The organism is Proteiniclasticum aestuarii (genome assembly GCF_017368455.1).
In the GTDB taxonomy this organism is placed as follows: domain Bacteria; phylum Bacillota; class Clostridia; order Clostridiales; family Clostridiaceae; genus Proteiniclasticum; species Proteiniclasticum aestuarii.
This window is the reverse complement of the sequence record NZ_JAFNJU010000001.1, coordinates 519,042-576,712: the sequence shown is the minus strand read 5'-3', so window position 1 is coordinate 576,712 and position 57,671 is coordinate 519,042. Positions and strand designations below refer to the sequence as shown.

The 57,671-nt window shown below is 45.8% G+C and carries 52 protein-coding genes and 1 riboswitch (2 of these 53 cut by a window edge); of the genes, 36 read left to right on the top strand and 16 right to left on the bottom strand.

What is annotated here, in order from left to right:
• Positions 1-159: the 3' portion of a GNAT family N-acetyltransferase gene (locus tag J3A84_RS02810; RefSeq protein WP_207598466.1), read on the top strand. 696 nt of this gene lie to the left of the window's left edge; only the last 159 of its 855 coding nucleotides appear in the window; its start codon lies off the left edge, out of view; it ends in the stop codon at positions 157-159.
• A 66-nt stretch (positions 160-225) separates the two neighbouring features.
• Here the strand turns inward: J3A84_RS02810 and J3A84_RS02805 are convergent, their stop codons facing one another.
• Positions 226-1,104, bottom strand: coding sequence for a DegV family protein (locus J3A84_RS02805; protein WP_207598465.1), 879 nt, complete (start codon positions 1,102-1,104; stop codon positions 226-228).
• 234 nt (positions 1,105-1,338) lie between these two features.
• Here J3A84_RS02805 and smpB point away from each other — a divergent pair, with 234 nt between their 5' ends.
• Both smpB and proC read left to right on the top strand, forming a co-directional pair.
• Entirely contained in the window at positions 1,339-1,815 is a 477-nt protein-coding gene (gene smpB, locus J3A84_RS02800) for an SsrA-binding protein SmpB (RefSeq protein WP_207598464.1), read from the top strand.
• Positions 1,816-1,827: 12 nt separating this feature from the next.
• A complete protein-coding gene (proC, locus tag J3A84_RS02795; RefSeq protein WP_207598463.1) occupies positions 1,828-2,634 on the top strand; it encodes a pyrroline-5-carboxylate reductase in 807 nt (268 codons plus the stop codon).
• 93 nt (positions 2,635-2,727) lie between these two features.
• Here proC and J3A84_RS02790 read toward each other — a convergent pair whose 3' ends face one another.
• On the bottom strand, positions 2,728-4,545 hold the full coding sequence (locus tag J3A84_RS02790) for a flavocytochrome c (protein WP_242693929.1): 1,818 nt from the start codon (positions 4,543-4,545) through the stop codon (positions 2,728-2,730).
• A 180-nt stretch (positions 4,546-4,725) separates the two neighbouring features.
• Here J3A84_RS02790 and J3A84_RS02785 point away from each other — a divergent pair, with 180 nt between their 5' ends.
• The gene (locus tag J3A84_RS02785; RefSeq protein WP_207598462.1) at positions 4,726-5,316 is read left to right on the top strand and encodes a TetR/AcrR family transcriptional regulator; all 591 of its coding nucleotides are present in this window, start codon (positions 4,726-4,728) and stop codon (positions 5,314-5,316) included.
• Between the two features lie 128 nt (positions 5,317-5,444).
• On the opposite strand, the gene J3A84_RS02780 is transcribed toward J3A84_RS02785, so the two are convergent.
• Both J3A84_RS02780 and nfsA read right to left on the bottom strand, forming a co-directional pair.
• Complete coding sequence (locus J3A84_RS02780) at positions 5,445-6,422, bottom strand: hypothetical protein (protein WP_207598461.1); 978 nt, start codon at positions 6,420-6,422, stop codon at positions 5,445-5,447.
• A 101-nt stretch (positions 6,423-6,523) separates the two neighbouring features.
• Positions 6,524-7,261: an oxygen-insensitive NADPH nitroreductase gene (gene nfsA / locus J3A84_RS02775; protein WP_207598460.1), complete on the bottom strand. Its 738-nt coding sequence runs from the start codon at positions 7,259-7,261 to the stop codon at positions 6,524-6,526.
• Positions 7,262-7,392: 131 nt separating this feature from the next.
• Here nfsA and J3A84_RS02770 point away from each other — a divergent pair, with 131 nt between their 5' ends.
• The 19 genes from J3A84_RS02770 (at position 7,393) to J3A84_RS02680 (ending at position 27,478) form a co-directional block, all read left to right on the top strand.
• A complete protein-coding gene (locus tag J3A84_RS02770; protein ID WP_207598459.1) occupies positions 7,393-8,352 on the top strand; it encodes a Gfo/Idh/MocA family protein in 960 nt (319 codons plus the stop codon).
• A gap of 181 nt (positions 8,353-8,533) precedes the next feature.
• Positions 8,534-8,905: a cytochrome b5 domain-containing protein gene (locus tag J3A84_RS02765; RefSeq protein WP_207598458.1), complete on the top strand. Its 372-nt coding sequence runs from the start codon at positions 8,534-8,536 to the stop codon at positions 8,903-8,905.
• 185 nt (positions 8,906-9,090) lie between these two features.
• Positions 9,091-10,212 carry a hypothetical protein gene (locus J3A84_RS02760; protein ID WP_207598457.1) on the top strand — a complete coding sequence of 374 codons (1,122 nt, stop codon included), beginning with the start codon at positions 9,091-9,093 and terminating at the stop codon, positions 10,210-10,212.
• 172 nt (positions 10,213-10,384) lie between these two features.
• Entirely contained in the window at positions 10,385-12,199 is a 1,815-nt protein-coding gene (pepF, locus tag J3A84_RS02755; RefSeq protein WP_207598456.1) for an oligoendopeptidase F, read from the top strand.
• A 178-nt stretch (positions 12,200-12,377) separates the two neighbouring features.
• The gene (locus J3A84_RS02750) at positions 12,378-13,370 is read left to right on the top strand and encodes a dihydroxyacetone kinase subunit DhaK (protein WP_207598455.1); all 993 of its coding nucleotides are present in this window, start codon (positions 12,378-12,380) and stop codon (positions 13,368-13,370) included.
• 139 nt (positions 13,371-13,509) lie between these two features.
• The gene (gene dhaL, locus J3A84_RS02745; protein ID WP_207598454.1) at positions 13,510-14,160 is read left to right on the top strand and encodes a dihydroxyacetone kinase subunit DhaL; all 651 of its coding nucleotides are present in this window, start codon (positions 13,510-13,512) and stop codon (positions 14,158-14,160) included.
• Positions 14,161-14,165: 5 nt separating this feature from the next.
• Positions 14,166-14,939, top strand: coding sequence for a triose-phosphate isomerase family protein (locus J3A84_RS02740; protein WP_207598453.1), 774 nt, complete (start codon positions 14,166-14,168; stop codon positions 14,937-14,939).
• The gene (locus J3A84_RS02735) at positions 14,936-15,388 is read left to right on the top strand and encodes an RpiB/LacA/LacB family sugar-phosphate isomerase (RefSeq protein ID WP_207598452.1); all 453 of its coding nucleotides are present in this window, start codon (positions 14,936-14,938) and stop codon (positions 15,386-15,388) included. Before J3A84_RS02740 ends, J3A84_RS02735 begins: the two co-directional genes overlap by 4 nt.
• A gap of 71 nt (positions 15,389-15,459) precedes the next feature.
• Entirely contained in the window at positions 15,460-16,302 is an 843-nt protein-coding gene (locus J3A84_RS02730) for a mechanosensitive ion channel family protein (protein ID WP_207598451.1), read from the top strand.
• Positions 16,303-16,561: 259 nt separating this feature from the next.
• Complete coding sequence (locus J3A84_RS02725) at positions 16,562-16,867, top strand: (2Fe-2S) ferredoxin domain-containing protein (RefSeq protein ID WP_425350712.1); 306 nt, start codon at positions 16,562-16,564, stop codon at positions 16,865-16,867.
• Positions 16,848-18,551: a [Fe-Fe] hydrogenase large subunit C-terminal domain-containing protein gene (locus J3A84_RS02720; protein ID WP_207598449.1), complete on the top strand. Its 1,704-nt coding sequence runs from the start codon at positions 16,848-16,850 to the stop codon at positions 18,549-18,551. The genes J3A84_RS02725 and J3A84_RS02720 overlap by 20 nt, the downstream gene beginning before the upstream one ends.
• A complete protein-coding gene (locus J3A84_RS02715) occupies positions 18,551-19,723 on the top strand; it encodes a SpoIIE family protein phosphatase (RefSeq protein WP_207598448.1) in 1,173 nt (390 codons plus the stop codon). Before J3A84_RS02720 ends, J3A84_RS02715 begins: the two co-directional genes overlap by 1 nt.
• A gap of 186 nt (positions 19,724-19,909) precedes the next feature.
• Positions 19,910-20,476: a glycerol-3-phosphate responsive antiterminator gene (locus tag J3A84_RS02710; protein ID WP_207598447.1), complete on the top strand. Its 567-nt coding sequence runs from the start codon at positions 19,910-19,912 to the stop codon at positions 20,474-20,476.
• Between the two features lie 145 nt (positions 20,477-20,621).
• Complete coding sequence (locus tag J3A84_RS02705) at positions 20,622-22,073, top strand: NAD(P)/FAD-dependent oxidoreductase (RefSeq protein ID WP_207598446.1); 1,452 nt, start codon at positions 20,622-20,624, stop codon at positions 22,071-22,073.
• Between the two features lies 1 nt (position 22,074).
• Positions 22,075-23,343, top strand: coding sequence for an NAD(P)/FAD-dependent oxidoreductase (locus tag J3A84_RS02700; RefSeq protein WP_207598445.1), 1,269 nt, complete (start codon positions 22,075-22,077; stop codon positions 23,341-23,343).
• 1 nt (position 23,344) lies between these two features.
• Entirely contained in the window at positions 23,345-23,695 is a 351-nt protein-coding gene (locus J3A84_RS02695; protein ID WP_207598444.1) for a DUF1667 domain-containing protein, read from the top strand.
• A gap of 135 nt (positions 23,696-23,830) precedes the next feature.
• Positions 23,831-25,294 carry an NAD(P)/FAD-dependent oxidoreductase gene (locus J3A84_RS02690; RefSeq protein WP_207598443.1) on the top strand — a complete coding sequence of 488 codons (1,464 nt, stop codon included), beginning with the start codon at positions 23,831-23,833 and terminating at the stop codon, positions 25,292-25,294.
• Between the two features lie 3 nt (positions 25,295-25,297).
• Positions 25,298-25,834, top strand: coding sequence for a DUF3867 family protein (locus J3A84_RS02685; RefSeq protein WP_207598442.1), 537 nt, complete (start codon positions 25,298-25,300; stop codon positions 25,832-25,834).
• 219 nt (positions 25,835-26,053) lie between these two features.
• Positions 26,054-27,478 (top strand): MATE family efflux transporter, encoded by a 1,425-nt coding sequence (locus J3A84_RS02680; RefSeq protein ID WP_242693928.1) that lies wholly within the window; start codon positions 26,054-26,056, stop codon positions 27,476-27,478.
• A gap of 102 nt (positions 27,479-27,580) precedes the next feature.
• Here the strand turns inward: J3A84_RS02680 and glmS are convergent, their stop codons facing one another.
• The 6 genes from glmS to J3A84_RS02650 form a co-directional block, all read right to left on the bottom strand.
• Positions 27,581-29,407, bottom strand: a complete 1,827-nt coding sequence (gene glmS / locus J3A84_RS02675; RefSeq protein WP_207598441.1) for a glutamine--fructose-6-phosphate transaminase (isomerizing) — start codon at positions 29,405-29,407, stop codon at positions 27,581-27,583.
• Between the two features lie 370 nt (positions 29,408-29,777).
• A complete protein-coding gene (locus J3A84_RS02670) occupies positions 29,778-30,020 on the bottom strand; it encodes a CDGSH iron-sulfur domain-containing protein (protein ID WP_207598440.1) in 243 nt (80 codons plus the stop codon).
• Positions 30,021-30,143: 123 nt separating this feature from the next.
• The gene (locus J3A84_RS02665) at positions 30,144-30,416 is read right to left on the bottom strand and encodes an acylphosphatase (protein ID WP_207598439.1); all 273 of its coding nucleotides are present in this window, start codon (positions 30,414-30,416) and stop codon (positions 30,144-30,146) included.
• A gap of 16 nt (positions 30,417-30,432) precedes the next feature.
• Positions 30,433-31,344: a hypothetical protein gene (locus J3A84_RS02660; protein WP_207598438.1), complete on the bottom strand. Its 912-nt coding sequence runs from the start codon at positions 31,342-31,344 to the stop codon at positions 30,433-30,435.
• Between the two features lie 341 nt (positions 31,345-31,685).
• Positions 31,686-33,308, bottom strand: a complete 1,623-nt coding sequence (locus J3A84_RS02655; protein WP_207598437.1) for a sensor histidine kinase — start codon at positions 33,306-33,308, stop codon at positions 31,686-31,688.
• Positions 33,298-33,993, bottom strand: a complete 696-nt coding sequence (locus tag J3A84_RS02650; RefSeq protein ID WP_207598436.1) for a response regulator transcription factor — start codon at positions 33,991-33,993, stop codon at positions 33,298-33,300. The genes J3A84_RS02655 and J3A84_RS02650 overlap by 11 nt, the downstream gene beginning before the upstream one ends.
• Before the next feature lie 353 nt (positions 33,994-34,346).
• Between J3A84_RS02650 and J3A84_RS02645 the strand changes: the two genes are divergently transcribed.
• Positions 34,347-37,277, top strand: coding sequence for a penicillin-binding transpeptidase domain-containing protein (locus J3A84_RS02645; RefSeq protein ID WP_207598435.1), 2,931 nt, complete (start codon positions 34,347-34,349; stop codon positions 37,275-37,277).
• 41 nt (positions 37,278-37,318) lie between these two features.
• Here J3A84_RS02645 and J3A84_RS02640 read toward each other — a convergent pair whose 3' ends face one another.
• Complete coding sequence (locus J3A84_RS02640; RefSeq protein ID WP_207598434.1) at positions 37,319-37,780, bottom strand: FMN-binding protein; 462 nt, start codon at positions 37,778-37,780, stop codon at positions 37,319-37,321.
• 196 nt (positions 37,781-37,976) lie between these two features.
• Between J3A84_RS02640 and J3A84_RS02635 the strand changes: the two genes are divergently transcribed.
• The 5 genes from J3A84_RS02635 (at position 37,977) to ltrA (ending at position 42,184) form a co-directional block, all read left to right on the top strand.
• On the top strand, positions 37,977-38,390 hold the full coding sequence (locus J3A84_RS02635) for a NusG domain II-containing protein (RefSeq protein ID WP_207598433.1): 414 nt from the start codon (positions 37,977-37,979) through the stop codon (positions 38,388-38,390).
• Positions 38,338-38,937 (top strand): Gx transporter family protein, encoded by a 600-nt coding sequence (locus J3A84_RS02630; RefSeq protein WP_425350711.1) that lies wholly within the window; start codon positions 38,338-38,340, stop codon positions 38,935-38,937. The genes J3A84_RS02635 and J3A84_RS02630 overlap by 53 nt, the downstream gene beginning before the upstream one ends.
• 196 nt (positions 38,938-39,133) lie before the next feature.
• Positions 39,134-39,370 carry a Veg family protein gene (locus tag J3A84_RS02625; RefSeq protein ID WP_207598432.1) on the top strand — a complete coding sequence of 79 codons (237 nt, stop codon included), beginning with the start codon at positions 39,134-39,136 and terminating at the stop codon, positions 39,368-39,370.
• 101 nt (positions 39,371-39,471) lie between these two features.
• Entirely contained in the window at positions 39,472-40,314 is an 843-nt protein-coding gene (gene ispE, locus J3A84_RS02620) for a 4-(cytidine 5'-diphospho)-2-C-methyl-D-erythritol kinase (protein ID WP_207598431.1), read from the top strand.
• 454 nt (positions 40,315-40,768) lie between these two features.
• The gene (gene ltrA, locus J3A84_RS02615) at positions 40,769-42,184 is read left to right on the top strand and encodes a group II intron reverse transcriptase/maturase (protein WP_207598430.1); all 1,416 of its coding nucleotides are present in this window, start codon (positions 40,769-40,771) and stop codon (positions 42,182-42,184) included.
• Positions 42,185-42,293: 109 nt separating this feature from the next.
• Here the strand turns inward: ltrA and J3A84_RS02610 are convergent, their stop codons facing one another.
• Positions 42,294-43,445, bottom strand: a complete 1,152-nt coding sequence (locus J3A84_RS02610) for an MGDG synthase family glycosyltransferase (protein WP_207598429.1) — start codon at positions 43,443-43,445, stop codon at positions 42,294-42,296.
• Between the two features lie 202 nt (positions 43,446-43,647).
• Here J3A84_RS02610 and J3A84_RS02605 point away from each other — a divergent pair, with 202 nt between their 5' ends.
• The 3 genes from J3A84_RS02605 to rho all read left to right on the top strand — a co-directional run bounded on the left by J3A84_RS02605 (position 43,648) and on the right by rho (position 47,648).
• Positions 43,648-44,055, top strand: a complete 408-nt coding sequence (locus J3A84_RS02605; RefSeq protein WP_207598428.1) for a YwiB family protein — start codon at positions 43,648-43,650, stop codon at positions 44,053-44,055.
• A gap of 164 nt (positions 44,056-44,219) precedes the next feature.
• Positions 44,220-45,821, top strand: a complete 1,602-nt coding sequence (locus tag J3A84_RS02600; protein WP_207598427.1) for a CTP synthase — start codon at positions 44,220-44,222, stop codon at positions 45,819-45,821.
• A gap of 312 nt (positions 45,822-46,133) precedes the next feature.
• A complete protein-coding gene (rho, locus tag J3A84_RS02595) occupies positions 46,134-47,648 on the top strand; it encodes a transcription termination factor Rho (protein ID WP_207598426.1) in 1,515 nt (504 codons plus the stop codon).
• Between the two features lie 223 nt (positions 47,649-47,871).
• Here the strand turns inward: rho and nrdG are convergent, their stop codons facing one another.
• The 3 genes from nrdG to J3A84_RS02580 form a co-directional block, all read right to left on the bottom strand.
• Positions 47,872-48,381, bottom strand: coding sequence for an anaerobic ribonucleoside-triphosphate reductase activating protein (gene nrdG, locus J3A84_RS02590; protein ID WP_207598425.1), 510 nt, complete (start codon positions 48,379-48,381; stop codon positions 47,872-47,874).
• Complete coding sequence (locus J3A84_RS02585; RefSeq protein ID WP_207598424.1) at positions 48,374-50,716, bottom strand: anaerobic ribonucleoside triphosphate reductase; 2,343 nt, start codon at positions 50,714-50,716, stop codon at positions 48,374-48,376. Before J3A84_RS02585 ends, nrdG begins: the two co-directional genes overlap by 8 nt.
• A 61-nt stretch (positions 50,717-50,777) precedes the next feature.
• A riboswitch (adenosylcobalamin (AdoCbl) riboswitch) is annotated at positions 50,778-50,920 on the bottom strand.
• A 92-nt stretch (positions 50,921-51,012) separates the two neighbouring features.
• A complete protein-coding gene (locus tag J3A84_RS02580) occupies positions 51,013-51,681 on the bottom strand; it encodes a Crp/Fnr family transcriptional regulator (protein ID WP_207598423.1) in 669 nt (222 codons plus the stop codon).
• A 386-nt stretch (positions 51,682-52,067) separates the two neighbouring features.
• On the opposite strand from J3A84_RS02580, the gene hcp reads away from it, so the two are divergent.
• Positions 52,068-53,702, top strand: coding sequence for a hydroxylamine reductase (hcp, locus tag J3A84_RS02575; RefSeq protein WP_207598422.1), 1,635 nt, complete (start codon positions 52,068-52,070; stop codon positions 53,700-53,702).
• Between the two features lie 154 nt (positions 53,703-53,856).
• Complete coding sequence (locus tag J3A84_RS02570; RefSeq protein ID WP_207598421.1) at positions 53,857-55,749, top strand: ATP-binding cassette domain-containing protein; 1,893 nt, start codon at positions 53,857-53,859, stop codon at positions 55,747-55,749.
• A 101-nt stretch (positions 55,750-55,850) separates the two neighbouring features.
• Here J3A84_RS02570 and rpmE read toward each other — a convergent pair whose 3' ends face one another.
• A complete protein-coding gene (rpmE, locus tag J3A84_RS02565; protein WP_207598420.1) occupies positions 55,851-56,072 on the bottom strand; it encodes a 50S ribosomal protein L31 in 222 nt (73 codons plus the stop codon).
• Positions 56,073-56,209: 137 nt separating this feature from the next.
• Here rpmE and J3A84_RS02560 point away from each other — a divergent pair, with 137 nt between their 5' ends.
• Positions 56,210-56,818, top strand: coding sequence for a thymidine kinase (locus J3A84_RS02560; RefSeq protein WP_207598419.1), 609 nt, complete (start codon positions 56,210-56,212; stop codon positions 56,816-56,818).
• A gap of 15 nt (positions 56,819-56,833) precedes the next feature.
• A protein-coding gene (locus J3A84_RS02555; protein ID WP_207598418.1) for a DUF1385 domain-containing protein crosses the window boundary here: on the top strand, positions 56,834-57,671 show its 5' portion. Its footprint extends 62 nt past the window's final position; the window shows 838 of its 900 coding nt (coding positions 1-838); its start codon is at positions 56,834-56,836; its stop codon lies beyond the right edge, outside the window.

Here is a 57,671-nt window from a genome sequence, read left to right as displayed (position 1 = left end):
GGCATAGGCGCATCCCTTCTTCAGGAGATCGCTCGTAAGACTCTGGGGGAGAAGATTCAGATGAGCTTTTCCAATCATATGGGGCTATGGGGCTTTGTGCACAGATTGGGGTTCAGAGAAGAGAAGCTTTCACAGTATGAGATGGTGAGGCTTCTGTAGAACCGATTCTTATTAAGAAAGTGAAAAAACTGTTCCTCTGACTTCTCAGTCATTGGAACAGTTTTTCTAGTTTTCCTTCTTTTCTCCCATAAATGTGAGACCAACCATACCAGGGCCCGTATGACTTCCGATGATGGGACCGATGTAGGTGAGAATCACATCTTTCACAGGAAGGGTCTGTCTGATTTTCTTCTCAAGAAGCTCAGCATCTTCCCTGGAGTCTCCATGTCCGATGATGATCACCTGGTTCTCGGAATCCACCGATTCCTCCTTCATCCGGTTCAGAAGCTCCACGAGAGATTTTTTTCTCCCCATGACCTTACCGGCATTTAACAGCTTACCTTCAGCATCCACAGTGAGAATGGGCTTGATGCTCAGTGCAGTACCCACATGGGCCTGAATGGCTCCGATTCTTCCGCCCCTTTTGAGATGCTGGAGATCCTCCACGGTGAACCAGTGGCGTATGCTGCCAGTGTTTTTTTCAATCCAGTCCGCAAGCTCTGTCAGATCCATACCCTTTTCCTGCATCTTCACAGCATGATAGACCATTAGCCCCTGTCCGATGGAAGCCGCTCTGGAATCCACGGTAAGTATGATTCTCTCCGGATAGCGCTCTTTCAGCTCCAGTATGGCCAGTCTGCTGGCATTGTGGCTACCGCTGAGTGCTGAGGAGAAGGAGATATGAAGCACATCTCTTTCCTGATCCAGATAGCTTGAAAAGATGTCCATGTAGCGCTCGATGTTGATCATGGAGGTAGTGGGCTTCTTTCCCTCTTTCAGATGACTGTAGAAGGCTCTGGTTTTTTCGCCATGATCATACACATCCTGGAAGTGATTGATGCCATCCAATGTGTATTCCATTGGAATCACATGGATGCCCAGTTCTTTGATGATCTTCGGCGGCAGATCGCAGGTGGAGTCTGTAATAATCTTATAATTGCTCATAAACACTCCTTTGTTTTCCGAGTTGAATAAATGAAATAAGTCCGTTATAAAAATATAAATAGTACCACTTCATCATAGTGCATCAACCAAAAAATTAACTTAAATTTTCATGAAGCTAATCTTATCAAATGCACGGTAGTCTTCCTTGAACAGGCTAAGAGGTGTACCAGAATGAAAGTAAGTGAAAAGGGGGTACGGCTGTGATAGAATAAGTACAGAGAACGAGGTGAAGTTATGGATAATAAGAAAGAAAAGAAAAACAGGACACTGGCCGAAAACCGGAAAGCCCGGCACGATTTCTTCATCGAAGAAGTCTATGAAGCCGGAATAGAACTGATCGGCACAGAAGTGAAGTCCATCAGAATGGGTAAAGTGAATCTGAAGGAAAGCTATGCGGAAATCAGAAACGGGGAAATGTTCATTGTGGGCATGCATATATCCCCCTATGAGATGGGAAACATCTACAACAGGGACCCTTTACGAGCCAGAAAGCTGCTGCTTCATAAGTCGGAAATCGAGAAACTCAGCCAGTTGAGTTCAGCAGAGGGGTTCACTCTGATTCCTTTGTCCCTGTATCTGAAAAACGGAAGAGTGAAGATGGCCATCGCTGTGGCCAAGGGGAAAAAGAATTACGATAAGCGTGATTCTCTTCTTGAAAAAGCGCACAAAAGAGATGTGGCACGAGCTATGAAGGAAAGAAATAAGTATTAAGGAGGAAATGCCATGCACAAAACTGTCGGATTCATCGGCTGTGGAAATATGGGGAAAGCCATCCTTAGAGGCATACTGGATTCCGGGTGGGTTTCCGCCTCTAAGGTCATGGTCTCCACCTCCAGAGAGGAGACGCTTGAAGAAATACGAGTTCTCTACCAGACGGAGGTGACCCGTGACAACAGAAAAGTGGCAGCGCATTCGGATTATCTCTTTCTTGCAGTGAAACCGCATTTATATGAAACGGTGCTGAATCAGGTGAAAGATGAAATCAGAGAAGGGACCATCCTCATCGGCATGGCTGCTGGGGTAACCCTTCAGAAAATGGAAACCTACCTTGGAAAAGAAGCGAAGATGGTGAAAATCATGCCTAACACTCCTGTGGCTGTGAAGGAAGGGCTCATTGCCATGACAGCTTCTGCGCAGCTGGATGAGGTGGAGAAGGAGAACGTCATCGCCATGCTCAGCACCATCGGGAAGGTCAGTCTCATTGAAGAGAAGGATATGGATGTGATTACAGGAATCAGCGGTTCCTCACCAGCCTATGTCTACATGTTCATTGAGGCCATGGCCGATGCTGCCGTGAAAAATGGTCTGCCTAGAAAAGTGGCTTACGAAATCTCTGCCCAGGCGGTTCTTGGCGCGGCGAAGATGGTCCTTGAAACAGGCCTTCATCCAGGGATGCTGAAGGATATGGTCACCTCTCCTGGCGGAACCACCATTGAAGCGGTGAGCGTGCTGGAAGAAAAAGGACTGCGCCACGCGGTTCTTTCAGCAGTGGATGCCTGCATCGATAAATCCCGGGAAATGAGCAAGTAAAAAAAAAGAGAAATCATGAAATGAGAAAGAGGTCCAGATGCCAGTGCGGCATAGGGACCTCTTTCCTGTAGTTAATAATAGGGAAGGGCTTAATCAGTTTTCTTTTGCTGCCTGGGCTCCGGCGATTCGACCGAATGTGTTCACATCGGTCAGCGCATTTCCACCTAGTCTGTTGGCACCGTGGATTCCTCCTGTGACTTCGCCTGCAGCGAAGAGGCCAGGGATCACAACACCATTGACATCAACAACTCTTGTTTCAGGTGTGATCTTGATTCCACCCATGGTGTGATGTACTGTAGGAACACGCTTTCCAGCATAAAATGGAGCAGTGTCGATTTTGTGCATGAAAAGTGTTCTGCCGAATTCGTCAGTTGCACCATCCACAGCTGCATTGAATGCTTCTACGGATTTCACCAGATTTTCAGGTGAAACACCGATCTGCTGCGCCAGTTCTTCCAGTGTATCGGCTTTGAATGCTCTGCCTTGTTCTACCAGAGAGTCTATGCTTTCATTGAAGTTATTGACGGTATCTCCAGTGGGATAGGAATGCTGGTCCACGATGACCCACATCATGGAATCTTCCTGCTCCATCAGGGCATTGGTCATGACGTCTCTTCTTTCTCCTTCGTCAACAAATCTGTTTCCGTCAGAGTTCACGAAGATTCTGTTCTCAACGCCCTGCTCGATGTTACCGGAAAGGCTTCCTGTTTCAGGGTCTCCCATAGGAAGAAGCTGAATGTTCTCCATCTGCACGATGGATGCATTGATTTTTTCCGCCATGACGATTCCGTCTCCGGTGGCACCCTTGTGATTGGTGGTCTTGATGTTTGTGAGGGCAGGCCAGATGGTATTGTACTGGTCTCTCATTTCAACATTGGCTCCGAATCCTCCAGTGGCAACGATGACACCCTTGCTGGCGTTCACGGTCACTTTTCCGTTCTTACTCTCTGCGATGAATCCTGTAACGCGTCCATCTTCTGATACCACGAGCTCCTTGGCTTCGGTTTCAGTAAGAATCTCGATTTCATCGGAATGCTCATTGATGTAGTTCATATAGGTATTGATGTACCCGGTACCCAGTGGTTCCACTGGCTTATGGGATCTTGGCCACAATGCACCAAGGACAGTGAATACGGTATCCTTGAATTCCATACCTAAAGATTCCAGCCATTCGATGGTGGGATAGGCATTCTCTACAAGCACTCGGACCAGTTCAGGGTCTCCCTGCTTGTCTCCGCCTTCGTAAGTCTGGGTATAGAATTTCTCGATGGAGTCTTCAATGCCCTGTGGCGCCTGTCTCTTTTCATCCACAGCGTTATAGGCGGAACCGGATATGATGGTATTTCCACCTACGTTTGGCATCTTCTCGATGACGATGACCTTCGCTCCGTTCTGGTGTGCAGAAACCGCTGCGGAAAGACCTGCACCACCAGCACCGATGATGGCCACTTCCGTATCCTTAGTGATGTCTTCCTTGACCGCTTCTTCACCGGCCTCCTTCACCTTCAGCTTCTCCACATCTGCGCCTGCTTTCACCAGCGCCATTTCCAGAGCTGCCAGAAAAGCTTCTGAGGAATAGGTGGCACCGCTCATCATATCCAGTGCCAGAGAATCCTTTTCCATGGCGGATGCGATCATTTCATCGATGGCATTGTCGCCCAGGCCTTCAGTTTCAGTGTGATCTGCCACAATCTCTGTGATCTCGTTCTCATTGACAGTGACCGTGAGCACCACATCTCCATGGAACCCTTTGGCGCTGCCTTCATAGGTTCCGGGTGTGAAGACGGATTCCTCTACAGGTGTTTCATTTCCTTCGTTGGGCACTGTTGTTTCTGGAGCTGCGCAGGCACCCAGGGATACTGCCATGACCATGATCAGTGCAGCTGCAATTTTCTTACCGATGTTTTTCATTCTTTTCCCCTCTTTCAAAATGATAAATTATAAACGAACATATTCACTGAATAAGTTCATCGAATGTATTCAAGATAACACATTGTTAAGAGGTTATCAATAATTGATAAAAAATACTTATCTGTTTTCCGGAACATATTCTATCATGTATAATGGAATTACAGTAACGGGGGTGGGACTTTGGAAGAAGAAAAGATGACGAACAGACAGAAGAAAGCACTGGAAACAAAAGATAAGATCTATGATGCGGCAATGGCCAAATTCTCGGAAAAAGGCCTGGAGCGGACCTCGATCCAGGAGATCTGCAGGGAAGCGAAAGTATCCATCGGATCCTTCTACAATCATTTTGCCAGCAAGGAAGAGATCATCTATGAGATTTTCAGACGCGCCGATCTGAATTTCGAGCAGTTCAAAGATGTGGACGTGGAAGAGAGGGGGATCAGAAATCTCATACTGGACTACATGGACTACTACGTGAGCTTTGTTCAGACCAATGACATCCGATTCACGAAGTCTTTCTACAGCACGAGTAACCATTACTTTGTCCAGGAAAAAAGACCCATGCAGGAAGTGCTGAAGAGTATCCTGAAAGAACAGAATCTGAAGCTCAATGCATACTATGTGGAAGATGCGGACATGCTTGTGGACAGACTGTTCATGGTCTCCAGAGGAGTCATTTTCCACTGGTGCCTGAAAGATGGAGACTTCGATCTGAATGAAATGAATAGGAAACAGATGGAAATGGTCCTGGAAGTATCCCTGGAGAAATAGCAGCATTCCAGTAGTGGGGTATAACCGGAAACGTTCTGAAACTGAAACCAATAGAAAGAGCGAGAGCAGGAAGCGTAAACTTCCTGCTCTCGCCCTTTTTCAGGGTTTCATGAAATGATTCTCATGCATCAGTCGGCCATGTTGAGGCCTTCAAAGTAATCATAGGCAAAACCCTCTTCCTCCTGACCCACCATTTCCGAGTGATTCCGGATCCTAAACCAGAACACTTCATCCTGATCATTCCTTATGGAGACCCATTCCCGGTTGTCCGTCTCCATAAGCACCGCGGTCTCTCCGATCTGGAAGACATATCCTTCCTCTGAAGATTCCCTGGAGAGAACGGTCCTCAGCTCTTTAAGAAGCGTCACCTCCGTATCCAGAGGATAGAGGTCCTTCACTTCCTGCACCAGCTGATCATCATCCGTCAGAACATAGCTGTCGTCATAAAACCAGGTCTGCATTACAGCACCACGGGTTTTTGTGGTGATTCTGCCGCTGCCATCCAGTGTAACATCCCCGATGGTATCTGTTCCCGGATATTTTCCGAGGAATCCCTGGATCTCGGCGAGCTTTGTAAGCTGTCCATCTCTGTATCGATAGAATACGGTGAGAAAGTCCGAGCTGGGACCTTCTTCACTGACGGCCACTTCCAGATAAGGGTCTTCCGCGCTGATGTTCACCACATGAAAGAGAGGGTCAATCATGGAGCCTTCGTAGGAGATCGCCTCCTCATTTACGGATAGAACATAGGAAGTCACTTCATCATAGTAGGGGTTTGTTCCGGTTTTGAGGACAATGCGGTCCGCATCACCATCTCCATCCAGGTCGGCATCCGCTGCAATCTCCTGATCAAAACCTTCTTCTTCTGAATCCGTCACTGTATGTTTAATGTCAAACAAAGGCCCTTCGACTGCAGAAGTAACAGGTGTCTCATTAACAGTGGCATCCGGTTCTTCAGCAGGCTCTTCCGCCACAGGCTCATCGGATGGCGTTTCCACAGGGCCTGTATTCTCAAGGGTTCCGATGGGCGCACCCAGTCTGGAGCATCCTATGATCAGTGCGATGAGCACTGCAACCAGAAAAAGAGTGGACAGTGATTTTTTCATGGTACTTCACCTCTTGATTTTTCTGATTCCATGATATCTCAGAAAAGGGTGATTAAAATGACAAATTGATGAAACTCCATGAGAATCAGGGAAGATTCCACTTACCTCATGTTCAGTTTTCTGCTTTCCAGAAAGTCCTTCATATGAGGCCTCAGTGGTTTGGAGAACATTCTTGCCATCTGTCTGGTCCAGTTGTCGGTCCGGTTGGCTGTGGTTCTCTTCTCATAATAGGCTTCCATGGTCTCATCATAGTTCCGGAGAAGCTCCACTTCATTGCCGCTCTGATAGCTGTCCGTCTTCAGCACAATCTCCAGGGGCAGACGAGGCTTCACTTCGTTCTTCGAATCAGGATATCCCAGGCACATACCGAAAAGAGGGTAGGTGTGGTCCGGAAGGTCCAGGAGCTCAGAAACCACCTGAGGATTGTTTCTGATGGCACCGATATAGACACCACCAAGATCCATGGATTCGGCTGCAAGCATGACGTTCTGCGCCATGAGGGCGGTATCCACTGTGGAAATGATGAAGGCTTCCGTCTGGCCGTGAACCATCTTTTCCTCATGGAGCGTAGTGGAGAGTCTTGCCCGTTCCAGATCGGCAACAAAAACCAGAAACAGGGGTGCATCCTCCACATGCGACTGATTTCCGGCCAGCTCCGCAATGATTTTCCTCTTTTCAGGATCATTGACGCGAATTACCGTATAAGCCTGGATGAAATTGGATGAGGCAGCGCTCTGCCCGGCCCGGATCAGTTCCTGCAGGGTTTCATCACTGATGGGATAATCTTTGAAGTTTCGTACGCTCGTATGGCTGTTCATGAGTTTCAGTATTTCATTCATGTCTTTTCCTCCATGTTCTTTTAGTTTATAGTATCACACTCAGCCAGAGAATGAATTACGTGTATAATGAAATTAAGCGGATAATGCTATAAAGCTCAAAAATCAGCAAGGCAGAGAAGGAGAGGATCAGGTTGAGAAAAGTAAGATATGGCATCATGGGTACTGCAAGAATCATAGACCGGTTTGTGGGCGCAGTAAGGGCTTCGGAGAAGGGAGAAGTTCATGCCATAGCCTCCAGAAGTCATGAAAAAGCGAGGAAGAGAGCAGATGGGCTTGGCATCGATATAATCTACGGAAGCTATGAGGATCTGGCGAAAGATCCGGACCTTGATGTGATCTATGTGCCAACCATCAATCATGCGCATAAGGAAAATGCTATGCTTGCGCTAGAAAACGGCAAGCATGTACTGGTTGAGAAACCCATGACACTCAGTGAGAAGGACACCCGAGAACTGTTCGATTACGCCAGAAAGAAGAATCTCTTCATCATGGAAGCCCAGAAATCTATTTTTCTTCCTGTGACGAATGAGGTGAAACGTATTCTTCATGAACAGGAGCTGGGCAAGGTTCATTTATTTGACTATAACATTTCCATTCCTGAAGTGGGGTTCAGATGGTTTTATGATAAGAAATCCGGAGGTGGTGCGTTATATGGAAGCGGAAACTACATATTGGCTCATGCCATGAATCTCACAGAGGAGAAGCTCATAGCCCATACAGGTCTCGCCACTCTGTCAGATGAAGGGGTGGACCTGCAGTGCGCTTTTGTCCTGAAGTCCCTGGGTGGAGCCCTTATTCAAGGGAAAATCACCACCATGGTACAGGCGGACAGTGTGCTTCGGATTTTCGGGGAAAAGGGAAAGATCGAGATCCGTGATTTCTGGAAGGCAAGAGAAGCTAAGGTGGAAATCTACGGTGAGCCTGTGCGAAGGATCAGTCACCCTGTGGAGTTTGAGATGGTGTATGAAGTGGACCATGTGAATGCATGTCTGGAAAAAGGACTTTATGAAAGTCCGGTGATGAAGAGTCTCTACTCCATGGAATCAGCAAAAATCACCGATGATCTGTGGGAGGATTTTCTTAACGCGTGATGAAGTATGCATGGATATATTGTTAATTTTTAACAATATATTGAACAAGGTGGTAAAAATCCATTACATTTTATTCATAGTCCTTGTAACTCGAAACAGGTTGGCATAGAATAATGACAATCAGAGTATCCATGGCCTTAAGGTGCTATGGTGAGATTTAAGATGATAAGGAGGATGTGTAATGATTTCAAAGAAAATAATCAGCGGAATTATGGCGTCACTGATGTCTATAGCCCTACTGGCAGGATGTACCACAGACAGCGAGACCCCTGAAACGCCAGGGGAAACACCTATGGAAACACCGGCAGAAGGGGAGGAAGGACTGGAACTCACCCTGGAGGAACTTGCTGAGTATGACGGACAGGACGGAAACAAAGCCTATATTGCCATTGATGGAAACATTTACGACGTGACAGATCTTCCACCATGGTCTGGAGGCGTCCATAATGACTTCCCGGCTGGTCAGGACTATACGGAGGAAATCAGAGAAGTCTCACCACATGGACTTTCTCCGATAGAGGATCTGGAGCCCGTAGGTACCATTGTGGAATAGCAGATTCATATAAACTACTGTTAAGGCGAGCAGGATTTCCTGCTCGCTTTCGACTGCAGTGAAACCTTGCTCAGTAACACCTACTATGCAGCCTGCATCATAAAAATGCATGAATAATTCTATAATGAAATAGAACCCATATAGGTATATAATAAATATAAAGTTACATGTAAGGAGATGATCCGATGCTCATTGTGAAACCTGCTCTAACCAGGAAGGAAATCCGCGATTTTATCATGCTGCCTTTCACACTCTATGAAGGCGATGATGCGTGGGTGCCGCCTCTCATTTCCGACTTCAGAAAATATATCATGGGAAAGAACAATGCACTTCAGCAGGCGGGAGCAAACGAGCGCGTCATTGCCTACCTGGACGGGAAACCCTGCGGCAGGCTTCTGGTGGGCATCAATGAGGAACTCAATGCCTACAAAGGACTTCATGACGGGTACATCGCATTGTATGAGTGTATCGAAGAGGAGGAAGTGTCCGAAAAGCTTCTTTCCTATGCGGAGGATTTTCTCCGGAAACGTGGTGTGAAGAAGATCAAAGGTCCGCTTTCTCTTCCGGGTGGAGATGATTACAGAGGATTCATCATTGATAATTTTGAAGATCCTACCCTGATCATGAACACTTACAACAAGAAGTACTATAATAAGCAGTTTCTTGATTACGGCTTCAGGAAGTACTATGACTGCTACGCTTATAAAGCGTATTTTTCCAGAGAGAATATGGAACGTCTGGACAAGATCATTCCCTATGCGAAGAAAAGGTACCGGTTCACGGTTGAACCGCTGGATCTCAAGAATATGGACAGAGAAATCAGAGATGTGAAGGAAATCATCCTGAAGGCCATGCCCGAGGAATGGGAGGATTTCATGCCGCCCACCGACGAGGAAATAGAGATCATTAAGGATCAGCTGATTCCCTTTGCCGATCCGGATTTTGTCTATATCGCAAGAGACGAGCACAGAAATCCCATCGGCTTCGACATTGCACTGCCAGACTACAATCAGGTGCTCAAAAAACTGGGTGGGAGGCTGTTTCCCTTTGGGCTGCTGAAGTTTCTGTACTATAAGAGAAAGATTGATCGTCTGCGGATCTTCACCCTGTTTGTGGTTCCTGAGTACCGGAAAAAAGGGGTCACAGCGGCAATTTATTATGAAGGACTGAAACGCGGCGTGGAGCGTGGCTATCAGTTTGCGGAAGGCTCTACCATCTGGGAGTACAACAAGGCCATGATGAATGATGCACTGGGATTTTCCGATGAGCCGTACAAGACCTATCGAATCTACTATAAGGATCTCTGATAATAATCCTGGATCATTACCGGAAGCGGTGAGGGTCCAGGATTTATTGATCATGAAGCAGCTGTATGGGGCTGGTATCTTTAGTGCTTTTCTTATTATCTGTATCTTTTGACAATAAGAATAATCATTCTTCTTGTTATAATGGAGTCATTAGTTTCGGGAGGTTACGAAAATGAAAAACAGAATTTTACTGAGAAATGAAGTCGAGGAAAAGAGAACCTGGGATCTTTCCGCAATATACCAAAGTGAGGATGAAGTTCAGGAAGCGATGCAGGAACTGCGTGTGCTGACAGAGAAAATCGTTTCTGAGTATAAAGGGAATCTTATCAATGCGGAAAACATCAACACCTGCCTGGATGAAATGAGAAAGGTGAATGTGCTGAGCGGACTGATTTCCAGTTACCGGTTTCTTGCGGTCAGCGTGGATATGACAAATAGTGAGAATCAGTCAAAGAGCATGGAAGCATCCAATCTGCTGTCCAAAGTGAAGAGCAGACTTTCCTTTGTGGAAGGGGAGATTCTGGAGAATGATGAATCCGTCATTGAAAAGGCCATGGAGGAAAGTGAAGAGAACAGACACTATCTGGAAGATCTTCTGCGAGAGAAGCCTTATGCCTTGACCATAGAAGTGGAAAAAGCTCTGGCGACCCTGGCACCGGTGATGAACGCGCCCATGTCCATCTATAATAAAGCCAAGCTTCAGGATATGGACTTCGGTACCTTCGAAGTGGATGGAAAGGAATATCCGCTGAGCTTTGTGCTGTATGAAAATCATTATGATTACGACAACGACATGAAAGTCAGAAGGGCGGCTTTTGAAGCCTTTTCAAAGAAACTCAAGGATTATGAGCATACAGTGGCAGGGGTCTATCAGACTCAGGTTCAGAAAGAGAAAGCCATGGCGGATCTGAAAGGCTTCGACAGCGTCATCGATTATCTGCTTTTTGATCAGAAGGTGACCCGGGAGATGTATGACCGCCAGATTGATGTGATCTATGAAGAACTGGCACCGCACATGAGAAAATATGCGAAGCTTCTGAAGAAGATCCATGGCATCGAGAAGATGACCTTCAATGATCTGAAGCTTTCCGTGGATCCTTCCTATGAGCCACCCATCACCGTGGAAGAATCCAAAGCCTATGTCAAGGACGGGCTGAAGATTCTGGGGAAAGATTATGCGGAAATGATCGATCGCGCTTTCCAGGAAAGATGGATCGATTTTGTCCAGAACAAAGGGAAATCCACAGGCGCATTCTGTTCGAGCCCTTATGGAAGACATCCCTTCATCCTCATCAGCTGGACGGAAAGGATGAGAGAGGTGTTTGTGCTGGCCCACGAACTTGGCCATGCGGGACATTTCTATCTGTCTCAGCAGAATCAGAATATTTTCGATTCCAGACCTTCTCTGTACTTCATTGAAGCGCCTTCCACCATGAATGAGATGATCATGGCCAATTATCTGCTGAAGCAGAATGAGGAGAAGCGTTTCAGAAGATGGGTGCTGTCCTCTATGATCTCGAGAACCTACTACCACAACTTCGTGACCCATATGCTGGAAGCGCACTATCAGAGAGAAGTCTATAAGATCATTGATGAGGGTGGAAGTGTTCATGCGAAGAAGCTCAACGAGCTGAAGAGGGAAACGCTGGAAAAATTCTGGGGTGAAGAAGTGGAAATCAATCCAGGAGCCGAGAATACCTGGATGAGGCAGCAGCATTACTATAAAGGGCTTTATCCTTATACCTACAGTGCAGGACTCACCATCGCCACTGAAGTATCAAAGAGAATTCTTCGCGAAGGAGAAGCGGCTGTTGAGGACTGGAAGAATGTGCTGAAGACCGGCGGGAAAAAGAATCCGGTGGAACTGGCAGCCATGGCCAAGGTGGATATCACTACAGACCAGCCTCTGAAAAACACCATTGCCTATATCGGAGAAATCATCGACGAAATTGAGAAACTCACAGAGGAACTGGGTGATGACCTGTAATTTTAATAAAAGGTTTACATATTCTTGATGATTATTGATTTGATTTGCTGAATAATAGTAGGTGAGAGAAGTTTTTATGGAAATGATATAGGAGTGATAGAAATTTCAGAACCTCAATGAGGACCTGATCATTACTGTAAGGACGACCCCAGAATAAATGCGAGAAGGAGAATGAACAATGAGAAGACTGATTAATGACCCTTATGAAGTGGTAGAGGAGATGCTGTCCGGGTATGTGAAAGCACATCCAGACTATGCGAAACTTCTGGAGCATGATGGCAGAGTCGTGGTGACCACCAGACCTGCAGAAGGAAAAGTAGGTGTGATCATAGGCGGAGGATCTGGCCATGAACCACTGTTCCTCGGATATGTCGGAGAAAATTTTGCGGATGCGGCAGTCATCGGAAATATCAACACCTCTCCTTCACCTGAACCTTGCTACAATGCTGTAAAAGCAGTGGACCAGGGTAAAGGATGCATCTATCTTTATGGAAACTACGCCGGAGATGTCATGAATTTCGATATGGGTGCAGAAATGGCTGCAGAAGACGGAATCCGCGTGGAGACAGTTCTTGTGACAGATGACGTGGTTTCATCTGAAAACATCGAAGACAGAAGAGGAATCGCCGGAGACCTGTTTGTATTCAAGGCAGCTGGCGCTGCTGCTGCAAAAGGACTGGATCTGGACGCTGTTGTGGCTGCTGCAAAGAAATGCAACGACAATACAAGATCCATGGGTGTGGCGTTATCCTCCTCCACTATCCCTGTTAAGGGTGGAACCATCTTTGATATGGAAGATGGAGACATGGAAATCGGCATGGGTATTCATGGAGAACCTGGTGTAAGAAGAGGCAAGATTGAGCCTGCAGATCAGGTGGTAGATGAAATCATGGAACATATTTTCAAGGACTTTGAGCTGAAGGAAGGCGATGAAGTCTATACACTGGTCAACGGACTTGGCGGACTGCCACTGATGGATCAGTACATCATCAACAACCATCTGGAAGAAGTGCTGACAAATAAGGGAATCAAGGTCTACAAGGCGCTGGTAGGAAACTACGCGACTTCCATGGACATGATCGGAATGGGCATCACCATCGTTAAAGTAGACGATGAGCTGAAAGAGCTTCTGGACTATCCAGTTGATACTCCATATATGAGCATCAGATAACAAAAAGAAACATATAATCACCGGAATATCCGCTGCACGGGATGTGGCGGATATTCTTAGATTACAGATGGGACTTTTTGGAAACGGAAAGATTTGTGTGTATAATAAAGTTATGACTAGAATTTGAGGAGGAGACGAAATGATGTACAATAAAGAGTTTTTCAAGAATTTCATTGTCAGGCTGATCCCTATGTTCGAGGAGCATCGAGATTATCTGTCAAAGCTGGATTCAGATATCGGAGATGGAGACCATGGCATCAATATGTCCATTGGCTTCCGAGAAGTGCAGAAGCAGCTCGATAAGCTATATGAAGAAACGGAAGATATTTCCAGCTTCTACAGAAAAGTCGGCATGATCATACTTGGAAAGGTAGGCGGAGCAGCGGGACCCCTTTATGGAAGTCTGTTCATGAAGGCAGGAGATGATGTGAAAGGCAAGAACGAGCTGACCTTTGAAGAGCTGGTCGGATTCATCGAAAACGGCATCAAGTCCATCGAGATGAGAGGAAAAGCCGTGGTAGGAGATAAGACCATGGTGGATGCCTTAAGGCCTGCCATTGACCAGATGAAGGAAGAACTGGGTTCGGGCAAGGGCGATCTTGAAATCTTTGAAAGCTTCGTTAACGAGCTCAAGGAAGGGTCCGATAAGACCATTCCACTGGTGGCAAAGAAGGGAAGAGCCATGAGGCTTGGAGAAAGAGCCATCGGATTCAGAGATCCGGGATCCTTCTCCTCCTATCTGATCTACAAAGAAATGCTGGATGAAATGAAGAGTCTGGCTGAAGGGTGAACAGAATGAAAAGAAAGCCCATTGTAGGCATGAGCCTGAAAATCTATGTGAATAAGATGGAACAGGCCGTATCCATGGCGAAGGAAGTCATGGAGAGGATGAATACCATAAAGGATGTGGATGTTTTTCTGATCCCTTCCATGGGAACCGTATATCCTGTGGCAAAGGCGCTGGAAGAATCCAATATTCTATATGGGGTCCAGAATATTGCGCCCAGGGAGAATGGCGCCATGACAGGAGAGTTTTCCATAGAAAGCGCAGTGGATCTAGGCTGCCATCTGGTGGAACTGGGTCATGCCGAGCGTAAATCCATATTCAGGGAAGACTATAAGATGATCAATGAGAAGATCGGACTCACCATAGAGAAAGGCCTCATGCCCATCGTCTGTGTGGGAGAAACGGATAAAAGCCCGGAAAGAAAGAAGGAACTCACCGGCCAGATCAGCCAGCTGCTGAAGGGTCTTGAAGGTGAGAGCTTATCGGATCTTGTGTTGGCCTATGAGCCGGAATGGGCCATAGGCCAGGAAAAACCGGCGGAACCGGAGTATGTCCATGGGTCCATGCGCATCATCCGAGAGATTCTCACTGAACTTTATGGAGCAGCGGTCAGCGAAAGAATCAGACTCATTTATGGCGGTTCAGCCAACAAGGAGAATGCAAGGAAGCTGGTTTCCTCAGAAGATATTGATGGCCTGTTCATCGGACGATTCGGACATGACATCGCGAATTTTGAGGAAATCGTGCAGAAGGTAAGAGAAACAAAGGAGGAAAAATCATGAAAATTGCAATAGGATGCGACGAGATGGGATTTGAACTGAAAAATCACATCATCGGCGTACTCAAGGACAACGGATATGAATATGAGGACTTCGGGTCCTTTGAGAATGAGAAAGTGCTCTATCCCAACATAGCGGAAAAAGTGGCGAAAGAGGTGGCGGCAAAGAACTTCGACAGAGGAATCATCATCTGCGGAACGGGCATCGGCGTAGCCATCACGGCCAATAAGGTTCATGGCATCAGAGCAGCCCAGGTGACGGATATCTATCAGGCGGAGAGAGCAGCCAAGAGTAATGATGCCAACATCATCACCATGGGCGGTCTCACAACTGGAAAAGCTGTAGCGGAAATGCTGACGCTGGCTTATCTTGCGAGCGAGTTCCAGGGTGGCAGATCACTGCCGAAGGTAGACAGAATGAATGAAATAGACAACAGTTACAGAGGTAAATAAGTAGATTATCAGGTGCCTATGATTGTTTATCAGGAACACTCATAGGTACTTGCTATGTGTTTGGAGGATTTATGGATTTTTTTGAAAAATTAAATGGTATGATTGGTGCATACGGGTTCAAGATTCTGGGTTTTCTGGTGGTACTGGTCATAGGTTGGCAGCTGGCGAAATATGTGGTGAGACTGCTGGAAAAGTCCCTGATGAAGAGCAAGCTGGATGTTTCCGTTCACGGATTCATTCTGACGCTGTCCGGTTTTTTCCTGAAACTCATCGTGATCATAACAGCAGCCACCATCATCGATGTCCCTATGACGACGTTCATTGCCATGCTCTCAGCAGCGGGTCTGGCAGTAGGGCTTGCACTGAAAGACAGTCTTTCGAATTTTGCGGCGGGTATACTGCTGCTCATATTCAGGCCCTTTGGCGTAGGGGACTATATACAGACGTCGGATGTGTCTGGAACCGTGCTTTCCATAGAAATGCTCTATACGTCTATGAATACCATCGACAATAAAAGAGTGATGGTACCCAATGGACACCTGGCCACATCCCATATCACCAATTACAGTGTGGAACCCTACAGAAGAATCGATAAGGTCTATTCTGTGGCCTACGGCACCGATGTGCTGAAGGTGAAGGAAGTGCTTATGGGCATAGTCCTGAAGAATGAAATGATTCTGGATGAGCGTGGCGTGATTCTTGGTGTGATCAATCATGGTGACAGTTCCGTGGATTTCGACCTGAAGGTGTGGGTGAAGAGAGAAGACTACTTCACCGTGCTTTATGCACTCAATGAGGATGTGATTGTGGAATTCGAGAAGAACGATATTGAGATTCCATATCCTACAAGAGATGTGACAGTGACCATGAACAAGACTGATTCAGAGACCCTGGAGAAACCACTGGAAGGCTGAACAGATGCAATCAAAAATCAGGAAATTATAGGCAGAAAAAAGAGGAGCAGGCGCTCCTCTTTTTTCTGTAATTGTAATTGATAATAATTAATAAGCATGTGCGGTGCTAATTAATAATGATTATAATATAATAATAATTATAACAAGAGAATTTGTCAATAGAATATTTGCAGATTATCGTCTATTCTGAAAGTTTTTTTCTGAAAGGATCAGAGTTGTTAAATTTTTAACCAGATGATATACTGATTATGTTTGAGAAGTGGCCTATAAAGCCCTGCTGAAGCGAAAAAGAGTCGAGGTGAATGCTATGGAAGTGGAGATCTGTGTAGGAAGTTCCTGCCATCTGAAAGGATCCTATGAGGTTGTGAAAGTACTGGAACATTACATAGAAGAAAATGATCTGAAGGAAGACATCAGGCTGAGAGGCAGTTTCTGCCTGGGCCACTGCACGGAAGGGGTCAGTGTGAGAATGGATGGGAAAGTGCTGTCTCTTTCGCCGGAAAATGCCGTGGATGTACTGAGAAGGCGTTGGGAGGCGATGCAAGATGCAGCTGATCAATTTTAAGGAAGCCAACTGCAAGAACTGCTACCGATGTGTGCGGGCATGTCCTGTGAAGGCCATAAGGTTTCAGGACCACCAGGCCATCATCGATGATACCAGATGCATTGCCTGCGGGCAGTGTTTTCTGGCCTGTCCTCAGAACGCAAGAGATATTCAGAGTGACCTGCCGAAGCTCAGGAAGGCCTTTGAAAAAGAAAAAAATGTGGTGGCACTGATTGCGCCTTCCTTTGCGGGATTCTACAGAAATAAGGGAGGATTCATTCATGGGCTGAAGGAGCTGGGATTCTCGAAGGTGGTGGAGGTGTCATCCGGTGCGGACGAAGTGACCAGAGCTTATGAACGCTTCATGGTGGAGGAGAATCCCTTCTATGCCATCTCCAGCTGCTGTCCCACCGTGAATCTCTTCATCAGACGGTATTATGAGGAGCTGTCGGATTATCTCATTCCGGTGGTCTCGCCCATGCTTGCCACAGGAAAGGCGGTGAAAGGAGAAGACAGGGAAAGCTATACGGTCTTCATCAGCCCCTGCCTGAGCAAGAAATGCGAACCGCTGACCTTCGGCAATGAAGGAACCGTGGATGCGGTGATCACCATGGAGGAGATCAGCCAGATGTTTACGGAGAGAAATCTTGATCCGGAAGCTTTGAGTCCCTATAGACCTGAGATTTCCGGGAATGATCTGGGTAAGAAGTATCCCCTGAAGGGCGGTATCGGTGAAGGGTTTGAATCCGTGCTCACGGAGAAGGGCTATGACATTCTTCATGTGGAAGGAATCGATCAGGTGAAAGAGGTGCTGGAAGAGCTTCGGAGCGGTTCTCTGGGCAGAGTCTTTCTGGAGCTCAATGCCTGCCATGAATCCTGCATATCCGGTCCCTGCATACCGAAGAAAACCATCAGCACATTTCTTCGGAAACAGCTGGTGAAGAACCATGTGAAAACAGGATGGCTTGAAAAAGGGAGCACCTTATCCTTCTCCGGCATGGACCTCAAAACCACCTATATGAGAAATCCTGTGAGAAAGAAACAGTTCAGTGAGAAAGAGATTCTCACAACCCTGGGACGCATGGGGAAGAGAAAACCCAAGGATGAACTGGACTGCGGCGCCTGCGGCTATGACAGCTGCAGAGAGAAAGCCAGGGCGGTGCTGGAAGGGATGTCCGATGTGGAGATGTGCATGCCTTTCATGAGAACCCGAGCCGAGCATATGAACGACATCATTTTCTACAATTCACCCAACATGATCTTCATACTGGATGAGGACCTGTGCATCACGCAGATGAATCCTTCCGCTGAAATCACCTTCAAGGTGAAAGCCGATGAGGTGAAAAATCTGCCGATCCAGTTTCTGCTGGAAGATCAGGGATTCAGTCGAGTGAAAACTTCAGGGTATAACGATCTGAACCGGCGGATCATCTATGAGGAGGCGGGTCTCATTGTGATGCAGAGCATTCTGTTCCTGCCCAAAGATAATCAGATTCTGGTGATCATGTCGGACATCACCGAAGAAGAAAACAGAAGGCAGGAGCTTCAGACCATGAAGGAGAATACCATTGCCATCACGAACAAAGTCATCGAAAAGCAGATGAGAGTCGCACATGAAATCGCAAGTCTTCTGGGCGAAACCACTGCGGAGACGAAGATCGCTTTAAACAGACTGAAGGAGATTGTTCAGGAGGAAGGAAGCTGATGCGCTATTATCTGGATGTGAAGCATCTGTCACTGAACAAGTACGGAGAAGAGCTCTGCGGAGACCACATTGAAACTGCTGAAAACGAATCAGGGATGATTCTGGTTCTTTCCGATGGACTGGGCAGCGGAGTCAAGGCCAATATTCTGGCTACTCTGACAGCGAAGATTGCGGTCACCATGCTGAAGGAGAATGCTTCACTGGAAGACACCATAGAAACCATCACGAAAACACTGCCGGTCTGTTCAGTCCGGAAACTGGCCTACTCCACATTCACCATCGTCATGGCTGAAAACACCGGAAAGGTCAGAATCGTGGAGTTTGACAATCCATCCTATTTTCATTTCAGAAACGGAAAACTCAGCATGCCGCAGAAAACCAGGCAGCTCATCCATGGCAAAGAGATCCACTTATCGGAGCTTAGGATGAGACCAGGGGATTACCTTACGGTCATCAGCGATGGTGTGGTCCATGCTGGTGTTGGGAAGCTGCTGAACTTCGGATGGCAGTGGGAGAATATCAGAGACTATATTGAAAATCTCGCCCTAGGGAAGAGCGCTGCGGGGACCCTTGCCCATGAGGTGCTGGGCTACACCGGGGTCCTCTACGATCTGAAACCGGGTGATGATGCCAGCATCCTCTGTCTGGCCGTCAAAGAGAAGAAAGTGCTCAATCTGTTTGCCGGACCACCGAATCATCCGGAAGATGATGCGCTGTTTGTGAAATCCTATATGGAAGCGGAAGGGCTGAAGGTGATTGCTGGAGGGACTACAGCAGGCATTATATCCAGAGAGCTGGGGAAGTCTCTGGACATCGATCTCCAGGAAATGAGAAAGAATCTGCCGCCATCAGCAACAATGGAAGGAGCGGACCTGGTGACAGAAGGGGTCCTGACCCTTGGGGAAGTCATCAGAATTCTTGAAGTCTTTGATGATGAAAAGAAGAGCATGGAGTTTCTGAAAAGGCTCTCTGATTCCGATGGTGCCGCCAGGCTATGCAGGCTCATTCTGGATGAGTCCACTGAAGTAAGGCTGTTCATGGGGACGGCGGTGAATCCTGCACATCAGGAACCGGGATTTTCCTATAATTTCAACTATAAGGTAGAACAGATCAAAAAGCTGAAAGAACTCATGGAGAAATCAGGCAGAAGGGTGGAGCTGTACACCATCTGATGGATGCCCCTAGGACAAGAGAGCAGATTAATGATTGTGAATCTCATAATATTAAAGGGGATAAATTCAGATATTAATTTCATATTTCCGTTTTATTGTGGGGAAAAACATAAAATAACCTTGTATTGGTTTACAACTTATCATCTTTATGTATAATTGAATGTGACAATGATAAGGAGGTAATGAATGAAAGAAGAGTTTTACGATGCTTTGGAAAACTATCCGGTTGTGACTGCTGTGAAAGACTACAATGGACTGGATCTGGCGCTGAATACGGAAAGCAGAGTTGTATTCGTACTTTTTGGAAATATCACAGATATTGCCCAGATTGTGAAAAAGGTGAAAGCCAGAGGCAAGATCGCCATCGTTCATGTGGATCTGATTGAAGGATTGGGCAGCAAGGAAATCGCAGCGAAATTCATCAAGTACAACACTCAGGCAGACGGGATCATCAGCACCAAGGCCAATATCATCAGTGCAGCCAAAGATTTGGGTCTCATCACCGTTCAAAGGTTCTTTCTTATAGATTCGCTTTCTTTGAAGAATGTGATCAAGTATATTGAAGCAGGCCATGCGGATACATACGAGGTTCTTCCTGGGGGAATGTATAAGATCATAACCATGTTATCAAACATCTCCAACGTCCCACTCATCGCAGGAGGGCTAATATCAGACAAGGAGGATGTCATTTCCGCCTTATCTGCCGGAGCCACGGCCATATCTTCCACGGATACGGGGATCTGGAAACTTTGATGGCAAGGTTTACAAGTCTGTCATAAAGTGTTAAAATCAAGGGAGAAAAGTAAATAGTATGCTAAGAGTATGAGAGTAAGCAAAAGTCACCTGCAGTAGGCAGGTTTCGTTGTGTTACTCTTTTTTGTGTTAGGAGGGAAATTAAATGTATGATGTAGCGATCATTGGTGCTGGTATTGTTGGAGCATCAGTGGCAAGAGAACTATCAAGGTATGATCTCAAGGTGTGTTTGATTGAGAAGGAAAATGATGTATCTGAAGGTGCGACCAAAGCAAACAGTGCCATCGTTCATGCGGGTTATGATCCGGAAGAAGGAACAGATATGGCAAGGCTGAATGTCAGAGGATGTCACCTGACTGAAGTCTACACGAAGGAACTCGATGTACCATACAAGAAAATCGGTTCTCTGGTTGTGGCGTTCTCGGAAGAAGAGATGGAACATGTGGAAATGCTCTTTCACAGAGGAAATGCCAATGGTGTACCAGATCAGAAGATTTTAAATAGAGAAGAGCTGCTGAAGATGGAGCCTAATATCGGGGATACAGCAGTAGGTGCTCTCTATTCACCCAGTGCAGGTATCGTCGGACCTTGGGAGTTCACCATTGCACTGACGGAAAATGCGGTGGTCAATGGGGTAGAACTGCTTCTGGATACGGAAGTGGTGGATATCAAGAAAGAGGAAGATGTCTTCACCATCTACACAGCCAATGCTGAACTGGATCCGATCCAGACCAAGTACATCGTCAATGCTGCAGGGATCTACAGCGATGCGATCATGAACATGGTAGGAGAGCAGGAATTCAAGATCAGACCAAGAAGGGGACAGTACTTTGTTCTGGACAAGAGCCAGGGAGAACTTGCTCATCACGTCATTTTCCAGTGTCCTACGGCGCTTGGAAAAGGTATTCTTGTTTCACCAACCGTTCACGGAAATCTTCTGGTTGGACCAGATGCAGAGGATAATGTGGAAAGGGATGAAATTGGAACAACCAAGGAGAGAATGGATTATATCAGAGAAACTGCTGACAAGTCCATCAAGGGAATCAACTACAGAGAAAGCATCCGAAACTTTGCAGGTTTAAGAGCACAGTCAGACCGTTCCGACTTCATCATCGAAGAAGCCAAATCCGTGAAAGGGCTGATCAATCTCGCTGGAATCAAGTCACCAGGACTTACTTCTGCACCAGCCATTGCGGAGGATGCAGCTGAGATTCTGAAAAATATCGGACTGGAAATGAATAAAAAGGAAAACTTCAATCCTACCAGAAGGCAGACCCATTTCATGAGCCTGTCCCCTGAAGAGAAAGCGGCAAAGATCAAGGAAGACCCTAAATTCGGAAGAATCATCTGCAGATGTGAAAACATCACAGAGGGAGAAATTGTGGAAGCCATCCATAGACCGGTAGGCGCGCTGACTGTTGATGGTGTCAAGAGAAGAGTGCGACCTGGAATGGGCAGATGTCAGGGTGGATTCTGCGGACCTAGAGTGCTTGAAATCATTTCAAGAGAACTGGATCTTCCACTGGAAGATATCATGCAGGATAAAAACGGATCCTACATACTGGTCGGGGAAACAAAGAATAGGGGTGAAGAATAAGATGATGTATGATTTGATCGTAATAGGGGGAGGTCCAGCAGGCCTTTCTGCAGCATATGAAGCTTATAACAGAGGAGTAGAGAAGATTCTTATTCTTGAAAGAGATAAGGAGCTCGGCGGAATTCTGAATCAGTGCATCCATAACGGATTCGGCGTGCATTCGTTCAAAGAGGAACTGACAGGTCCTGAATATGCCGTTCGATATATCGATATGCTCAATTCCACCAATGTGGACCACAAACTGGATACCATGGTGCTGTCCATTTCCAACGGCGGTGATGTGAAGCATGTGGAAGCCATCAACACAGAAGAAGGATACCTGAGTCTTGATACAAGGGCAATCATCCTGGCCATGGGCTGCAGAGAAAGAACCAGAGGTGCCATCCAGATTCCTGGAGAAAGGCCATCCGGTGTATTCACGGCAGGTACTGCTCAGAGATATGTCAACATGGAAGGATACATGGTCGGAAAGAAAGTTGTCATCCTGGGTTCAGGAGACATTGGACTGATCATGGCAAGAAGAATGACACTGGAAGGAGCTGAGGTCAAAGCCTGTGTTGAGCTGATGCCTTACTCCAACGGACTGAACAGAAACATCGTTCAGTGTCTGGATGATTATGACATTCCGCTGCTTCTTGCGCATACCATCACGGAAATCAAGGGTAAGCAGAGATTGGAAGCAGTTGTGATCCAGAAAGTGGATGAAAATAAAAACCCGATTCCTGGAACAGAGCAGACACTGGAATGTGATACACTGCTCTTATCCGTAGGTCTGATTCCAGAAAATGAGATCACGAAAAATGCGGGCATCGCACTGGACAGAAGAACCTCAGGGCCCATCGTGAACGAAGCCATGGAAACCAATGTGAAGGGTATTTTCGCCTGTGGTAACGTGGTTCATGTACATGACCTGGTGGACTTTGTAAGTGAAGAAGGACAGAAGGCAGGCAGAAGTGCTGCCAAGTTCATCAAGAATGAGCTGAAGGAAGGACAGGATGTCACGGAAATCAAGAATGGAGATCGTGTGAACTATACCGTTCCACAGCAGATCAGACTGGAAAACATCATGGAGTCTCAGGAAATCATGTTCAGAGTTTCCAATGTATTCAAAGACGTGAACATCACTGTGAGAAACCAGGAGGGAGAGCTGATCAAAAAGCTGAGAAGACCAGTTGTGGCTCCTGGAGAAATGGAGAAAATCAAGCTGAAGAGAGCGGATCTCGAGAAGGCGAATGGACTCCTTACCATTGCACTGGAAGAGGTGATTTAAGATGAGAGAAATGATTTGTATAGTATGTCCTAAGGGATGCAGACTTCAGGTGGATGAGAAGCCGGACGGCGAAATCATCGTCATGGGAAATGGATGCAACAGAGGTATACCCTATGCGAAAAAGGAACTTACAAACCCTACAAGAGTCATCACGTCAACAGTGAAGATCAGGGGAGGCATTCATAAGAGACTGCCGGTGAAGACATCAACAGATATTCCAAAGGGGCTGAACTTCGATGTCATGAGAGAGCTGGAAAAAATCGAAGTGGAAGCGCCAATCAAAGTGGGAACAGTTTTAATAAAGAATGTACTTGGAACAGGTGCAGATATAGTAGCTACAAGAAATATGTAGGCAATGAAATGTGGGTTGATGCCCACATTTTTTGTATATAAAATATCCAGAATACGGGTTATTTGTTATAATAGTATAAAAGTAAATGTTTACATCGCGTGAAAAGCAGACACCAATGATTGAGGAGGTTAAATTATGTATGATGTAATTATCATCGGAGCGGGAATTGTGGGAACGAGCATCGCAAGAGAGCTATCGAAGTCGAAGGCGAAAGTGCTGGTTCTGGAAAAGGGAATCGATGTCTCCATGGGTGCGACAAAAGCCAACAGTGCCATTGTCCATGGAGGCTATGCAGAGAAGCATGAAGCACTGAAAGGCAGATTATGCTATAAAGGCAGAGTTCAGTTCAAGGAGCTGGACCGTCAGCTGAATTTCGGGTTTGAGGAAACCGGGTCCCTTGTCATCACCAAAGAGGACGACAAGGAACCCCTGGAAAAGCTCATGGCCAACGGAATCAAAAACGGGCTGGATGATTTATCCATCATCGGACCCGAGGAAATCAGAAAGATCGAACCGGAACTCACAGATGATGTGAAATGGGCTCTCTACTGTAAAGGAGCCGGAATCTGTTCACCTTATGAAATGGCCATCGCCATGGCGGAGAATGCCATCAAGAATGGAGTGACCCTTGAACTGGAGAATGAAGTCACAGCCATAGAGAAAGCAGGAGATGTCTTCAAAGTGACTACAGATAAAGGTCAGTATGAAGGAAAATACGTGGTCAATGCGGCTGGGGTGTATGCGGACAAGATCTCCCAGATGGTAGGCGTGGACGACTTCAAGATTCTTCCAAGGTCCGGGGAGTATATTCTCTTCACAAGAGGGACAGGAGATCCGATCAACACCGTGATCTTCCAGCTTCCCACCAAACTCGGGAAGGGTGTTCTTGTGGCTTCCACTTACTATGGAAATCTTCTTATCGGGCCAGATGCCAATGATGACGCGGATCGTGACGATACATCCACTCATATAGAGCGTGTGGCGAAGATCCTGGAGCAGACAAAGGAGCTTTATGATAAAATCAATCCGAAGCAGTTCATTCGAAGCTTTACAGGCATCCGTGCCAGAAGCTCAACAGATGATTTCATCATTGAGGAGACGGATGTGAAAGGCTTTATCAATGTTGCTGGAATTCAGTCTCCTGGACTCACATCCTCACCAGCCATTGCAGAAATGGTTATAGGTATTCTTAAGGAATCGGGCTTAGAATGGGAAGAGAACAAGGATTTCGATCCTTACAGAGAACCCATTGTCACAAAGAAACCGCTGAAGCCCCTGAAGGATGTCAAGAAATTCATCGAGCTGCCCTTGGGTAGCGAGGATCGAATCGTCTGCCGATGCGAGCAGGTGAGAGAAGATGAAATCGTGGATGCCCTTCATCGGGGAATCAAAGTGAAGACTGTGGATGGCGTGAAAAGAAGGACACGTGCCGGTATGGGATGGTGTCAGGGAGAATTCTGTAAGCCTAGAGTGATTGAAGTCATGGAAAGAGAATATGGCGAAAAGATCGATCCAGGTTTTGATATCGAGCATAGTGGTGTGAACCGTGTTCAGAAATCCGACCTTCTGGATTATCTGAAGAGCCTCGAGGAGGAATAAACTTTGAGTGATGTCATTGATTTCAATGACCTTAAGAATAAGGTGAGAGATAAGGATATAGATGATTTTGAAGCCTATATCTTCAATCTGTATGGAGAGATGGGAACTGGAAAACAGACCATCGCATCCATCAATAAAGCCATTATGGAGTACATGGAAAAGAACAGCATTTCCTATGAGAAGTTCATGGAAATCCAGACCAGACTTATGGAACGTTATGGCGTATCCATGGAGGATATCCAGTCCCAGTACAATCTGACGAATAACGAAGACTATCAGAAGTATCGCAAGCAGCTTGGTTTCATGGATAAATACAAGGGGAAACTCAAAGAATACTCGGGTTTCCACTATGAAATCAGAAATGAAAGAAATGAGCTGACGGTTTTCCTCAATAAGACCATTGTCGTGATCACCTCCGAAAAGCAGGTGGATCTTGCCGATAATGAACTGAACGAGTTTCTGGTATCCTATAAGAAGCTTCAGGATGATGCGACGCTTCAGATACGAATCAGTGAAAATTACAGAGAATATGATTATTAGATCAGTTGACCGATGAGCAATCATCGGTCATTCATTTTCTGCAGACACCATTCATTGAATGAGATTTATGTAGGTTTCCTCTTTTCCTGAACGCCAAATCTGACGCTTCCTGAAATCATGTGTATTGGGTAATTCAGAAAGCTTTTCTCAATATGCTATAATGTAATTTAGGTTTTATGGAAATCATGAAAAGTAAGAAGGAATAAGGAAGTATAGAAAATGATGGAAGAAAAGGAAAAACTGGAAGAGGAAAGTAGAAAGACGAAGGAAAAGAAGGATTTCTTTTCCTTCGTCAAAAACCCCATAAGATATGATGTGCTGCACCTGGCATGGCCGATTCTGACGGAGCTTCTCATGAGCTCGCTTTTCGGTATGGTGGATATGATGATGCTTGGATGGATTGCGGATAAGGCGCTGGCAGCAGCATCCGTTGCGGCGGTGGGTATCACCAATCAGCCCATGTTCATCGGACTGTCTCTGGCGCAGGCGCTGAATGTGGGAGGCACTGCCATGATCGCCAGGTATGTGGGGGCGAAGCAGCCCCATAGAGTGGATTCGGTTCTGAAGCATGTGATTCTTCTGAATCTGTTTCTCCTCGCTATACCTCTGTCCACATTCGGACTGACCTTTACAGATGAAATCATGAGGTTTATGGGCGCTCAGGCAGACACCATTGACGCGGGAAGAATCTACTTCAAAATCATTATGGTCGGGTATCTTTTCCAGAGCTTTAACATGTCCATTACAGCTGCCTTGCGAGGTATAGGAGAGACCAAAGCGCCCATGAAGATCAACATCAGAGTGAACTCCATGAATGTGGTGGGGAACGCGCTCCTGATCTACGGCCTTCTGTTCTTTCCGGAACTGGGTGTCACAGGTGCGGCTGTTTCCACTGCATTTTCCCACGTGGTGGCCAGTGTGCTCATGCTCCGATACATTGTACGAAAAGATAGTCCACTTAAAGTGGATTTCAGAAAGAAGTTCAAATACAACAAGACGGTGATTCAGAATCTCATAAGGGTCGGGATACCCGCGTCTCTGGAATCTCTAGCCCTTAGAATCGGCGTGCTTCTGTTTGTGAGAATTGTTGCCGGACTGGGTACGGTGGTCTATGCATCGCATCAGATCGCCCTCAGCATCCTGGGGCTGTCTTTTCAGCCGGGACAGGCTTTTGGCATCGCAGCCTCCTCTATGGTAGGGCGTTCCTTGGGGGCGCAGAACCTCAGCGTTGCGGAAAAATATGCCAAGGAAACCAGAAAAATCGGATCCATGATCTCCACATTCATGGCGGTGATCTTCTTCTTTTTCGGCCCTTGGATTGTGGGGCTCTATACCAATGATCCTGTCATCATTGAGAATGCCTCCAGAGCCCTTAAAATCATTGCTCTGGTTCAGCCTTTCCAGTCTTCTCAACTGATTCTTGCCGGTGCTCTTCGTGGAGCAGGCGATACGCTCTGGCCACTTGTAGCTACTTTTATCGGGGTCTTCGGATTCCGAGTCATCCTTGCTCACATCTTTGTGAACATCATGGGATTCGGTCTCGTGGGGGCCTGGATGGCGGTGCTGGCAGACCAGTTCATCCGGTATCTGTTCGTTTACGGCAGGTTCAGAACGAATAAATGGAAATATATCAGAATCCGATAAAGAAATGAATCTTACAGCCAAGGATCATAAACCATTGCGCAGCAAAAAAAAGGATATAAGTAAGGCCCTCACTTGCTGAGGGCCTTTATCGTTGCTTCTTGTTTATTCTACTGTTACGGACTTGGCCAGGTTTCTTGGCTTATCCACATCCAGACCCTTGTAGAGTGAAACGTAGTAGGCCAGAAGCTGGGTAGGCACTACGGCAAGGATCGGTGCGATGATGTCCATGGTATTTGGAATATAGATCACTTCATCAGAGTACTTCTCCACGTCCTTGTTGTCCTCGTACGTGATGGCCATGACTTTGGCACCTCTGGAAACCACTTCCTTGATGTTGCTCTGCATTTTCTCGAAGAGCTCTCTCTGTGTCAGAGAAGTGATGACGGAAATACCTTCCTCGATGAGGGCTATGGATCCATGCTTCAGCTCTCCGCCGGGATAGGCTTCGGAGTGAATGTAGGAGAGCTCTTTCAGCTTCAGAGAAGCTTCCACAGCGATCTGATAATCCAGACCTCTTCCCAGATAGAAGACGTCTTTTTCACCATGGATTTTATCTGCAAAGTGTTCAATTTTAGTTGTATCTTTCAGAATCTTGGCAACCTTCTCTGGAAGGGTAAGCATTTCCTTTTTGATCTCTTCGAGATAGGAAGTCTCTTCTGTACCCAGAAGCTCTGCAAAGTGAAGGGCAATGCTGTATACCGCCACGAGCATCGTCAGGTAGGCTTTGGTTGAAGCTACGCCGATTTCGGGTCCTGCCCAGGTATAGAAGACATCATCCGCTTCACGGGCAATGGAACTTCCCACCACGTTGGTGATGGCGATGACTCTGGCACCCTTGGTCTGAGATTCTCTCAGAACCGCCAGCGTATCTGCGGTTTCACCGGACTGACTGATGGTGATCAGCAGTGTTTTATGATCTATGATCGGATTTCTGTATCGGAACTCTGATGCCACATCCACTTCCACGGGGATTCTGGCCAGATTTTCGATGGCGACTTTACCGATGAGACCTGCATGGTAGGCAGTTCCACAGGCTACGATGTAGATTCTGGAGTAATTTGTGAGCATGTCTTTGCTGATATGGATGTCATCCAGTCTGATTTTCTCTCCTGGAATGATTCTTGAAGTCATGGTGTCTTTCAGCGCCTTAGGCTGCTCGTAGATTTCCTTGATGGTGAAGTGTGCATAGCCGCCTTTTTCAGCAGACTCAGCACTCCATGTGATTTCCGTGCTTTCTCTTTCCACTTTCTCACCTTCATTGGTGTAGAAGGAAAGATCATCCTTTGTCAGCACTGCGAACTCGCCATCATTGAGATAGACGAATTCCTTTGTATAGTTCAGCACAGCTGGTACATCGGATGCGATGAAGTATTCACCCTCGCCTAATCCGACAACCAGGGGGCTGTCTTTTCTTGTTGCTACGATTCTGTCTGGTTCATCAATGGAGAGTACACCCAGAGCATAGCTGCCCTTAAGTTCCTTGGTGGTCTCTCTGACCGCCTCAAGGAGGTCTCCGTTGTAGTGAAAATCAATGAGATTAGGAATTACTTCCGTATCTGTATCGGAAAGGAATTCATATCCGAGTTTCACCAGCTTGTCTTTCAGTTCCATGTAGTTCTCGATGATTCCGTTATGGACAACAGAAATTCTGTTGTTGTTGCTGTTATGGGGATGGGAGTTCTCATCGGAAGGAGCACCATGGGTAGCCCAGCGTGTATGACCGATACCCATCTGACCTTTCAGGCTGCCGCTGCTCAGTTTTTCCTCCAGATTCCTTAGTCTCCCTTGCGCTTTGACAATGGAGACAGTTCCATTTTCCATAACAGAAATTCCTGCAGAGTCATATCCTCTGTACTCCAGCCTTGAAAGACCGCTGATGAGTACCTCCACAACGTCTCTGTTACCAAGATAACCTACAATTCCACACATAAAAAAACACCCTCTCTAAATTATTATTAGGAAGGCTTAATACACCCTGCAGGATTGTCCCAGGAATCACTTCCTGTATTTCTCCTGACATTTATCGGTAGTGTATACCGCGAAGCATCCGCCGAATTTTCGATAACTTCGTCCTCGTCAACCTATGTACCCATAGGTTCTGGCGCTATTTCAATAACTTGAAATTTCAATATTCATTAAGCCTTACCGAATTATTATAACGTGAAATACACAAATTGAATACCCCTAAAATCAATTATTGTTATTTCTGTAACTATATCATAGGGTGTGCATAGCAAAAGATGATGGGATGCAATGAAAAAGAAACATCAAAAGATGTTCCTTATCTTGCCATAGATGATCAGTATTCAAGATGAGAACCGTCGCAGTAGGGAGGGGTTTTTGTCTTCTTGCAGGTGCAGAGATAGACGACTTCATCTTTGTCGGGCGTAAAGAGCAAAGGCATGATGTCCGTTGTGCCTTTGTGACTGCCGTCACAGAAAGGCTGCAGCTCACTTCTGCCGCAGGCGCACCACCATATGCTTTTTCCTGCTTTCAGTTCAACCAGGACAGGCTCACTGCCTCCCTTGATCGGGTTATCCATATAAACACCTCTTCTCATTATTTTGAAAGTCCTGAGTCTATTATATCGCAGCGAATGCAGATCTTCCAGCTGGAGCAGGACAAGAAAAAAGCACTCCGTTACAGAGCGCTTAAAGTTGTCATGCTATCCGGTGATTTTGTAGGATTTCTCTGAAGGGACAACAGGAATTTCTTTCATCGAGTAATCTGCGACCTTGATGAATCCGTTTCCTTTGAGGATTCCTCCAAGGAATTTGTTGAATGCTTCATCCGAGCCCTGAACTTCCACTTCCACATCTCCATTCATGAGATTTCTTACCTTTCCGGTGAGACCCAGTGACTGCGCCAGCTCATAAGTATGGTATCTGAATCCAACTCCTTGCACGCGTCCGGTAAAGATAATCAAGTAACGTTTCATGGTTTCACCACCTTTATCAGTCTCTGGAATTAGGCTTTTTATCCTTATGCGTTTCTTCCTTGCTCTGGAACACTTTTCTGAAGGCTGTGATGCTGTCTGCGACCTTGTGTGATATGCTGCTTGTCATCTGGCTCAGTTTCTCTTTCACATCTTTTTCTTCTGCAGCATCTTTGTGCGGAATGATCCTTTTCTCTTCTTCAGGTACTTTTGTATCAAAGCTGAAGGAGGAATCTTCTCTCACTCTTTTCTCAACGCTCGCAGTTTCAGAAGCTGCATGAGTTCTTACGGGTGCACTGACTTCTGATTCCTTATCAGAGGAAGTCAGGCGGATTTTTTCCGGTGCTCTTTCAGGTAAAGGCTGCGCTGTCATTTTCTGACCTTTTCTGGCCATGATTCTTGCCTGCCTGGTTCTATATTTTGATACAGTGTAGATGTAGTCCAGATATATGGCTCCTATGACTTTTGCCCCTGCCACTGGATCGTTTCCGAGATTATACAATCTCAGATACTTCTGGATGTGCTCTAGGGGTTTGTTTGTGATTCCGTATAGATCCTTGCTCATTTTCATGGCATCGATGAAGGAGATATGCACTTCTTTGTCCAGTTTGATGTTCAGATAGGTATGGGTGAAGGGCTGATTATAAATGATGATGGGCAGATCGCCTGCATATCTCAGGAAACGGCCCACAGCCTGGTTCAGTGTGAGGCTGTATTTCTTGAGAAGCGGATCCTTCGGGTCGATGGGGATGAACAGGGAATCGACCATTTTGTTCTTCATGTATTTCACTGCCTGAATGGAAGTGACGGTATCGCTGTATGGATCTTCCGATGTTCTGTTCAGGTGAAAGGTCACAAATTCACGATAGAGTGGATAAGCTTCAAATTCCTCGATGATTTCCCCTTTATGATTGAAAAGTGCATCTTCCATAATGACCTGCTTATAATTCATTCGATCAGGTGAATAGATGTAGTCTTTCAGAATATAGAAAAGGGATATCATCATTCCGAAAATAATGTAGATAATGGCATATGTGATTTCTGCCTTATCGTACCGGTTGTTAAAGTATAGGAATACAATTAACAGCAACAGGAAGCTGTAGAAAAATATAAACTTCTTGTTGAAAATTCCTTTAACAATATTCATGTAATAATGCCTCCGCTGAGTGTATTTATGCTCACTAGTTCTAGATCAGCTTCTGTGACTAAGTGAATCAATACTTGTATTATATTATGATTTGCGTAAAACATAAAGAAAATGCGCAAATTCTCTTAGGAACTGGTAAGAATAGGCAGTTTCACCGTAATGGAGATTCTGTTTTCGCTGATCTTCTCCGCATAAATCTGACCACCGTGCATATGGACGATGCTTTCCGAAATTGCCAGGCCCAGGCCGCTTCCGCCGGTTTCGCTGGAACGGGACTTCTCGAGACGGTAAAATCGTTCAAACATTCTGGTGATCTCTTCATCACTGATTTCATCGATGGCATTCTCCAGAGTCACCGTCGCAAAGCTGCTTGCATCGAGTCCCTTGACGGAAAGTAGAATCGGTTCATCCGTGTGCGAGTACTTGATGGCGTTGGAAATCAGATTTTCAAAAAGCCTGACAATCTGAGGGACATCAGCATAGAGAACGATATCCTTCGTGGCGATGTTCTTGCTGATGGTCAGTCCCTTCTCTTCCGCCATGGGAATCATTTCTTCAATGAGCTGGTCCAGAAGGTCCACAAGATTCACTGCAGTGAAATTCGGCTTGTTGTCCGGGCTCTGGAGCTTCGTATATTCGAAAAGCTCATTGATCAGCTGCTTCAGTCTTTCTGATTTGGAATAGGCGATTTCGATATAGTCATCCTTCTGCTCGGGTGAAATCCGTTTGGATTTTGCAAGTCCAAGATATCCGATGATGGAGGTCAGCGGAGTTCTCAGGTCATGGGACACGTTTGTGATGAGTTCCTGCTTTGTCTTCTCCAGATTCCTCTCTTCTTCGATTTTCTGATCGATGTCCCTGGCCATGATGTTGATGCTTTTGGCCAGATGGGTGAGTTCATCATTTCCTTTCACAGGAGCGGTGTATTTCAGATTGCCGGTGGAGATGATCCTGACGGTATTGGAGAGTTCCTGTATATAGTCCATCTTGTTTTTGGTCAGAATCAGAAATCCCGAGATGAAAAACAGAAATGCGATGAATAGGGCCAGTGAGCTGTTGTAGCTGTAAGTGGGTGTGGTCTGGATGTCCGCGATGGGGGTGTCTTTGATGATCAGGTAGATATCCCGCTTCAGAAAGTTCATGGGATACACAAAGACGAGCTCTCCGGCAGATTGACTGTCGATGTTGTCCCGGCGATAGAAATCAATGTCGTAAGCGGACTTGATGACATTGAAGATATCCACGGAGTTTTCCATGACGTTCTCAGTCTTGTAGATCATGTTACCGGAGAGATCCGTGACTAGAACCTTCAGTGTACTGGTTCTGGAGAAATCTTCAATGAGATTTTCCATGGCGGTGTGCATATCGAACTGCTTGGAATCAGGATTGTTTTCCGAGGGATACCGCGCATTCTGTCTCATTTCATCCGTGATGTCCTCTTCTTCCTTATACCGCAGATCATTCAGCATCCGTTCGGCAATGTCCTCTGCAGAAGAGGAGATGTCATCGATTCCCTGTTCATAGGAAATGGACTGCTGATAGGTCACTTTTCTGGTCATGTTGAAGGTGATGTTATAGGCGAGAAATGCTAAAACCAGACAAAAAGCAACAGCAAAAATCAGCTCCAGCTGAATGTTGCTGCTGATTTTTGCGCGTATGAAGTTGTCCAGAGAGGTAAAGAACTGGTCTAGTCTGCTGTCTGGCTTCTTCGCAACGGGTTTTCTTGGTTTCTTGAGCCTATTTTTCAACTTTATATCCTACTCCCCAAACAGTTTTGATGTATCTAGGATTTCTCGGATCATCTTCGATTTTCTCTCTGAGTTTTCTGATATGAACCATGACGGTGTTTTCAGACTCCAGGAATTCTTCCTTCCATACATTCTCGTAGATCTTTTCCACGGATAGAACGATTCCTGTATTCCTGGTCATATATTCGAGCATATCGAATTCTGTCTTGGTCAGCTTGATCAGGTCATTGCCTTTCTTCACTTCTCTGGTATTGATGTTGATGGTGATGTCATCCAGCGTCAGGACATTGTCGTTTCGTGGCCGTTCAGAGTTCAGTGTATAATATCTTCTCAGCTGGGATTTCACTCGGGCAATGAGCTCCAGCGGATTGAAAGGCTTTGTGAGGTAATCATCTGCGCCTGAAGTCAATCCCATGATCTTGTCCATGTCCTGACTCTTGGCGGAAAGCATGATGACAGGCATGTTCTTGGTCTTTCTCAGTTCCATGCAAGCTTGAATGCCATCCTTTTTGGGCATCATGATGTCCAGGATGATCAGATCCACATGGTTTTTCTCCACGACCTCCAGTGCCTCCACCCCGTTGGTGGCTTTTATGGTCTCATATCCTTCATTGGACAGATAGATTTCTATCAGATCTCTGATTTCCTTTTCATCGTCTACGATGAGTATCGTCTGTTTATCCATTCTTTTCCTCCAAAATATTAATTGTCCTGGTTCATCTGTATATGATGCTTATCCGTATACTATGTGATCTTCTTCCTATCATAGCGACCACATCTTAAATTCGTAAAGGAAAAACCTTAAAACTTGGTGAAGCTAAGGCATTTCCATCAGTAAACCAGATTATGAAATCATTATACTATATCTTGTGCGTCAATAGGAAAAACTGCACAGGATTTCAAAGAATGTCAGAAGAGATTAAAGTCTTCTTAAGAACTATCCTGTATGGTGAAAAGGTGAAAAATTAGACCATTTTCGTCCTATTCCATCATGGAATATGCTGTATAATAGAAAAGAATAAAATTAAGGGTGATGAAATGAATTTGGGAAATAAGAAGAAGAAGAAATTCAATCGATATACAGGACTACTCCTCATCATGGTTGTGGTATTTTCTCTTCTGATCAATCAGATGTTCAATCTGCAGGTGATCCACGGGGATGAGTACTTCGCACGTGCAAATGTGGAATTCATAAAAAATATAGATAATGCCGCACCGCGAGGGGAAATCATGGATGCCAAGGGAAATATCCTGGCAACTTCGCTCCAGAGCTATAATCTGATTTATGTGGATACAACGGAATCCAGAAAGGAGATCTACACCACCATCGATAAGGTGGAAGCGCTTCTGGAAAAATCCGGCGAGGAGATTAATGATACATTCAGTCTCAAGACGGATCCTTTCCGATTCGAGTTCAATTCCGATGATCCTGATTTCATAAGGAGTGCAGAACTCAGATGGAAGAAGGATAGGGGAATCAATGACTATCTCTTCAACACGATCATGAGAGAGAAAACGGGAAAAAGCAAGATCGCTGATCTCAACGAGAGTGAAACCAATGAACTGGATGAGCTGATCCTGGATTTTACACCGGAAGAGACCTATTACTACCTGATCAGCTTCTACAATCTATATGAACCCCTAGAACCGACACCTGAGGAGAAGAAAGCTTATGCACTCAAAGACGGCAGGGAGATTCATGAGGAGCTTCTGAAAGTCTTTGACTGGGACACCATCAGGTCCTATCTTCTTATCAGAGACAGCATCCGAATGGAGAGCTATTCAGGATCCAAGGCTGTGACGCTGGTCAGCAATATGAGTGAGGCAAGTGCATTCACTTTCATGCAGCAGCTCAGTTTCCTTCCTGGCATTGACGTGGAAACCAATCCCATCCGATTCTATCCCTACGGACCCATGGCCGCCCATGTCCTGGGCTATCTGAATCCGGTCCCTGCGAAAAAAAAAGATTATTATTTGGAAAGAGGATATGATATTTCCAAAGACTATATCGGAATACAAGGAATTGAATCTGCTTATGAGAACAGACTGAAGGGCAGCAAGGGTGTAAGCACCGTAGAAGTCGACAAGAACGGGAGAACCGTGAGCGAACTCTTTGAACTGGAGACCTATCCCGGCAGCACGGTACAGCTGACGCTGGATCTTGATCTGCAGCATACGGCGGAGCAGGCGCTGAAAGACATCATCATCCGATACTCGGAAGAAGATACCAAGCATGCCATCGCCGGATACTTTCAGGATTCCTCCAATGCCACAAGAGGTGCGGTCATAGCAATGGATATCAATACGGGGAATGTTCTGGCCATGGCCAGTTATCCCAGTTATGATCCGAATATCTTCGCTGTGCCTGGAAGGCTTACCACTGAAATCTACAAGGAGATTTTCACGCCGGATTATAAGACCTTTGCGGAAGAACTCATCCAAGAGAAGAATATCAGAGTTCCCGTGGAAGAAGGGTCCAACGTCACAAGACCTGCCACAGTGGATGATCTGTTCAGAACCGGCGATGAGGGAAACCTTGAAGACAACAACGATCTCTATGCAAAGCCACTCTTCAATTACGCTACCCAGGGTCTGGTCCCATCCGGATCTACCTTCAAGATTGTCACAGGTCTTGCAGCCCTCGAGGAAGGGGTCATCACCGCAAATACCATCATCAGAGATACAGGTTCCTTCTCCAATGACAAGACGGGAACACCGATCACCAACGAGGGAGGAGGCTCTTACGGGAATACGGATCTGGCCAAAGCCATAGCCAAATCCTCCAATGTGTATTTCTCTGATGTGGGTTATCGACTCTATCAGGCAAAAGGGCTCAATGCCCTGGCGGAATGGGCATGGAAACTCGGACTGGGACATGATCCGGAGGAGCCGCTACACAGCACCACAGGCATCGAAATCAGAGAAAGTATCTACGGGAATGTATATAATCATTACGGCAAAGTGGAGCTCACCAAGAAGCTCTTCATGTTCGATGTGGTGGAGTTTCTCAGAGCGGGCCGATCTAGAACAAGCGATTACGGTCCGACATTCACGCCGTTGGATATCGGCATTGACAATTCGGAAATAGAAACCATCGAGAAAGCGAAAGAGAACATCAAGGTGAAAATCCGGGAAAGTCTGGACATCAGTCTGGAGGAAGCCAACAATTATATCAGAAAGGATTTCGATGAAGTCATTGAATCCTTGACCACAGTGATTCAGGAATACATCCTGCTGCTGCCCGAAGAAGAGGCGGCTGGACTGGAGACAGCGAAGCGGTATGCAGAAGAACTGGCGAACCTGATTGTCTTTGACAAGTCCACGGAAATCATCAGTCCAAGAAACGTGCTGAACTCCTCTCTGGGTCAGGGGGACAACCAGGTGACCCTGCTGCAGGTGACCAACGCCCTGGCAGCCATCGCCAATGGTGGAACAAGATATAAAACCAATCTTGTGAGCAGAATTCTTGATGCAGAAGGAAACGTCATTCAGGAGAACGAACCCGTGATACTGGAAGAGACCGGAATCACGAAAGCCACGGTTGATGCGCTGCTGGAAGGACTGCATGATTCCACCAAACCTGGTGGAGGTGCTTACAGCGTCTTCAAGGATTTTCCTATTGAAAGCGGAGGAAAGACGGGTACGGCAACCTGGAAGACCAATCAGGAAGAATTCGGTCGTGCTGCCTTCGGTGTCTATACTGCAGTCGCACCTATTGAGAATCCTGAAATTGTTGTTGCGGCCATTGTCTATGACGTGACCAGAGGATCTTTTGTGGCTCCCATTTCTCTTGCGGTTATGGAAGAATATTTTGAAGACCAGCTTGAAGCGGAGTTTCCTGACTATCAGCGGCAGTTTGACTATGATTCACCGGAGCCGACCACGAATTACGTGGAACCGGGTGAAGAGACTCCTTTGAATGAAGAAGAGAGCATGGAGCAGGAATCCGAGGAAGAAAATACGCCATAAAATGAAAAGTATGCACAGGTGCTCATCCTATGCATACTTTTCTATTCAGGCTGAGTTATGATGATGGGCTCTTCATTACCATCTCTTGCGGCTTCAAGCGCTGCAGAGGAAAAGGTTCTGAAATCTCTCGAAGAGGTGGTGGCGCCTGAGACTGTATCCACCTTGTCCGGATCCTGATGGAAAAGCAGTGCTTTTCTAAGCTCCTCCAGATAAATGACAGGGTTGGTGCCTTTTGTGGCAAACATGGCTTCGTTATATGCAACGTCTTCTGACTTCAGTTTCCCCTGGTTTTCACCGGTTCCTTCATAATCATAATGGACGGCTACGATTTTTCCATCAAGGATCTCCAGTGTCATGAACGCTTTCCAGCTGGTGGAATCAGGCTCATCAAATGTGACGGTATAGGTTCCATCCTGCAGGGGTTTTTCTGCAGTATTTCTGCAGCCTGTAACAATGGTGAGCATCATCATGACGGCGATGATCAGTTGAACTGGTTTTCGCAAATCAGATACCTCCTAGTTGAATTCTTTACTGGACTCATCATATCGCATTTTTCGATTTTGTGCAATTTAATATTGGTGCAGTAAATTAGTTATGAATTTATCAAACTTCTGGTGAAAGCATTCAATTCTTAAGGTTAATCTGTTATAATTATTTTTTGGGAACAGTGTTTATTTATCAGAAAAGGGAGTAGGGCAAATGAAAGTGAAAAAATGGGACGTTATCATCATCAGTCTCTTTGTCATCGCTTCTTTTATACCTGCCTTGATCTTCACATTACAGGCTCGAGCGAACTCGGGTGGATATTATGTTGAAATCAAAGTACAGGGAGAGCTGTATGAGACCAGACAGCTGACTGGACATACAGGAAGAGAAGAAATCAGAATTGAAACTGATTTAGGTGTGAATATTGTGGAAATCATAGAGGAGAAGGTGGGCATGTACGAAGCGGACTGCCCGGATAAGGTATGTTACTCACCTGAGTACATCTCAAGAGCCGGTGAAACCATCGTCTGCCTTCCAAACAGGATTGTGATTGAAGTCAAAGGAGAGAAACCGGATGCAGATGATGAAGACATTATCACAGGATGGGCAAGTGACCACCATGAATAAGACAACAAAAATGATCTTCATCTCTCTTATAGTGGCGCAGGCATTGGTTCTTCATGTGATCGAAGGAATGATTCCCGTGCCTATAGGGATTCCGGGTGCTAAGCTTGGACTGGCGAACATCTTCACCATCATTTCACTCTATATACTGGGCTTTCGGTCCACGGTGGTTGTGGTGGTCATGAGAGTGGCGCTTGCCACCATGTTCGGTGGAACCCTGTCGTCTTTTCTCTTCAGTTTAAGTGGAGGGCTTCTGAGTCTTCTGTCCATGGCTATGATCAAGAATCTTCTGAAGGATAAAGTGAGTATCATCGGAGTCAGCGGAGCGGGAGCGGTGAGTCATAACATCGGTCAGCTGCTGGTGGCGTCCTATATCGTAAGAAACTGGACCGTCATGATGTATCTGCCTGTCCTTACCTTTATCGGAATCGGTACAGGAATATTCATCGGCATCACTGCCAATTACATCATTGGACATATGAGCAGGATTAAAGCGGTGAATAAGATCAGTAGATTGAAGGAAGAAGAGATTTTCATCCGAAAACAATGATGAACCCTATTGAGAAAGCATGAAAATTCCACTTTCAGTGAAGAGGAATTTCATGCTTTTTTTCTTTCATCAGAAATATAAAATTAATTTTTTGTTAACTATTGACAACGGCTTGTGCTGGTGATAATATTAAAAGTTAACAATTTGACATCAAGGCCGAAACCCTGTATAATGGTATTTGGAAGAAGGTGTTTTGATGGAATATTACAACAATATTACAGATATTAAGAACGAAATCGAAAGAAACGTAGGCAGAGATGTGAAACTCAAAGCTAATGTGGGTAGAAGGAAAATGTACGAGAGTACAGGAACCATTGAAAATGTATACCCTAGTATTTTCGTAGTAAGACTTGATAACGAAGCGAAAGGGTGCGTCAGTTTCAGCTACTCTGATGTACTGACCAAAACAGTGACACTTTCATACAAGAATTAGTATGTACATGGTACCGGTATTCCGGTACTTTATTTTTTTGTGGAAATATCAGGTGAGATTTGTCATAATGAAGGATGAATAAAGATAAAGCAGGTGGTCGAGTGTTAATTAAGGCTTTTGCCAAAATCAATCTTTCTCTGGATATAGTGGGGAAAAGGGAAGATGGATATCATCTCCTGGAGATGGTCATGCAGAATGTGGATCTTCATGATGATATCGTCATGGAGGAAATGGAAGAAGGGATCATGCTCACATGCAACAAGGCGTATGTACCTGTTGATGAGCGGAATATCGCCTATAAGGCCGCGAAGCTTCTGATGGACACAAAAGGCATCAGCAAGGGAGTACGCATCGATATCACAAAGAGGATTCCGGTGGCGGCAGGGCTCGCCGGAGGCAGTGCTGACGCTGCTGCGGTTCTGAAAGGGATGAATGAACTCTTTGATCTGAAAATGTCCACGGAAGAACTTATGGTAGAAGGCCTGAAACTTGGAGCGGACGTTCCGTACTGCATCGTAGGAGGAACCTGTCTTTGTGAAGGCGTTGGAGAAGTGGTGACGCAGCTGAAGCCGTTCAGAGGCTACACAATCCTGCTTGTGAAACCATCTTTTGGTGTTTCGACAAAGGAAGCTTATGGTTTATTTGAACTGGATAAAATCAACAGACATGTAGAGACGGAAAAGCTCATAAAAGCGATGGAGGATGATGATTTAAATGGTGTGAACTACTATTCCAGAAATCTTCTGGAAAATGTGGTGCTGCCCAGATACCCTATTCTGAAAAGCATCAAAAAGATGCTGTCGCGCAGCGGATCTATTGTGACGCTGATGAGTGGAAGTGGTCCGACGATCTACGGGATCTTTCGAGATGTCAGCGCTGCGGAAAATGCAGCCAGAGCATTGAACAGAAACAACAATGAAGTGATTCTCACGAGTACGATTTAATCCTGAATCCAGAAATATGAAGCGAGGGAGTGGTGCATCTGCACCGCTCCCTCATTTTAGGTGTGCCCGGCATGGGTGCAATCTAACGAGTGAAAGTCCCGAGTGCGGGCTGATAGCGCCAAGCACATAGCTCAAGGCAAGGCTTTACACCGCGAGGTGCAGCTGAAGGAAGCCGGTGGCAAACTTCCGGTCTGACGTACAGAAATCACATCAGGCATATGAATCTGGGTGAGATTGCTAAACAAATCAAAGCCCGATAGCTATCCGAAAAGATTCAGTGTAAATGTGGCAGATATATGGAAGGAAAGAGTGCACTCTTACCCGGGGAGATCTCACGGACATGGAAGAGATGAATTTCTCGACATGGTTGAAAAAGGTTCGTCGTGAGAAGTCAGCAGAGGTCGTAGTACCTGGCGCACGCCAGGAAAGGACCGAATCATAGGAGGTGAAGAACTTGAAATTTACTCAGGACTTTGCAGAGTACAGACAACTTCATATGGAAGACTATCTGAAAGAGAATACTGTGGAACAGGAAGGTAAGGCAGAAGTGTATAGAAGTCTGGAGATGAATGAGAGAATCGACACCAACAGCATAACTGTACAAGGGCTACTCGGAGATATCATCTCCGTGGAGAATCTGAACGAGGCCAGAAAGAGAGTGAAGAAGAACAGAGGGAGTCATGGAATAGACGGGATGCGTGTATCCGAAATGGACGCTTTCATGCTGGAGCATGGCGGAGAACTCAGAAATGCTCTTCTGAATGGCAAGTACAAACCACACCCCGTAAGAAGGGTGGAAATTCCCAAAGATGATGGTTCCAAGCGCAAGCTTGGGATTCCAACCGTTGTGGACAGGATGGTTCAGCAGGCGATGGTCATCAAACTGACACCACTGTTTGAACCCCAATTCTCCGAAAACAGCTTTGGATACAGACCTGGGAGAAGTGCACATGGAGCAATCAGACGCTGTAAGGAATATCTGGATGACGGCTACAAATGGGTGGTGGATATGGACCTGGAAAAGTTCTTTGACACAGTGAACCAGAGCAGACTGATACAGATAATCAGTGATACAGTGAAAGACAGCAGAGTAGTATCTCTAATCCATAAATATCTGAAAGCAGGTGTGGTGGTGGAGCAGAAGTTTGAGAAAACGGACCTGGGGGTACCCCAGGGTGGCCCGCTTTCACCACTGCTGAGCAATATCATGCTGAACAGGCTGGATTCCGAACTCGGACAGAGAGGACTCCGGTTTGTGAGGTATGCTGATGACCTTGTGATATTCGTCAAGACAAGAAAAGCAGCAAATAGAGTCAAAGAAAGCGTCTCGAACTTCATCGAAAGAGAACTGAATCTGAAAGTGAACAGAGACAAGACGCAGGCTGTATACATGAATAAAGTGAAATTTCTCGGGTTCAGCTTCTACCAGAAGAAGAAAAAGGCGGGAGTCAGGATACATCCGAAATCCCTGCAGAAACTGAAGGTGAAGATAAAGGAAAGAACCGGAAGAAGCGACGGCGTAGGAGAAACAGCAAGAATAAAGAGGCTCAATGCTATGCTGAGAGGATGGGTCAATTACTACCGAATCGCGGACGTGAAGTCCGCATTGGAAAAGATCGACCAATGGATGAGACGGAGAATCAGAATGTGGTACTGGAAACAGTGGAAACGAGTCAGAACCAGACTCAAAAAGCTCATGTTGTATGGAATCCCTAGACCGAAAGCGTGGGAATATGCCGATACGAGAAAAGGCTACTGGAGAATCTCCAATAGCCCTATTCTAGCCAAGACTCTCACGAATGAGGAATTGGAATTAAAAGGTTATATGTCGTTCAGCAAGCAGTGTCAACGTACAAAATTATGTTTGTAAACTATTGAAAGCGCCGTATACCGAACGGTACGTACTGGTGCTGTGGGAGGGGGAAGCGGTCAGGGACCGCCAACTCTACCCGATTAATCATTATTATTTCACTGACGAATTATAGCTCCGCGAGTTCTCCCAGGTGACTGTCGTTTTTCTCGCTGATGAGTCTTCGGGCCAGATTGTAGATGTTCTGTGCCGCTTCGGGTTTCCCGTTGGCTCGTGAACGGGTTTTCAGATTTTCCAGTTCAACCTCGTTCTGCAGAATGTTCTCGATGATGCTGCCGCAGTTCTCGCCGGTTCCCAGGTCTACAGCCAGATGGTGTCTGAAGAGATAATCCGCATTCTGCACTTCGTGCCCAGGGATGGCTGTGTAGATCGCCATGGGTGTGCCTGTAATAAAACTCTCAGTAATGGTAAGTCCCCCGGGTTTTGTGATGAGCAGATCCGTGATGCTCAAAATGTCATTCATCTTATCATAATAGTGGAGAGGAAGAATGCATCGCTGGCAGTCTTTGCTGAGATCTGTGACCTTATCGTAAAGTTTACTGTTGCTACCTGTCAGAACCAGTGCCTGGAAATCCGATGAGAGGTTCATGACCTCTTCAATGATCTCTATGATGTTTCCGATGCCGAGACTGCCACCTACGATGGTCAGTGTCTTCGTCTGAGGATTCAGATTCAGTTCCTTACAGATTTCCTCCTTCGGTCTTCTTTTCAGAAAATCCTGGGAAACGGGGATTCCGTATGGGAAGATCATCTCTGGGTTTCTGCCCCGCAATACCAGTTCCCGGACCATGTCTTCGTTTGAAACCACATAGGCGTCCACATTTCTGTGGACCCAGAAAGCGTGGGAGGCATAATCGGTCATCACCACAAGGGAAGGTTTCTGCCATCCGAATTTTTTCCGCAGAATCGACAATACCTGTGCGGTGAAAGCGTGTGTGGCGACAATGATGTCCGGGTCAAATTCCATGATCGTGGGATAAAGCTGCTTGGTGATATAATCATTGCCGATGGTCGAGGATTTGATGAAGCGACCATCTTCGTCTGAGTGTTTGTAGAGATATTTAAAAAAAGATGGATAATGGCGAATGCTTTTCAGGTACGTTCCTACCACAAGCTTGTCCAGAAAGGGGCTGATGTATTTTATGGTATCGATGATCGTAACCTCGGAATCGGGTTCATTCAGGAGGATCGATTCTCTGATTGCCTCAGCCGCCTTTCCATGCCCGCCGCCTGTCGATACAGACAGAATTAATGCTCTCATGCGTTGCACCTCATATATTCTTATTATTACTATTATTGCCTGAAATCCAGTATTTCTCAATAGGGAACATCATAGTACGCAATGAGATAATTACTGATAAGAGATCTATTTTAGTTTATAATATAAATATTAAAGAGTTGTGAAGTTTTTTGGCAGGGATTCTTAAAAATATAGCGGAATGCTTTGAGATAGAGGTGCGGAAATGGAAAAAGTGAAGATTGAAGTGAAAAACAACAGGCAGAATGAAGATCCTATAGAGGTGGTTTATCTTGGAAGCCTCATGGAGAAAGAGAAGGAAACCCATATAGCATACAATGAAAGTGTGCTTACAGGAATGGAAGGGGTAAAGACAGTCCTCATCATCAATGACAACCATCTTGAAATCATACGAACCGGAAACATCAGATCCAAAATGATTTTCAAGGAAAAATATAGAGATAATTTTGTCTACAGAATGAATGAGGGGGCCATGTCTATGGCATTGGAGACGGATGAACTGAGCGTCGGACGACAGGGAAAACAGATTGATATCTACATCAGGTATCGCCTGGAGATCGCAGGAGATCAGGCTGACCGAAATGAAATGAGGATCAGAATCACAAGAAATTAAAAAAAGGCAAACAAATACAAAAATAATGGTAGCAGTATGGATAAAACTATGCTATCATTATTTTTATATTTAATTTACCAAACACTAATCCCATTATATTTAATGGGGTAATTCCTATTATACCAAACACAAAATACTTGTCAAGAGTTCTGGGAGGAATTTTTATGAAGAATACAAAGTACATTTTTGTCACCGGTGGAGTGGTTTCATCTTTAGGAAAAGGAATCACCGCCGCATCACTGGGGAGACTTCTGAAAAACAGAGGTCTGAAGGTGACGCTGCAGAAATTCGATCCTTATCTGAATGTGGATCCGGGCACCATGAGTCCCTATCAGCATGGAGAAGTGTTTGTTACAGATGACGGTGCTGAAACTGATCTGGATTTGGGGCACTACGAAAGATTCATTGATGAAAATCTTTCGCAGGACAGCAATGTCACCACGGGCAGAGTCTACTGGAACGTGATCAACAAGGAAAGAAAAGGAGAATACCTCGGTGGTACCGTACAGGTCATTCCTCATATCACCAATGAGATCAAGGAGAAAATCTTCAGTGCATCCCATAGTCAGGATGTGGATGTGATCATAACGGAAATCGGCGGCACCGTGGGGGATATCGAGTCACTGCCGTTTTTGGAGGCCATCAGGCAGATCAAATATGATGTGGGTGAGGAAAATGTGCTGTTCATACATGTGACGCTTGTACCCTTCCTCGGGAAAGCGGGAGAACTCAAGACGAAACCCACGCAGCACAGTGTAAAAGAGTTGAGAAGCATAGGTATCCAGCCGGACATTATCGTCTGTCGCTCCGAAAAGCCGCTGTCGTCCGATATGAAGAATAAAATAGGTCTGTTCTGCAATGTGGAGTCCAGAGCAGTCATACAGAATCTTGATGCGGATATTCTCTATGAGGTGCCTCTGCTACTTGAGAAAGAAGGATTGGATGCACTGGCGTGTGAGAAGCTGCATCTTCATTGCGGTAATGCCGACAACACCCAGTGGGTGGATATGGTCTATCGCATGAAGCACCTGAACAAGAAGGTGACCATCGCCCTGGTGGGAAAATATGTGGAGCTCCATGATGCGTATCTTTCCGTGGTGGAAGCGCTTTCCCATGGAGGACTCCATAACGAGGCAGAAGTGGAGGTCAGCTGGATCAATTCCATGGATCTCACAAAAGAAAATGTGTCGGAAATGCTGGATCAGGCGGATGGGATTCTGGTGCCAGGTGGATTCGGAACCCGAGGCATTGAGGGGAAAATCCTGGCCATTAAGCATGCCAGAACCAGGAATATCCCGTTTCTGGGCATATGTCTGGGTATGCAGACAGCAGTCATTGAATTCGCGCGGAATGTCCTGGGTTATGCAGATGCCCACAGTAGCGAGTTCGATAAGCATACCAGCCATGCTGTCATAGATCTTATGTTGGAACAGAGGCAGATCGATGAGCTTGGTGGAACCATGAGACTGGGTCTATATGAAGCGAAGCTTCAGAAAGGGTCTCATGCGGAAGAAGCCTATGGAAAAACTGTAATCTTTGAAAGACATAGGCATCGATATGAGTTCAATAATGAATACATCAGGAGTTTCGAGGAGAAGGGTATGCGATTCACGGGGCGTAATCCAGGCAGAAACCTGGTGGAAATCATAGAAATTCCAGAGCATAAATGGTTTGTGGCTACACAGTTTCATCCCGAACTGAAGAGTAGACCGACAGATCCGCATCCGTTATTCAGAGATTTCATCAAGGCGTCCATGGACAAGTAAAGAATTAAATGAAAGAGAGTGAAGAAGCAGCATCTTTAATAGACACTGCTTCTTCATTCTCTTTTTCAGTGGCTGAGACGGGTGTGTGCACAGTGAAACTTTACAATTCAGTTATTTTGAGATAAGATGATTTCAATTTATAATATTGATTTTCTGCATGATTTTCTGCTTTAATCTTTAAAATTTAAATCTAATTTCCTAATCTCCGATAAACCATCAGACATCAATCTAATGCAATTTCCTCATGAAGTATAAGGAATGGTGTATTAGTGAACAATACTAAAGAATAAACCCGAAAGAGGAGCTGTGCATATGGCGAATGAACAAATTACAGAGCTGTCCAAGCTCAAACTTGACGAGCTCAGAGTTCTTGCAAAAGAACACCAGGTGAAAAGCTACATGAAATATCGGAAAGCGGAACTGATTTCAATTCTGGATGAAGTGATGAAATCAAAAGATCTTTCCGTTGACGAGGTGAAGGGATCCTTAACCCAAGAGGGAATAAAGGCGAAAGGCACTGACGCCCAAGAAAAAGAGGAGAAGCCTGAAAGCGTGAAAGATGAACCATCCCCTGAAAAAATACAGGAAACGGATGAAAAGCGGAATATCCATGAAGCATCAAGGAAAGGGGAGGAAACTTCCAAGGACAGAGAAACAGGATTATCAGGCAGAAATGACGGAAGAAGAATCAAATACTCCAACGAGTTTGACTGTAAAGGTGTATTCGAAATCCTCGATATGAATAATTTCGGTTTTCTCAGAGGAGAAAATTATTTGACTAGTCCAGATGATATTTATGTTTCTCCGCCACAGATCAGAAGATTCGATCTCAGGACCGGAGATGAAGTCATCGGGTATGCAAGATATCCAAGGGAAGGGGAAAAATTCGCCGGTCTCAACTACATCGAGAAAATCAATGGAGAAAACCCTGAGAAATCTGTAGGAAGACCCTATTTTGATCGTCTTACACCGATCTATCCGGATGAGAGAATCAGAATGGAAGTGCCTTCGGAAAACGATCTGTCCACAAGAATCATCGATCTCATGGCCCCCATGGGGAAAGGGCAGAGAGGTCTCATTGTTGCACCCCCAAAAGCGGGCAAGACAACCATACTGAAAAAGATCGCACAGAATATCGCAAAGAACAGTCCGGACATCAAAATCATTGTGCTGCTCATTGATGAGCGTCCTGAAGAAGTGACGGATATGCAGAGAAGCATCGATGGAGAAGTGATCTATTCCACCTTTGATGAGGAACCCGATCACCATACCAAGGTAGCGAGAATGGTTCTGGAACGTGCGAAGCGTATGGTGGAGCAGAAACAGGACGTGCTCATACTGATGGATTCCATAACAAGGCTTGCAAGAGCCTACAACCTGACGGTGAATCCGTCGGGGAGAACTTTATCGGGAGGACTCGATCCAGCGGCCCTGATCATGCCCAAGAAGTTCTTTGGTGCTGCAAGAAACATTGAAGAAGGCGGTAGCCTGACGATTCTTGCAACTGCTCTGGTGGATACAGGGTCAAGAATGGATGACATGATTTTTGAAGAGTTCAAGGGGACGGGGAATATGGAGATTCATCTGGATCGAAGACTACAGGAAAGAAGAATCTTCCCGGCCATCGATATCTATAAGTCTGGAACCAGAAAAGAGAAGGCGCTTCTCAGTGAGGATGAATACGAGATGACGATGAACATCAGAAGGCAGATGAATACTGGTGGAAGTGCGGATCGCGTCACGGAAGATCTGATCAGGATGATGAGCCAGTCTGAAAACAATGACGAATTCATTGAAGTCCTGAAAAACAGCAAGGTGTTTAAATAGAAATGCCATAACAAAGAAAGACTTTGCCGGACTCTCCAGGGAGAGTGACGGCAAAGTCTTTCTTTTGGTTTATTCAGCAGGAAATTCAAGGATCAGATAAAAGAAGGAAGAGGAATCTCTTGAAAATCCAGGGGGCAATGGTGCGTCGGAGCGTGTGCCTTTTTAAGTTTTTCCGGAAGGAGCTCTACAAAATGTCGGGTCGTAAACATGCGTATCTCTCTGTCTACATGCTGTACAGAACAGGTTTCTGCTGTATTAGCGTCTCCTTCATGTTCAGTATTCGCTGATTAACGGATCCGATGAAATTCAGATCCATTGTTCTCTGAGACTGAATATATGGGCCATCGATGAGCACATCGATCTCATTCAGGAGAGGCGAATAGATAGGGCTGCTTTCCATGAGCTTCTCGTATGTGAAGCCTGTGTATGCCATTATTGTGAAATGGGGAAAATGCGGTGTGACTTTTTCTCTTATGAGAAGTGACAGTTGAAGGAAGGCTTCCACCTGGAAGAACGGATCTCCCCCTGAAAATGTAATCCCATCCAGAAGCGGGTTTTCCAGAATCATCTCTATGATTTCCTCTTTCTGGATGGTGGAACCTCCTTCAAAGGGGTGGGTATCAGGGTTGTGACAGCCTGGGCACTGATGTTTGCATCCCTGGGCGAAGACGACGAGTCGTAATCCTTCACCATCTGTAATAGACTCTTTGATGATGCCTGCAATCCTAATCATGGATGTGTCCTTTTCCGTGGACCACTCTATCGCGGACCTCGCTCAGTTTTGCGTTATTGAAGCGATCAAGGGAGCCAACCAGATATCCTGTGATTCTCCTGATTCTCGTGAAGGGGTGTTCTTCTTCGTTTCTCCCGCATCCAGGACATGTATCACCGATGATTCCCTGATATCCGCAGACCAGATCAAAATCCACAGGGTGATTGATGGAACCATATCCGATGCCTGACTTGTGCATGTGCCTGATGATTTTCAAGAAAGCCTTCGGGTTTTTGCTCGCATCCCCATCCAGCTCCACGTAGGTGATGTGCCCGGCATTTGTCAGCTCATGATAGGGAGATTCTATATTGATTTTCTCAAAAGAGGTTATGGGGAAGTATACAGGTACATGGAAACTGTTGGTGTAATAGGCTTTGTCCGTAACACCGGGAATCATACCAAACTTTTTCCTGTCCAGTGCGACGAATCGGCCCGATAGGCCTTCGGCGGGGGAGGCGATGAGAGAAAAGTTCAGATTTCTTTTCAAACTTTCAAGATCCATCCTCTCTCTCATGTGAGAAACAATACCAAGCCCCAGTTCTCTGGCGGATGAATCTTCGCCATGGTGACTGCCGGTAAGTGAAACAAGTGCTTCAGCCAGTCCGATGAATCCTGCTGATAGCGTACCGTGTCGTAAGACTTCCCCCAGATCATCTTCAGGGGAAAGCCCTTCACTACCTCTCCATACGCCCTGGCCCATGAGGAAAGGGAAGTTTTTCGCTTTTTTCGCAGCCTGAATACTGAACCGGTCAAGGAGCTGAGAAACGACAAGATCAAGGGTCTGGTCTAGTCTCTTGAAGAAATCCTCCTTGCTGCCCTTTGAAAGTATGGCAAGCCTTGGGAGATTGATTGAAGTGAAGCTGAGGTTTCCTCGACCGTAAGGGGTTTCAAGAGAGGTGTCGGTGATGTTGGAAAGTACCCTTGTCCTGCAGCCCATGTAGGAGATTTCGGATTCAGGATCATTCTCTCTGTAATATTTCAGGTTGAAAGGGGCATCCTGAAACGAAAAGTTCGGGAAAAGTCTCTTAGCGCTCACTTCTGTTGCCAGTTCGAAAAGATCATAATTCGCATCCTCCGGATTGAGGTTGATGCCATCCTTCACCCTGAAGATATGAATCGGGAATATGGGGGTTTCACCATTTCCGAGACCTCTCTTTAGAGACAGCAAGAGATTCTTCATGACCATTCGACCTTCGGGCGATCTGTCCGTTCCGTAATTGATGGAAGAAAACGGGACTTGTGCGCCTGCACGGGAATTCATGGTGTTCAGATTGTGGATGAAGGCTTCCATGGCCTGATAGGTCTTTCTATCTGTTTCCAGAATCGCTTCTTTTCTGGCAAAGGACAATGCTCTGCCAAGCAGTTCCTGGTTCATGCCACTTCTTCTGAAATGCTGCTTCAGTGCTTCTTCAAAGGCGTCGGCATGATTCATCTGGTTCTGGATGCCCTGGCCATCCAGATGCAGCATCTCCTTTTTCAGTGCTTGGACATCATAAGACAAGGAAAGCAGAGTCAGAGCCTTCTCCAGATTCTGATTGTACTGTTTCGCGTAGGTCTTACGGACGCCCTCGGCCATGGCATAGTCGAAGTTCGGAATGCTTTGCCCACCGTGCTGATCATTCTGATTTGACTGGATGGCAATACAGGCTAGCGCGCTGTAGCTAAGGATGTCCTGGGGTTCTCTCAGGTATCCGTGCCCGGTGGAGAATCCGTCTTTGAAGAGTCTGATCAGATCGATCTGGGTACAGGTGGTAGTGAAATTGTAAAAATCCATATCGTGTATGTGGATGAGGCCATCCTCGTGAGCACTGGCGTGATCCGGGTGGAGTACAAACAGTTTCGTAAAGTCCTTCACCCCTTCAGAACCGTACTTCAGCATCGTTCCCATGGCGGTGTTACCGTCCACATTGGCATTCTCTCTTTTCAGATCATCGTTTTTGGCGTCTTCAAAGGTGATTCTTTCATAAATCCTCATGAGGTCAGACTTCATTTCTCTTGTTCTGCTTCTCTGATTTCTGAATAGAATATAGGCTTTCGCTACAGAGTAATGACCTTTGGTCTGAAGTGCCAGCTCGACGTAATCCTGGATTTCTTCCACAGCCGGCATTTTCTGAGGGTGGAGTGTGAGCTGGTTTTCTACCCACAACAAAAGCTCGGTGATGGATGCATCTGTGTAAGGCGTTTTTTCCGCCTCAAAGGATCGGATGATTGCTGAGATGATTTTACTTCTGTCATAGGGCAGTATTCTGCCATCTCTTTTCACCACATTCTTAAGGGTGCTGGTTCTGTTTTCCATTTTCTACCTCCAATAAAATAAATGGATCTTTCTTCACCTGCAAAGAGAGATCCACTTTAAAAGAAGACCTGCTTTATGCAACGTAAAGCATGACTGATCATCGACAAGGCAGCAATCTGGCTTTGAGAAGCGATATCTCTTACAGTGGCGGCACCGCACAGGAGTTGAACCTGTTTCCCTGCTCTTGCGAATTAATATTCAATATATTGTGTTGTTATCGGGATAAGTATACTACATGTTGTGTAATATGGGAAGTGGAAAATGTTGAGATCTGCGTCAGGGGTTCCTTGGTTTGTCTAAATTATGAAATCCTCTGGCGCAAGAATGGTCACTTCACTGCCCTTGATTTGCAAAAGTCCATCTCTCTCCATATTGGATAACTCACGGGAAACAGAGGGCCTGGCAACCTTGATGATTTCTCCGATTTCAGTCTTCTTATGTCGCATTCTGAACTTCGTGGTACCTGCTGCTTCTATCTCTCTTGAGAGATAGATCATGAGCCTGGAACGCACATCATTGTGGGCGAGGATCTTGATCTTGTTTTTCAGAATGAAAATGTGATTGGATAAAAAGGTCAGGTAGTTGGTGTTGAAGGTTCTGCTTTTCTCCAGCATGGTCCTCATCTGGACAAAGGGGATGAACAGCACGGTGCTCTTTGTGGAAGTGACCAGGGTGAAGGGGTATTTCGCTTTGGATGTGAACAGCAGGGGTGCGCCGAAGCAGTCCCCATGCCGGAATACGTTGATGGTGAGGGCATCTCCACTTAATCCGTACTGCTGAATGGTGAGGGTTCCTTCCAGAACGAAGCCGATGGTGTCGCAGTCTTCATTCTCTTCTATGACCAGTGTGTCTTTTTCGTAGGTTTCCTGGACGCAGGTGCCAAGATCCAGAATGCTTTTGAGTTCTTCTTCACTCATGTTCTGAAACATGGAGTTTTTCATTAGATTCTTCATGTTGATTATCATTTATATGTACCTCTTCTTCTATTAAATCAGGGGCAGAGTACCCGCAGTCGGTTTCTTTCCGGGGATTTTCCAGCTGAACAAGAAAATAACGCAAAAAGCTGAAATATTATCAAAAGTGTAACAGATGTTACAGTTTTTACTTTTCTGTTCTATTATAATCAATTTCGTAATCCTAGTAAACAACTCAGAATTGAAAAGCGTCTTCTTGATTCTGATTATGAAATCTCAGATTTATTACTATTGTCTATGAGATGCTGATAATTGCGAAGAAAGTTCAGCTGTCGGTTTTGCGAAGTTAATACTCAGGATAATGCGAAAAACTATTTCAGTATGTACTGAAATATTCCAATAATGAAACAGTTGAAATTATAAGGAGGATCAGTTTTATGTCAAACATGTTCTGTTTTCAATGTCAGGAAGCATCCAAGGGGACCGGTTGCGAAATCATCGGTGTCTGCGGTAAAAGCCCGGAAGTAGCGAATCTGCAGGATCTTCTCATCTATACCTTGAAGGGGATTTCCCAGATTGTCGTGAAGGGAGAGCTTAATGTGCCATCCATGGGTACAATCAATCATGAGGTGACCAACGCTCTGTTCATGACCATCACCAATGCGAACTTTGATGAGGAGGCCATCGAAAATCAGATCAGAAAGATGATCGGATACAGAGAAGAGCTGAAGAAACTGGCTAACCTTGAAAAGTACTCGGATGCTGCTTCCTTTACCGTCACAGACAGAGATTCCATGCTGAAGAAGGCAAAGCTTGTGGGCGTTCTTTCCACGAAGGATGAGGATGTACGTTCCCTGAGAGAACTGATCATCTATGGTCTGAAAGGGATGGCTGCCTATTCACACCATGCACTGAACATCGGGAAGGAAAACCAGAACATCTACGGATTCACTTATGAAGCACTGGCTGCCACGCTGGACAACTCCTTAAGTGCGGATGATCTGGTGGCATTGACACTGAAGACCGGTGAACTTGGCGTAAGTGCCATGGCGCTTCTTGATGATGCCAACACATCCAAATTCGGCAATCCTGAAATGACAGAAGTCAACATCGGTGTAAGAAACAATCCGGCGATTCTGATCTCAGGACATGATCTGACGGATCTTCTGCAGCTTCTGGAGCAGACAAAGGGAACTGGCGTGGATGTCTATACACACAGTGAAATGCTTCCAGCCCATTACTACCCAGAGTTCAAGAAGTACGATAACTTCGTCGGAAACTACGGAAATGCATGGTGGAAGCAGGTGGAGGAATTTGAATCCTTCAACGGACCTGTACTCTTCACCACAAACTGTATTGTGCCACCAAGAAATGAATCCCTGAGAAACAGAATCTTCACCACTGGAGCATCAGGTTATCCTGGATGTACCCATATTGAAGCGGATGAGCATGGTGTGAAGGACTTCTCAGCCATTATTGAAATGGCCAAGACACTGGATGCACCAACAGAAATCGAAACCGGCAAGATCGTCGGCGGATTCGCTCACGCGCAGGTCACAGCTCTGGCTGACAAGGTTGTGGACGCGGTGAAGAGCGGAGCCATCAGAAAGTTTGTGGTCATGGCAGGCTGTGATGGTAGAATGAACAGCAGAAACTACTATACCGAGTTTGCTGAAAAGCTTCCTCAGGATTCCGTGATTCTGACAGCAGGTTGTGCAAAATACAGATACAACAAGCTTCCACTTGGAGATATCGGTGGTATTCCAAGAGTGCTGGATGCAGGACAGTGTAACGACTCCTACTCTCTGGTGGTCATTGCCTTGAAACTGAAGGAAATCTTCGGTCTGGATGATCTGAATGATCTGCCCATAGCCTACAACATCGCATGGTATGAGCAGAAAGCCGTCATCGTGCTGCTTGCCCTTCTGTATCTGGGGGTGAAGAACATCCATCTCGGACCAACACTGCCAGCATTCCTGTCCCCTACTGTGGCCAACGTCCTAGTGGAGAAGTTTGGCATCAGTCCAATCGGTGAAGTGGATGAGGACATTGAACTCTTCATGGCTCAGTAAGCATATAATCTGACAAAGGTTCCTTTGAGAGCGGCCTCCATCCGCTTCTCAAGGGGACCTTTTTACTGCCTGTCATTGCGTGCATCAGGTTCTACCAAAGGACTTCGATTTGATGTATGATTAGGGGTAGAGTAACCATGAAGGAGAAATCAGCGTGAACATCATAACAGTTGAAAATATATCAAAGAATTTTGGGGAGAAGAAGCTTTTTGAAGAAGTGACTCTGACTCTTGGCGATACAGATAAAATCGGCATCATCGGCATCAACGGAACAGGGAAATCCACCCTGCTGAAAGTCATTGCGGGTGTGATTCCGCCGGATACGGGCTTCGTTCAGAGGGTTGGAAAGGCCAGGATCATGTACCTGTCTCAGGAACCGGATTTCAATGAAGAATTTACAGTTCTGGATCAGGTCTTCAGCGGGGACATCGAAGAGCTCAGAACCATCAGAGCCTATGAGGAGGCCCTGCAGAAGACCGTTCTGGATCCGCAGGACAAAGAGGCAGAGAAGAGGTTGATCAGCCTCACGGGAAAAATGGATGCCCTGGATACCTGGTCCATGGAATCCGAAGCCAAAACCATCCTCACGAAGCTGGGTATTACGGATTTCGGGAAAAAGATCGGAGCACTCTCCGGCGGTCAGAAAAAAAGAGTAGCCATGGCCACAGCTCTGATCACTCCCTGTGACCTGCTGATTCTGGATGAACCGACCAATCATATCGACAATGATACCGTCGCCTGGCTGGAAGGGTATCTGAAGGACAGAAGGGGAGCGCTTCTCATGGTGACCCATGACAGGTACTTCCTGGAAAGGGTGACCAACCGCATCCTGGAGATCGACCGTGGCAGTGTCTACAGCTATCCTGTGAATTATTCCAGGTTTCTGGAAATGAAAGCCATGAGAGAGGAACTTCAGGAAGTGGCGGACCGGAAAAGGAAGAAGCTTCTGGAGAATGAACTGGCCTGGATCCGAAAAGGAGCGAAAGCAAGAACCACGAAGCAGAAGGCGCGAATCGACCGGTTTGAGGAGCTGAAGAATCAGGAATCTTATGTGGAAGGATCCGATGTGGAAATCCGGACCGTATCTAGCAGATTAGGAAAGAAGATCATTGAAATCTCCTCCATTTCCAAATCCTACGGAGATCAGGTGCTTCTGAAGGATTTCAGCTACAATGTCCTGAAAGATGACCGCATCGGGATCATAGGAGAGAACGGCATCGGGAAATCCACGTTTCTGAAAATGATCGCCGGGCTGGTGGAGCCGGATCGGGGCGTCATAGATATCGGTGAGACCGTGAAGATCGCCTATCTTTCACAGGAATACACAATACTGAACGAAGACATGAGGGTCATAGAATACATCAAAGAAGCGGCGGAAATCATCGATACCGTTGATGGGAAGGTCACAGCGTCCCAGATGCTGGAAACATTCCTCTTTCCTCCAGATGAGCAGTGGACCCCCATCAGCCGGCTTTCAGGTGGAGAGAAAAGAAGACTCATGCTTCTGAGGATCCTCATGGAGAAACCCAATGTGATACTTTTGGATGAACCGACCAATGATCTGGACATCGCCACCCTGTCTGTTCTTGAAGATTATCTGGAGGGATTCCCGGGGGCTGTGATAACTGTTTCCCATGACCGGTACTTTCTGGATCGCGTAGCAGAAAAGATCTTCAGTTTTGAAGGGAATGCAGGGATCGAGATTCTCTTTGGCAACTATTCGGACTATGAAGAAAAAAAGAGACAGGACGTGAAAGTGGAAGAAGAGAAGAAGGTAAAGATACCGCAGAAAAAGACGAGAGAACAGGGGAAACCGAAGAAATTCTCCTACAAAGAGCAAAGGGAATTTGAAGGGATTGACCAGAGAATAGCAGATCTGGAGCAGAAACTGGAAAAAACAGACGAGGAAATAGAAAAATTTGCCACGGATTTCGAAAAGCTCAATGCGCTGATGGAAAAGAAGAACGCCATCGAAGAAGAGCTGGAAGAGGCCATGGAGAGATGGACCTACCTGAATGAACTTGCTGAAGAACTGGGACTCCTCTGAAAACAGAAAAAGGGAGAAAGCGATGCAGCACTGCATCGCTTTCTCCCTGATTTGTGCAAAATAAAAAAGGACCAGTACTGATCCTTAATTAAATGAAGATCCTATTCTTCTTCGTTTGCAGGAGTGATGTTGAACTTCTTATTGAAACGATCAACTCTTCCGCCAACATCAACAATCTTCTGCTTACCTGTGAAGAATGGATGGCACTTAGAGCATATTTCAACCTTAAGTTCGTCCTTTACAGAACCAGTAACGAATGTGTTTCCACATGCACACTTAACAACAGCCTCTGAGTTGTAATTTGGATGTATGCCTTCTTTCATTTAATTCACCTCAATTTCATCATTTTTTAACTATTCAATTCTAACACTAAGAATTTACGGAGTCAACAATAATATAGATTAAGAGGGGCGGAGATGTTATAATATATTGGGTATTAAGAAGTTAGGAGAATTTTATAATGAGTAAACTTTATTTCAGGTATGGCGCAATGAATTCAGGAAAGTCCACCAACCTTATGCAGGTTGCCTATAATTATGAGGAAAGAGGGATGAAAGTCAAGATCTTCAAACCTCAGATCGATGCAAAAGGCGGGAATCAGCTCGTTTCCAGACTGGGTGTGGTCAGAACAGCTGATTTTGCGGTGCAGGATGAGGATAATCTTTATGAAGTGACTGAAAAATGGATTCAGAGTGAAGGCAAGATCAACTGCATTCTTGTGGATGAAGCACAGTTTCTGCGCGCAAAGCACATCGATGAGCTTCTGAAAGTTGCAGTTATTCTTAAGGTGCCTGTGATATGCTACGGTTTAAGGACAGACTTTCTCATGAACGGCTTTGAAGGCAGTGAGAGACTGCTTCTTCTGGCACACAGCATAGAAGAGCTGAAAACCATCTGTACCTGCGGAAAGAAAGCGCTCCTGAATGGAAGAAAAATCAACGGGGAGTTTGTTTTCGAAGGAGAGCAGGTGGCCATCGATATGGTCGGTGATGTGGAATATCAGTCCTTGTGCGCAGACTGCTACTTCAAATACAGAAAGAAAGCAAGCGAAAAGAATAAATTGAAATAAGGATTTGGTGAATAAATGAGAAATACAACTGTAGGAGGACAAGCCGTTATTGAAGGCGTCATGATGAGAGGCCAGAGCGGCATTGCCACTGCTGTAAGAAATCCGGAAGGGAATATCGTGGTCAATCATGATTATTCCGTTCCGCTTTCCAAGAAACATAAAGTGCTGAGCTGGCCACTGATCAGAGGAGCCGTCGCCCTGATTGACTCCATGAAAATCGGAATCAAGAGTCTCAACTGGTCTGCATCCATATTCGGAGAAGATGAGGAACCATCCAGATTCGACAAGTTCCTGAAGGACAAGTTCGGTGAGAAAGGTGAAAAGATCATAGAAACCATCACCATGATCTTCAGCCTGAGTCTCAGCATCCTGCTGTTTTTCGTCGTTCCGACGCTGATCACAGGACTTCTGAGAAACTACGACCTTCCGCATCTCGGTCTGAACGCCATAGAAGCAGTGATCCGCTTGAGCATCTTTCTGGGTTATCTCTATGGTATCAGCAAGATGAAGGATATCTACAGAGTCTTCCAGTATCATGGTGCAGAGCACAAAGTCATCATCTGCTATGAGAACGAGCTGGATCTGACGGTGGAAAATGCCAGAAGCTGCACAAGATTCCATGAAAGATGCGGCACGAACTTCATGTTTCTGGTCATGGCGGTAAGTATCATCGTCTTCAGCTTCACAGGATGGACCAGCCCGCTCATGAGAATTGTGACAAGAATTCTTCTCCTGCCTCTGATTTCTGGAATCACCTATGAAATCCTGAGATGGCTGGGAAGAACAAAAGGTCCCATCCAGAAGATAGTCGCTTATCCTGGCATGATGCTTCAGAGGCTGACAACGAAGGAAC

Coding starts and splice junctions, on each gene's coding strand:
- J3A84_RS02740 (WP_207598453.1), top strand. CDS start 14,166: ATGAAAAGAAAGCCCATTGTAGGCATGAGCCTGAAAATCTATGTGAAT.
- nfsA (WP_207598460.1), bottom strand. CDS start 7,261: ATGAATGAAATACTGAAACTCATGAACAGCCATACGAGCGTACGAAAC.
- nrdG (WP_207598425.1), bottom strand. CDS start 48,381: ATGATTAGGATTGCAGGCATCATCAAAGAGTCTATTACAGATGGTGAA.
- J3A84_RS02690 (WP_207598443.1), top strand. CDS start 23,831: ATGTATGATGTAATTATCATCGGAGCGGGAATTGTGGGAACGAGCATC.
- J3A84_RS02695 (WP_207598444.1), top strand. CDS start 23,345: ATGAGAGAAATGATTTGTATAGTATGTCCTAAGGGATGCAGACTTCAG.
- J3A84_RS02610 (WP_207598429.1), bottom strand. CDS start 43,445: ATGAGAGCATTAATTCTGTCTGTATCGACAGGCGGCGGGCATGGAAAG.
- J3A84_RS02805 (WP_207598465.1), bottom strand. CDS start 1,104: ATGAGCAATTATAAGATTATTACAGACTCCACCTGCGATCTGCCGCCG.
- J3A84_RS02715 (WP_207598448.1), top strand. CDS start 18,551: ATGCGCTATTATCTGGATGTGAAGCATCTGTCACTGAACAAGTACGGA.
- J3A84_RS02635 (WP_207598433.1), top strand. CDS start 37,977: ATGAAAGTGAAAAAATGGGACGTTATCATCATCAGTCTCTTTGTCATC.
- J3A84_RS02750 (WP_207598455.1), top strand. CDS start 12,378: ATGAGAAGACTGATTAATGACCCTTATGAAGTGGTAGAGGAGATGCTG.
- J3A84_RS02790 (WP_242693929.1), bottom strand. CDS start 4,545: ATGAAAAACATCGGTAAGAAAATTGCAGCTGCACTGATCATGGTCATG.
- J3A84_RS02720 (WP_207598449.1), top strand. CDS start 16,848: ATGCAGCTGATCAATTTTAAGGAAGCCAACTGCAAGAACTGCTACCGA.
- rpmE (WP_207598420.1), bottom strand. CDS start 56,072: ATGAAAGAAGGCATACATCCAAATTACAACTCAGAGGCTGTTGTTAAG.
- J3A84_RS02680 (WP_242693928.1), top strand. CDS start 26,054: ATGATGGAAGAAAAGGAAAAACTGGAAGAGGAAAGTAGAAAGACGAAG.
- J3A84_RS02710 (WP_207598447.1), top strand. CDS start 19,910: ATGAAAGAAGAGTTTTACGATGCTTTGGAAAACTATCCGGTTGTGACT.
- proC (WP_207598463.1), top strand. CDS start 1,828: ATGCACAAAACTGTCGGATTCATCGGCTGTGGAAATATGGGGAAAGCC.
- J3A84_RS02645 (WP_207598435.1), top strand. CDS start 34,347: ATGAATTTGGGAAATAAGAAGAAGAAGAAATTCAATCGATATACAGGA.
- J3A84_RS02670 (WP_207598440.1), bottom strand. CDS start 30,020: ATGGATAACCCGATCAAGGGAGGCAGTGAGCCTGTCCTGGTTGAACTG.
- J3A84_RS02600 (WP_207598427.1), top strand. CDS start 44,220: ATGAAGAATACAAAGTACATTTTTGTCACCGGTGGAGTGGTTTCATCT.
- J3A84_RS02665 (WP_207598439.1), bottom strand. CDS start 30,416: ATGAAACGTTACTTGATTATCTTTACCGGACGCGTGCAAGGAGTTGGA.
- J3A84_RS02560 (WP_207598419.1), top strand. CDS start 56,210: ATGAGTAAACTTTATTTCAGGTATGGCGCAATGAATTCAGGAAAGTCC.
- J3A84_RS02760 (WP_207598457.1), top strand. CDS start 9,091: ATGCTCATTGTGAAACCTGCTCTAACCAGGAAGGAAATCCGCGATTTT.
- pepF (WP_207598456.1), top strand. CDS start 10,385: ATGAAAAACAGAATTTTACTGAGAAATGAAGTCGAGGAAAAGAGAACC.
- J3A84_RS02780 (WP_207598461.1), bottom strand. CDS start 6,422: ATGAAAAAATCACTGTCCACTCTTTTTCTGGTTGCAGTGCTCATCGCA.
- J3A84_RS02700 (WP_207598445.1), top strand. CDS start 22,075: ATGATGTATGATTTGATCGTAATAGGGGGAGGTCCAGCAGGCCTTTCT.
- hcp (WP_207598422.1), top strand. CDS start 52,068: ATGTCAAACATGTTCTGTTTTCAATGTCAGGAAGCATCCAAGGGGACC.
- J3A84_RS02630 (WP_425350711.1), top strand. CDS start 38,338: ATGCAGATGATGAAGACATTATCACAGGATGGGCAAGTGACCACCATG.
- J3A84_RS02605 (WP_207598428.1), top strand. CDS start 43,648: ATGGAAAAAGTGAAGATTGAAGTGAAAAACAACAGGCAGAATGAAGAT.
- J3A84_RS02650 (WP_207598436.1), bottom strand. CDS start 33,993: ATGGATAAACAGACGATACTCATCGTAGACGATGAAAAGGAAATCAGA.
- J3A84_RS02705 (WP_207598446.1), top strand. CDS start 20,622: ATGTATGATGTAGCGATCATTGGTGCTGGTATTGTTGGAGCATCAGTG.
- dhaL (WP_207598454.1), top strand. CDS start 13,510: ATGATGTACAATAAAGAGTTTTTCAAGAATTTCATTGTCAGGCTGATC.
- J3A84_RS02765 (WP_207598458.1), top strand. CDS start 8,534: ATGATTTCAAAGAAAATAATCAGCGGAATTATGGCGTCACTGATGTCT.
- J3A84_RS02580 (WP_207598423.1), bottom strand. CDS start 51,681: ATGATAATCAACATGAAGAATCTAATGAAAAACTCCATGTTTCAGAAC.
- glmS (WP_207598441.1), bottom strand. CDS start 29,407: ATGTGTGGAATTGTAGGTTATCTTGGTAACAGAGACGTTGTGGAGGTA.
- J3A84_RS02660 (WP_207598438.1), bottom strand. CDS start 31,344: ATGGAAGATGCACTTTTCAATCATAAAGGGGAAATCATCGAGGAATTT.
- J3A84_RS02625 (WP_207598432.1), top strand. CDS start 39,134: ATGGAATATTACAACAATATTACAGATATTAAGAACGAAATCGAAAGA.
- J3A84_RS02730 (WP_207598451.1), top strand. CDS start 15,460: ATGGATTTTTTTGAAAAATTAAATGGTATGATTGGTGCATACGGGTTC.
- rho (WP_207598426.1), top strand. CDS start 46,134: ATGGCGAATGAACAAATTACAGAGCTGTCCAAGCTCAAACTTGACGAG.
- smpB (WP_207598464.1), top strand. CDS start 1,339: ATGGATAATAAGAAAGAAAAGAAAAACAGGACACTGGCCGAAAACCGG.
- J3A84_RS02585 (WP_207598424.1), bottom strand. CDS start 50,716: ATGGAAAACAGAACCAGCACCCTTAAGAATGTGGTGAAAAGAGATGGC.
- J3A84_RS02735 (WP_207598452.1), top strand. CDS start 14,936: ATGAAAATTGCAATAGGATGCGACGAGATGGGATTTGAACTGAAAAAT.